The sequence below is a fragment of the Microcoleus pseudofavosus SVA1_A4 genome, assembly GCF_036700565.1.
GTDB lineage: Bacteria > Cyanobacteriota > Cyanobacteriia > Cyanobacteriales > Microcoleaceae > Microcoleus.
In genome coordinates this window covers 1-57671 of the sequence record NZ_JAUBPE010000015.1, presented here as the reverse complement: position 1 = coordinate 57671, position 57671 = coordinate 1, and the positions used below count along the sequence as shown (strand labels likewise).

Annotated in this window: 47 protein-coding genes and 1 pseudogene (1 of these 48 running past the window's edge); 23 read left to right on the top strand and 25 right to left on the bottom strand. The window is 46.3% G+C overall.

The features are described from left to right. From QUA02_RS09115 to QUA02_RS09080, 8 genes are all read right to left on the bottom strand, one after another. Positions 1-5308, bottom strand: partial view of a trifunctional serine/threonine-protein kinase/ATP-binding protein/sensor histidine kinase gene (locus QUA02_RS09115; protein WP_333026833.1) — the 5' portion only. It extends 140 nt beyond the left edge of the window; the window shows 5308 of its 5448 coding nt (coding positions 1-5308); the start codon lies at positions 5306-5308; its stop codon lies off the left edge, out of view. 233 nt (positions 5309-5541) lie between these two features. Then, positions 5542-6555: a cytochrome d ubiquinol oxidase subunit II gene (cydB, locus tag QUA02_RS09110; RefSeq protein WP_333026832.1), complete on the bottom strand. Its 1014-nt coding sequence runs from the start codon at positions 6553-6555 to the stop codon at positions 5542-5544. An 8-nt stretch (positions 6556-6563) separates the two neighbouring features. After that, entirely contained in the window at positions 6564-8006 is a 1443-nt protein-coding gene (locus tag QUA02_RS09105; RefSeq protein WP_333026831.1) for a cytochrome ubiquinol oxidase subunit I, read from the bottom strand. A gap of 408 nt (positions 8007-8414) precedes the next feature. After that, the gene (locus QUA02_RS09100) at positions 8415-8888 is read right to left on the bottom strand and encodes a hypothetical protein (protein WP_333026830.1); all 474 of its coding nucleotides are present in this window, start codon (positions 8886-8888) and stop codon (positions 8415-8417) included. Next, positions 8863-10068, bottom strand: coding sequence for an urease accessory protein UreH domain-containing protein (locus QUA02_RS09095; protein ID WP_333026829.1), 1206 nt, complete (start codon positions 10066-10068; stop codon positions 8863-8865). The genes QUA02_RS09100 and QUA02_RS09095 overlap by 26 nt, the downstream gene beginning before the upstream one ends. Before the next feature lie 338 nt (positions 10069-10406). Further along, positions 10407-11474, bottom strand: a complete 1068-nt coding sequence (locus QUA02_RS09090) for an LOG family protein (protein ID WP_333026828.1) — start codon at positions 11472-11474, stop codon at positions 10407-10409. Between the two features lie 190 nt (positions 11475-11664). Beyond that, positions 11665-11988, bottom strand: coding sequence for a thioredoxin (gene trxA, locus QUA02_RS09085; protein ID WP_333026827.1), 324 nt, complete (start codon positions 11986-11988; stop codon positions 11665-11667). Between the two features lie 496 nt (positions 11989-12484). Then, entirely contained in the window at positions 12485-13648 is a 1164-nt protein-coding gene (locus QUA02_RS09080) for a GuaB3 family IMP dehydrogenase-related protein (RefSeq protein WP_333026826.1), read from the bottom strand. Positions 13649-13770: 122 nt separating this feature from the next. On the opposite strand from QUA02_RS09080, the gene QUA02_RS09075 reads away from it, so the two are divergent. Next, a complete protein-coding gene (locus QUA02_RS09075; RefSeq protein ID WP_333026825.1) occupies positions 13771-14982 on the top strand; it encodes a lipid-A-disaccharide synthase-related protein in 1212 nt (403 codons plus the stop codon). Between the two features lie 137 nt (positions 14983-15119). On the opposite strand, the gene QUA02_RS09070 is transcribed toward QUA02_RS09075, so the two are convergent. Together QUA02_RS09070 and QUA02_RS09065 are read right to left on the bottom strand one after the other, a co-directional pair. After that, positions 15120-15821, bottom strand: coding sequence for a polysaccharide deacetylase family protein (locus tag QUA02_RS09070; RefSeq protein ID WP_333026824.1), 702 nt, complete (start codon positions 15819-15821; stop codon positions 15120-15122). 204 nt (positions 15822-16025) lie between these two features. Further along, positions 16026-16289, bottom strand: a complete 264-nt coding sequence (locus tag QUA02_RS09065; protein WP_333026823.1) for a ribbon-helix-helix domain-containing protein — start codon at positions 16287-16289, stop codon at positions 16026-16028. Between the two features lie 324 nt (positions 16290-16613). Here QUA02_RS09065 and QUA02_RS09060 point away from each other — a divergent pair, with 324 nt between their 5' ends. Then, positions 16614-17642: a serine/threonine protein kinase gene (locus QUA02_RS09060; protein ID WP_445305155.1), complete on the top strand. Its 1029-nt coding sequence runs from the start codon at positions 16614-16616 to the stop codon at positions 17640-17642. Between the two features lie 172 nt (positions 17643-17814). On the opposite strand, the gene QUA02_RS09055 is transcribed toward QUA02_RS09060, so the two are convergent. The 3 genes from QUA02_RS09055 to QUA02_RS09045 all read right to left on the bottom strand — a co-directional run bounded on the left by QUA02_RS09055 (position 17815) and on the right by QUA02_RS09045 (position 18522). Then, complete coding sequence (locus QUA02_RS09055) at positions 17815-18000, bottom strand: NfeD family protein (protein ID WP_332982109.1); 186 nt, start codon at positions 17998-18000, stop codon at positions 17815-17817. A gap of 76 nt (positions 18001-18076) precedes the next feature. Further along, positions 18077-18265, bottom strand: coding sequence for an NfeD family protein (locus tag QUA02_RS09050; RefSeq protein ID WP_333026822.1), 189 nt, complete (start codon positions 18263-18265; stop codon positions 18077-18079). A 131-nt stretch (positions 18266-18396) separates the two neighbouring features. Beyond that, a complete protein-coding gene (locus QUA02_RS09045; protein WP_333026821.1) occupies positions 18397-18522 on the bottom strand; it encodes an NfeD family protein in 126 nt (41 codons plus the stop codon). A gap of 214 nt (positions 18523-18736) precedes the next feature. Between QUA02_RS09045 and QUA02_RS09040 the strand changes: the two genes are divergently transcribed. The 3 genes from QUA02_RS09040 (at position 18737) to rodA (ending at position 23102) form a co-directional block, all read left to right on the top strand. Continuing rightward, a complete protein-coding gene (locus QUA02_RS09040; protein ID WP_333026820.1) occupies positions 18737-21148 on the top strand; it encodes a helix-turn-helix domain-containing protein in 2412 nt (803 codons plus the stop codon). 61 nt (positions 21149-21209) lie between these two features. After that, on the top strand, positions 21210-21557 hold the full coding sequence (locus tag QUA02_RS09035; protein ID WP_333026819.1) for a VOC family protein: 348 nt from the start codon (positions 21210-21212) through the stop codon (positions 21555-21557). Between the two features lie 285 nt (positions 21558-21842). Continuing rightward, entirely contained in the window at positions 21843-23102 is a 1260-nt protein-coding gene (gene rodA, locus QUA02_RS09030) for a rod shape-determining protein RodA (RefSeq protein ID WP_333026817.1), read from the top strand. Positions 23103-23651: 549 nt separating this feature from the next. On the opposite strand, the gene QUA02_RS09025 is transcribed toward rodA, so the two are convergent. Continuing rightward, positions 23652-25013: a proton extrusion protein PcxA gene (locus tag QUA02_RS09025; protein WP_333026815.1), complete on the bottom strand. Its 1362-nt coding sequence runs from the start codon at positions 25011-25013 to the stop codon at positions 23652-23654. A gap of 53 nt (positions 25014-25066) precedes the next feature. On the opposite strand from QUA02_RS09025, the gene QUA02_RS09020 reads away from it, so the two are divergent. The 3 genes from QUA02_RS09020 to QUA02_RS09010 all read left to right on the top strand — a co-directional run bounded on the left by QUA02_RS09020 (position 25067) and on the right by QUA02_RS09010 (position 34044). Further along, on the top strand, positions 25067-27277 hold the full coding sequence (locus QUA02_RS09020) for a recombinase family protein (RefSeq protein WP_333026814.1): 2211 nt from the start codon (positions 25067-25069) through the stop codon (positions 27275-27277). Positions 27278-27650: 373 nt separating this feature from the next. Continuing rightward, positions 27651-30977, top strand: coding sequence for an Ig-like domain-containing protein (locus QUA02_RS09015; protein WP_333026813.1), 3327 nt, complete (start codon positions 27651-27653; stop codon positions 30975-30977). A gap of 34 nt (positions 30978-31011) precedes the next feature. Beyond that, on the top strand, positions 31012-34044 hold the full coding sequence (locus tag QUA02_RS09010) for an Ig-like domain-containing protein (RefSeq protein WP_333026811.1): 3033 nt from the start codon (positions 31012-31014) through the stop codon (positions 34042-34044). A gap of 338 nt (positions 34045-34382) precedes the next feature. On the opposite strand, the gene QUA02_RS09005 is transcribed toward QUA02_RS09010, so the two are convergent. The 6 genes from QUA02_RS09005 to QUA02_RS08980 form a co-directional block, all read right to left on the bottom strand. Then, positions 34383-35087: a rhomboid family intramembrane serine protease gene (locus tag QUA02_RS09005; protein ID WP_333026810.1), complete on the bottom strand. Its 705-nt coding sequence runs from the start codon at positions 35085-35087 to the stop codon at positions 34383-34385. Positions 35088-35426: 339 nt separating this feature from the next. After that, the gene (locus tag QUA02_RS09000) at positions 35427-37445 is read right to left on the bottom strand and encodes a glycoside hydrolase family 10-like protein (RefSeq protein ID WP_333026809.1); all 2019 of its coding nucleotides are present in this window, start codon (positions 37443-37445) and stop codon (positions 35427-35429) included. Positions 37446-37605: 160 nt separating this feature from the next. Then, on the bottom strand, positions 37606-39006 hold the full coding sequence (gene tftA, locus QUA02_RS08995; RefSeq protein WP_333026808.1) for a hormogonium tapered terminus morphoprotein TftA: 1401 nt from the start codon (positions 39004-39006) through the stop codon (positions 37606-37608). Between the two features lie 170 nt (positions 39007-39176). Then, positions 39177-40274, bottom strand: coding sequence for a DJ-1/PfpI/YhbO family deglycase/protease (locus QUA02_RS08990; protein WP_333026807.1), 1098 nt, complete (start codon positions 40272-40274; stop codon positions 39177-39179). 183 nt (positions 40275-40457) lie between these two features. Continuing rightward, positions 40458-41216 (bottom strand): SDR family NAD(P)-dependent oxidoreductase, encoded by a 759-nt coding sequence (locus QUA02_RS08985; protein ID WP_333026806.1) that lies wholly within the window; start codon positions 41214-41216, stop codon positions 40458-40460. 315 nt (positions 41217-41531) lie between these two features. Next, positions 41532-42911 (bottom strand): ATP-binding protein, encoded by a 1380-nt coding sequence (locus QUA02_RS08980; RefSeq protein ID WP_333026804.1) that lies wholly within the window; start codon positions 42909-42911, stop codon positions 41532-41534. On the opposite strand from QUA02_RS08980, the gene QUA02_RS08975 reads away from it, so the two are divergent. The 3 genes from QUA02_RS08975 (at position 42895) to tatC (ending at position 45975) form a co-directional block, all read left to right on the top strand. Continuing rightward, on the top strand, positions 42895-43833 hold the full coding sequence (locus QUA02_RS08975; protein WP_333026803.1) for an EAL domain-containing protein: 939 nt from the start codon (positions 42895-42897) through the stop codon (positions 43831-43833). The genes QUA02_RS08980 and QUA02_RS08975 overlap by 17 nt on opposite strands. A gap of 174 nt (positions 43834-44007) precedes the next feature. Further along, complete coding sequence (locus QUA02_RS08970) at positions 44008-44952, top strand: NAD(P)-dependent alcohol dehydrogenase (protein WP_333026802.1); 945 nt, start codon at positions 44008-44010, stop codon at positions 44950-44952. A 192-nt stretch (positions 44953-45144) separates the two neighbouring features. Continuing rightward, positions 45145-45975, top strand: a complete 831-nt coding sequence (gene tatC / locus QUA02_RS08965; RefSeq protein ID WP_333026801.1) for a twin-arginine translocase subunit TatC — start codon at positions 45145-45147, stop codon at positions 45973-45975. A 215-nt stretch (positions 45976-46190) separates the two neighbouring features. Here the strand turns inward: tatC and QUA02_RS08960 are convergent, their stop codons facing one another. From QUA02_RS08960 to QUA02_RS08945, 4 genes are read right to left on the bottom strand one after another with little or no spacing between them, the layout of a single operon-like run. Continuing rightward, positions 46191-46499, bottom strand: coding sequence for a carbon dioxide-concentrating mechanism protein CcmK (locus QUA02_RS08960; protein WP_106149684.1), 309 nt, complete (start codon positions 46497-46499; stop codon positions 46191-46193). 12 nt (positions 46500-46511) lie between these two features. Then, complete coding sequence (locus QUA02_RS08955) at positions 46512-46694, bottom strand: hypothetical protein (protein ID WP_333026799.1); 183 nt, start codon at positions 46692-46694, stop codon at positions 46512-46514. A 17-nt stretch (positions 46695-46711) separates the two neighbouring features. Then, complete coding sequence (locus tag QUA02_RS08950; protein ID WP_333026798.1) at positions 46712-46888, bottom strand: hypothetical protein; 177 nt, start codon at positions 46886-46888, stop codon at positions 46712-46714. After that, positions 46885-47202 (bottom strand): DUF3067 family protein, encoded by a 318-nt coding sequence (locus tag QUA02_RS08945; RefSeq protein ID WP_333026796.1) that lies wholly within the window; start codon positions 47200-47202, stop codon positions 46885-46887. The genes QUA02_RS08950 and QUA02_RS08945 overlap by 4 nt, the downstream gene beginning before the upstream one ends. Positions 47203-47418: 216 nt before the next feature. On the opposite strand from QUA02_RS08945, the gene petC reads away from it, so the two are divergent. The 12 genes from petC (at position 47419) to QUA02_RS08885 (ending at position 57237) form a co-directional block, all read left to right on the top strand. Further along, entirely contained in the window at positions 47419-47961 is a 543-nt protein-coding gene (gene petC / locus QUA02_RS08940) for a cytochrome b6-f complex iron-sulfur subunit (RefSeq protein WP_333026794.1), read from the top strand. 171 nt (positions 47962-48132) lie between these two features. Beyond that, positions 48133-49122, top strand: coding sequence for a cytochrome f (gene petA, locus QUA02_RS08935; RefSeq protein WP_333026792.1), 990 nt, complete (start codon positions 48133-48135; stop codon positions 49120-49122). Between the two features lie 109 nt (positions 49123-49231). Then, positions 49232-50083, top strand: a complete 852-nt coding sequence (locus QUA02_RS08930; RefSeq protein ID WP_333026791.1) for an alpha/beta fold hydrolase — start codon at positions 49232-49234, stop codon at positions 50081-50083. 111 nt (positions 50084-50194) lie between these two features. Next, on the top strand, positions 50195-50638 hold the full coding sequence (gene psbQ, locus QUA02_RS08925) for a photosystem II protein PsbQ (protein ID WP_333026790.1): 444 nt from the start codon (positions 50195-50197) through the stop codon (positions 50636-50638). Positions 50639-50962: 324 nt separating this feature from the next. Beyond that, positions 50963-52015: an NAD(P)/FAD-dependent oxidoreductase gene (locus tag QUA02_RS08920; RefSeq protein WP_333026788.1), complete on the top strand. Its 1053-nt coding sequence runs from the start codon at positions 50963-50965 to the stop codon at positions 52013-52015. 332 nt (positions 52016-52347) lie between these two features. Further along, on the top strand, positions 52348-52794 hold the full coding sequence (locus QUA02_RS08915; protein WP_333026786.1) for a tellurite resistance TerB family protein: 447 nt from the start codon (positions 52348-52350) through the stop codon (positions 52792-52794). 328 nt (positions 52795-53122) lie between these two features. Further along, positions 53123-53677, top strand: coding sequence for an SLOG cluster 4 domain-containing protein (locus QUA02_RS08910; protein ID WP_333026784.1), 555 nt, complete (start codon positions 53123-53125; stop codon positions 53675-53677). Positions 53678-53821: 144 nt separating this feature from the next. Further along, positions 53822-54361 (top strand): GTP cyclohydrolase II, encoded by a 540-nt coding sequence (locus tag QUA02_RS08905; RefSeq protein ID WP_333026855.1) that lies wholly within the window; start codon positions 53822-53824, stop codon positions 54359-54361. 46 nt (positions 54362-54407) lie between these two features. Beyond that, a complete protein-coding gene (gene pyrF / locus QUA02_RS08900) occupies positions 54408-55352 on the top strand; it encodes an orotidine-5'-phosphate decarboxylase (RefSeq protein ID WP_333026783.1) in 945 nt (314 codons plus the stop codon). Next, the gene (locus QUA02_RS08895) at positions 55352-56068 is read left to right on the top strand and encodes an SDR family NAD(P)-dependent oxidoreductase (protein ID WP_333026782.1); all 717 of its coding nucleotides are present in this window, start codon (positions 55352-55354) and stop codon (positions 56066-56068) included. The genes pyrF and QUA02_RS08895 overlap by 1 nt, the downstream gene beginning before the upstream one ends. A 57-nt stretch (positions 56069-56125) precedes the next feature. Continuing rightward, entirely contained in the window at positions 56126-56653 is a 528-nt protein-coding gene (locus tag QUA02_RS08890) for a bestrophin family protein (RefSeq protein WP_333026780.1), read from the top strand. Positions 56654-56838: 185 nt separating this feature from the next. Continuing rightward, positions 56839-57237, top strand: coding sequence for a bestrophin family protein (locus tag QUA02_RS08885; protein ID WP_333026854.1), 399 nt, complete (start codon positions 56839-56841; stop codon positions 57235-57237). Between the two features lie 74 nt (positions 57238-57311). Here QUA02_RS08885 and QUA02_RS08880 read toward each other — a convergent pair. Beyond that, positions 57312-57671 (bottom strand): annotated as a pseudogene (locus QUA02_RS08880) (transposase); the annotation flags it as partial.

Sequence of the window (57671 nt, the reverse complement as noted above, 5' to 3'; positions counted from 1 at the left end):
TCCCTACAGCTTTCGTCGTAAATAAATTATCAAAAACTCGCTCCCGCAACGCTTCAGTCATGCCAACACCATTGTCTTTAATCCGAATTATTGATTGTTTTTTGTCAGCAGATAACTCGGTTTTAATCGCGATGTGATTGTCTATCTCTTGATACCTATGCCCTTTATTCGATTCATCTAAAGCATCGATCGCGTTCGCCAACAGATTCATAAACACCTGATTCAATTGTCCGGCATAACACTCCACTTCTGGTAAATCACCATAGTCCTTGATGATTGTAATTGCTGGGCGAGATTCATTAGCCTTGAGGCGATGCTTGAGGATCATAATTGTACTATCAATGCCCTCGTGGATATTGCAAGCAACCGGGCGATCGCTATCAGCACGCGAGAATGTCCGCAGACTAATACTAATGTCTTGAATCCGCTTCACGCCTTGTCGCATCGATTTAATTAACTTGGGTAAGTCTTCTCGGATGTAGTCAAGTTCAATGGTTTCGATTTCCTCTTGAATCTCTGGATCGAGTTGAGGATATTTTTGTTGCACTAGATCGATCAATCCAAACAAATCATTAATGTAATCTAAGGCTGGGGTAATATTGCCAGTAAGGAAACCGACAGGGTTATTGATTTCGTGAGCTATACCAGCTACTAAGTTGCCCAGTGCTGACATCTTTTCGCTTTGAACGATTTTGAGTTGTGCTTGTTTGAGATCGGTTAATGCTTGTTGTGCGGCTTGATACAGACGCGCATTTTCTAAGGAAATAGCAGCTTGATAGCTAATCATACTTAACACTTCAATGCGCTCGCTCGTAAACGCCCCCACCGTCAGGTTATTTTCCAGATATAAAACTCCTATCAACTGTCCTTGATTCAAAATAGGGCTACAAAGGACACTTTTAGGCTGGTGTTTTTGAATGTAACTATCAGCAGCAAACTGAGAATTTATCCCGGCATCCGCCAGTACCAGTGGTTTCAAAGTTCGCTTGACAATATTTACCAAACTAATTGCTACATCTTGGCTTGATTCTAGGGGAATTGATGGTAATAGTTGTGGTAAATGTCCCCCTTCTACAAGAGCTACTAATTTTAAGTCAATATCTTGTTTGAGTAGTAAGACACACTTAGTTGCCCCAGCATTAGTAACGACTATTTCTAGGAGAGTAGTTAGGAGTCGATCGAGTTCAATTTCTCCAGAAATAGCTTGAGAGGCTTTGAGCAGAGTTGCCAAATCTAGCACTTCAGAAATGCTGCTAGAGGTTTTGGTAGAAGCGATCGTTCCGCGTGCGATCGTTTCCTTGAAGGAGTCAGCAGTGCGAGGTTGTTGCAGAATAGGCGCGAGGAGTTGAGGATAACGTTGTTCTAGATCGGTAACTTTGGCTTTAGCTCCCCATCGGGCATAGCAGTAGTATGCTTCAGTTATGTAGGCGATCGCGATTTTTTCTTTGCCCCAGTCGAGATAAAATTTGGCTGCAAGTTCGTTGGCGATCGCTTCGTCTTGGAGGTATGCGTTTTCTTTGGCGAGGGCGATCGCCTGGTCATAGAATTCTATAGCTGCTGTTTTTTGACTGAGAACGCGATTTTTTTCCGCTTCAACTAAATAAAATTTGTGCAGTTGATTCGCTGGTGCAGCATCAGCCCAGCGTTCGATCTTTTCCTGATTCGCAGTCACTCGTTGCAGAATTCTTTGTTGTTCTGGCTGAGAAACTTGGGAATAGTTAGCCAGATGTGTCAGAGAATCATAAGTATGGAAGACCGGAATCAGGGACATCCCTGTAGCCCCACCTAAGTAACTTTCAAGGGCGCTAGCAGCAGCGATCGCCTGTTCAATCTGACCAAATAGATAACATAGCACCAACTTGCTGACATAGAAATAGCAGGGAGCCGTTTGATTCCCCGATCGCGCAAACATCGGTAGATCTTCTGCTTCACTAAAACTATCCCCATTAAACTGCCACGCTTCTGTCGAATTCCCTAACAAATTCAAGATGGCTTGTTGAAAAATAGCTCCCTGCTTAGCCATTGTTTCTTGTTTAAGTTGAGCAAATTGAGCACAGAAAGCAGCACCCTCTCGACTCAAATCGCTCAATTCCTTGCCAGCAAACCAAGCGTGCATCAAATACAGGACGGCACAAATTCCACCCCATTCTAAATCCCCAGTTTCTAATCCGCTCTGATAGCCCTCTCGAAACAACGGTAAAGTGTTACCAAGAGGCTCTTTCCAATGGGAAATACAGCAGTTAACTTGTCCGTAGGTTTTGGCTTTTAGTTTTCTGGTATCGAGTTGTTCGAGCAACAAGAGTGCCAGTTGACCGAATTGATAGCCATACTCAATATCTCCCACTACCCCGCATAATATGACCCCAAAACCGCAATAGCCATTAGTAGAAAACGAACTATTGCCATATTGCAGCGATACATTCACTTGTTCGAGCAGAACCAACGGCAACAGTGTGGGAGCCGCTATATAAGCAGATGCCGTCACACCTGCGAGAATTTCCATAATGGCTAACTGAGTGCGATCGGTCATCTGCGGCAGCGCGATCAAATCCAGTGGCTGTCTGCCACCCACAAGGGATAAAGTTTCTTGCAGTGCCTTTCCAATATCCTCTCCGTTAGGTTCCTCTGGAAAACTAACTCCCAACTGCCTGAGAATTTGCAAAGCAATTTGTATAGCCTTTGAAGGTTGAGCTTGTGCTTGAGCAGCTTGAATTTTAACTTGATAAACATTAACCCGATCTAATAGAGTTCTGGTGTGTTCCAGAACGATATTTGTTAATTGGGTCATCTGCGGAAAATTGCCGTTTAAATAAGCAGCTTCAGTGGCAGTTTCGTAAAGTGATAAGGTCAGTTCATACTGAGTTGTCCATCGCTTTTCAGCCAGCAAATCGATGCCTGTAGTCGCATACTCAAATGCGGCTGTGTATGCTGTTGCAGCTCTGGCTTTCTGTGCGGCCTGGAGATTGAGTTGAGCGAGTTGCGTTTGCTCCGATGGATCAATAATGAGGCTGTTCCCCATATTCAGTTGGTTGACAATTTCAAAGAGTTTTTCCTCTTGTTCGGCGACTGAAGTATGACTGAGCAACAGTTGCCCAATTTTGAGGTGAGTCACCTGTTTTTGCTCGTCGGGAATCAGAGAATAGGCAGCTTGTTGGACGCGATCGTGCAAAAATCTATAAGTGGGATTCGCTGAAGCCTTAAAGACTTCCTCACTATCAGCTTCGGTAAAGAATTTATAAATTTTGGTAGTCGGAATCACCAAACCTTCCTGTAACGCTTTCCATAAAGCCTTAGCCATCATTCCCGCAGATTTCTCACTGACAATTACTAACGTATTCAAATCAAACTCGGCACCAATACAAGCCGCTAGTTTGAGGATATCCTGAGTCTCTGTCGGCAATTTCTGCAATTGCAACGCCATAAACTCCAACACATCATCAGTAATTGCTAAGGCTTTGACTTGAGCAATATCGCACTGCCACCCCCCTTGTACCCCCCTCTGTCCCCCCTTGGTAAGGGGGGATGAAAGGGGGGTGGGGGACTGAGGGGGGTTAAAGCTAATCAGCTTATCGTCATGTAATGCCTTGAGAAACTGGGTAGCAAAGAAAGGATTTCCTTGGGTTTTTTGAGCAACTAATTTTGTCAAAGGTTCGGCAACAGATAACTCACAATTCAGGGTATCTGCTACCAACCGATTCAGCTCTGGTTCGCTTAACGGTAGCAAAGTAATTGTATTTACCGTTGCCCCAGTTTTGACAATTTCATCTACTGTGAAGATTAATGGATGCACTGGGGAAACTTCATTATCCCTATAAGCACCTAACACCAATAAATGCCCCGTATCTTCCATCAATAATTGTAGCAACTTCAGCGATGCTGAATCCGCCCATTGCAAGTCATCCAAAAACATCACTAAAGGATGTTCTTTACTTGTAAAAACTTGCACAAATTTCTGCATCAGCAGATTAAAGCGATTTTGGGCGGCACTTCCTGATAGTTCAGGTGTTCTTTGCTCTTTACCGATGATGTTTTCCAATTCGGGAATCACATCAATCAAGACTTGTCCGTTGTCTCCCACTGCTGCTAAAATATGAGTTTTCCATGCTTGCAGTTGAGCATCCGATTCTGAAAGCAATTGCCCCATTAAGTCACGGAAAGCTTGCACGAAGGCACTGAAGGGAATGTTGCGTTGAAATTGGTCATATTTGCCTTTGATGAAATAGCCGCGCTGACGGATAATGGGTTTATGAACTTCATTGACAACTGCGGTTTTGCCAATTCCAGAAAAACCTGCTACTAGCATCATTTCTGTGCTGCCTGTGCTGACTCGTTCAAAGGCCGCTAATAGACGATCGACTTCTTTTTCTCTACCGTACAGTTTTTCTGGTATCAGGAACCTGTCAGTAATATCTCCCTGTCCTAAGTCAAACGCTTCAATGTTACCTGTTTTTTCTAATTGAGTTAAACATTTCTCTAAATCGTGCTTTAATCCTAATGCACTCTGATAGCGGTTTTCGGCATTCTTCGCCATCAGCTTACTGACAATATGCGATAAAACCAGGGGGATTTCTGGATGAAGTTGATGGATGGGTATCGCCTGTTTAGCGAGATGACAATGCACTAATTCCATCGCATCTTCTGACACAAATGGTAACGTTCCTGTCAACAGTTCATAGAATGTGACTCCCAGGGAATAAAAGTCACTCCGATAGTCAATGCCTCGATTCATTCTCCCAGTTTGTTCTGGAGAGAGATAGGCTAATGTTCCTTCTAAGACATTGGGATTTTGAATTTCTTGGGTTTCTCGTGGTAGGAGGGATGCTATACTAAAGTCAATTAGTTTAATTTGTTTTGTTTGTGGATGAATTAAAATATTCGCGGGTTTGATGTCTTTGTGAATGACTCGATTTTGGTAGAGATAGTAGAGAATGTCAGCCAGTTGCAGAGCTAGATTGAAAAATTCTGTTAAAGATAAAGATTTAGAGGGTTGCTTTTCATCTGTTGGTGCTGTTTTGAGATAAGTAGATAGGGAGATTCCTCCAAAGTCTTCCATGACCAGGGCATAGCTATTGTGGTATGCTTCTAGGGTCAGGGGTTGAATGATGCTGGGGAGGTCGAGATTTTTGGCAATGGTGTACTGGTTGCGAAACCCGACGAGTTCGTTGAAGTTGGGGTATTCGTGCCGCAGCAGTTTGATGACGACTGGGTATTTGTCGCTGGTACGGATTGCTCGATAGACTAGGGTGCGCGTACCTGCGTAAAGTTGCTCTGCAATCTGATAACCCAACAAATTTACGATCGCATCCATAACTCGTTCCTTCTCTATTAGACAACAGTTAAATTAGAACATTCCATTCTATTCTATTCTATTCTATTTTATTATTTGATAGGGATAGTGATCTCAAACACGATTGCGTAAGTTGTGATGGTATCAGAAAATCAGAATATGTAACTTTTAACCGCAGATAGACGCAAATAAACGCAGATATAGAGTCTATTTTATCTGCGTTTATTTGCGTGCATCTGCGGTTTTATTCTGCTTTATTCCCCGTAGTGGCCGCCAGCAACCTTACCCCGAAACACAACATAATTGTAGATGTTGTAAAAAATCATAATCGGGATGAGAAAGCCAATGAACACAATCATAAATACCAGGGCGCTGGGCGCAGCAGCCGCTTGATAAATCGTGACTTGCGTGGGAATAATGTAGGGAAAAACAATCAATCCCAAGCCGATAAAACTGAGCAAAAAAATCAGAATTGTCCAGATAAACGGCGTGCGTTCTTCTTTGCGATCGAGACTTTTAAGCAGCAGACCAACCAACAAAACTCCCAGCAGCGGAATCGCGATAAAGACATAAACTAGCGGTTTCTCGAACAATCTTGCTCTTGTACTTTCGTAAAAAATAGGAGTTGCGATCGTAATCAAAATCGCTCCGATTAACGTCGTCACCGCCGCAATTTTAGCAGTGCGATAGTGATTTGTTTGCAGTTCCCCCTCAGTCTTCATAATCAGATAGGTGGAACCGATCAAAACATAGCCTTGAACTAGCGTTAAAGCAACTAAGATCGATCGCCAATCCAGCCAGTCCCAAGTAGTGCCGACAAAATGACCGGCTTCATCCACAGCAATGCCTTCGAGTACGGCACCGAGGGCAAATCCTTGAGCCAAAGCTGCTAAAAAACTGCCGGCACCGAAAGCATAATTCCAAAATAACTTCCGGTTAGAATGCTCGCGAAACTCAAAGGCTACAGCCCGAAATATCAAACCGAAAAGCATCATGCAAATCGGTATGTACAAGGCAGTTAAAATCGTGCCGTAAGCTAGGGGAAATGCGCCAAACAAAGCGCCTCCCATCAACACTAGCCAAGTTTCGTTGGCGTCCCAAACGTTGCCCAAACTTGTCATTAAAATGCCCCTGCGCTCGTCGTCGTCAGCAGTCAGAGACAAGATTCCTACTCCTAAGTCAAAGCCGTCTAGCATGACGTATAGCAAGAGAAAGATACCCAAAATTACGAACCAGACTTGCGGGAGAAAATGCTCCAAAGCTTGCATAAAATCTCCTATTGTTGTGCTTCTACGGGACGTTGATCGGGAATGTGTTCTGCGGGTTCAGTTTCGATTGCAGGTTGATTGTCTAAACCAGGCACCGGCAGATTTAAATTAGGGCCTTTGCGGATAATGCGGCTGCCAAAATACAAGGCGCAAACAAACAAAAAGCTGTAAATAACTGCAAAGAAACTGAGGGAAGTTAAAACATTGGTAGCGGGGATGTTTGATACCGCGTCAGCCGTGCGAATTTGCCCGTATAAAGCCCAGGGCTGTCTGCCGACACAGCGCACAATCCAACCCGATTCTACAGCAATATATCCCAGTGGTGCTGCTAAAATCCAAGCGCGCATCAGCCAAGGTTGACTGCTAATATTTTCAGCAGAAAGTTGGCCTCGCATCCACTGAACTGTACTGAACAGCATCAATCCGACAAAGAAGAATCCAATGCCGGACATGATGCGGAAACAATAGTAGATTAAACCCACCATCCGGGGTCTATCTTCTGGTTTCCATTCTTTTAATCCGAGGACTGGTTCGGAGAGTTTTTCTTTGAATTCTAGAACGTATCCCAAGCCGTTAGGAATTTTAATTTCCCAGTCGTTTTTTTGGGCTTTTTCATTAGGAAGAGCCATTAAAGTCCAATCGGCTGACTCTCCGGCTGGGGAGGTTTCCCATTTAGCTTCGATTGCTGCTAATTTGGTGGGCTGATAGTGATAGACTTGTTCGGCGCTCAAATGTCCGATGAATATCTGCAAAGGTGCAACTGCGATTGCTGTTGCTATGGCAATCTTTAAAGACTTGGAAAAAAAAGCTTCGTGGCGTTTGTTGAGAATGTACCAGGCGCTAATTCCTCCAATTACAAACAGCGAGGTTTCCAATGTTGCAAAAAACATATGGAGAACGCTGTTTAAGGCAAACGGGTTGAGAATTGCTTGGAAATAATCGCTGACAACAAATTTGCCGTTGACCATTTCTCCGCCGGCGGGAGTTTGCAGCCAAGAGTTAGCGACTAAAATCCAGACAGTTGATAGGTTTGCGCCGAAGGCTACCATGATTGTAGCGAAATAATGAACGATCGGGTGAACGCGCTCCCAACCGAAGAGCATAATTCCTAAAAAGCCGGCTTCCAGCATAAATGCCATTGAAGCTTCAAACCCTAAAATGCTGCCAAAAAAGTCACCAACTGCTTCGGAAAATGGTGCCCAGTTTGTGCCAAATTGAAACTCCATTGGAATGCCGGAAGCTACCCCAATCCCGAAGTTTAGGACATAAAGTTGCGACCAAAAACGAGCGTGGCGGTAATAGTCAGGATTGCGAGTTTTCAGCCACATTCCTTCAACAATTACCAGATAAATTCCCATTCCCGTAGTCAAAACTGGCCACAGCATATGGAATATGGCGGTTAGCGCAAATTGCATCCGCGATAGCGCCACGGTGTTAGATAAGATATCCATGTTTGTATCCTTTGGTCAGTTCAACAGAGAGGGAAATGGAGGACACGGCAATGCCGTTTCCCTACCCCAAAATAATCCTTCGCCCTCGATGAGAGATGTAACCATCGCCTGATTAATTGTAGGGAAACGGCCAGGCGCGGTGTCCTGACTGTGGGTAATATCAATTCCGATGCCACCGGATTTGATATGACATTGACTATAATGTAATGTAAAAATTCGTGAAAATTTGTAGGTTCAGCAACTTTTAAGGTTTTATACAGATTTGAATAGTATTTTATTGTATTTTAAAATAGGTAGATTACGATTGGTCGTTGGGTGGGGGCGGGTTTACGAGATTGTGGGTTTTAGGCAATTATTGGCAGGTTTACCCGCCCTACAAGATTTATGTTTTTTGCAGTCGATATGATATTACCGAACCGTGACAGTGTAACTCAGTTTAAAGGGTTTAAAATTAGCTGCGGTTTTCGCCGATCCGCTCAGTTCTAATTGATAAATCCCAGCTTTGGGAAATACAATATCAGCTCCCGGAATGCCTTTGTACCGCTCGGCAGATACTGCTTTTAATGGTGGCTCCATCAAAGGTTTATCCCCTTCTTTATGATTTTTGGGATAAACGGCTAACTTGCAATTACACTCCTCTAACGGGATAATTTGACCGCCCCTGCGAGTCAGCGCAAACCAGATTTTTGCAGTTTCTCCGGCGCGGGGATTGTGATTGGGTTCCAGGTGAAAGGTAGCTGCTACATCTCCCGATACTTCGACTTCGTGGGCTAAAACTGAAATTGAGTTTAACTGCGGTGCGATCGGCATTACTGCTTCTACTAACAATCCCACAAAGACTAACAATCCTAAACTTTTACTTTTGTTTGACAGGCGAAACATAGAACTTCTCCAGTGATAAAATTGACCAAAAAAAACGCGATCGCACAAACATAACTAGCACTGCAACCACCGCTAACACCGCTGTCAGCAGTTGATTTGGCAACTTCCATTCAAAACCGCCGAGATAGTGGGAACCGATGAGTGCAGCGTGAAGGGCGCACAGCAAAAAAGCGGGAACAGTTAGCAGGTGAATTAGGCGCCACAGTTTGCCTAAATGATGTTGAATTCGATCGCAACTTGTAAGCGCAGCCGGCAACATCAACAGCAGCGCCGTCATCCCAGCGATCGTACCCAACTGATGCTGCGGCAACATAAAAGATAGCGCGTCAAAATTCCATTTCAGGGTATGATCTAGCATATGAAATGTGTGAGCAAGGGCGATCGCAAACCCTCCGACACCGAAAGCCCGGCGGTAGCGCAGCAGTTGCGGCCAAAACTTGCTTACCGGACGCGCAATCAGTGCTAGCATCAAGCACAGCAGCGCTGCGTGGCCGGTCACATCAACCATTGCATCGGTTCGCAGCAGAGTAATAATGCCGATCGCCAATGTCACCCAACCGCCCGCACGAAACAGTTGACTGCGTTTGTCAGCGCTGAATCTACCGGCAAAAAACCCCACTCCCAGCATAGTTGGCAGCGTGCCCATTCCAAAAGCAAACATCGTTGCCGCGCCCAAAATCGGGTTTCCAGTTTCCGCTGCTTTAATTTGCGCTGCATACAGGAAACCGCAGGGAATTAAACCCCAAAGCAAACCCAAAGCGAATGGTATCCACCAACTTTTTTGAGTTGCAATCTTTGCCATTGCATTGCTGATGCGATCGTGCGACATTGGGTGCAGCAGCGGCAATCGCGGCAGCAAACCCGGTTTAATTTGCACTACTCCGAACCAAATCAGCATCGTGCCCGTGAGAATTGCGATCGCGCGTCGCAATCCGCTACCAGTACCTGCCATTTGTCCGCTAGCAATCAATACCGAACCCAATCCGCCGATCGCAGCACCAACTAAGGCATAAGCAACAATTCTCCCCACATTTAATAGCAGATGAAAGCGCAGGGAAGCACCTTTTTGTTTGCCCGCCGCAGACAGGGAAAACGCCACTGTCAGCGGGCCGCACATTCCGGCGCAGTGCCCGAAACTACCGAGAAATCCTAAAGTTGCAATTAGCAGCAGGTCTAGCATCTTGAGTCATGGGATTTTAGATTTTAGATTTTAGATTCTGACTTCAGTGATTAGTTTCTTGACTGCCGATCGACGATCGATGATTTCTGACTATAATGACTGCCGGCTATCGATTTTGTCAAAAGACAGCCTGTAAAACTTATTAACAAATCTTGCTACCAATTATATCAATTCCGGTAACACCGGAATGATATAGAGGACACGGCAGTGCCGTGTCCCTACCATGATTAATTGTAGGGACACGGCACTGCCGTGTCGAAAGGCTTTTCGGCAATTATTGTTTGTGAAACCCGCCCCTACAGACTAATGACTAATGACTAATGACTAATGACTAATGACTACTTTTGTTCTGGATGCGCCGCCGCCGGCGTTGCTGCACCCATTTGATTAATCAGAGCAATTAGCTGATAAAGCCGCCCCGAAGCCCGCTGGTTAAAATGCAAAACTAGGCGCGGTAAATCAAAAGTTTCATCTCCGGCTTCGACGGGGAAAGCTTTAGTTTTTTCAATTTTACCCTCTACCAAAATATCGCTGAACTCAGTATTTAACCGATCGACATTTTCATCAGAAAGTTCAGACTTCAAGCGAATTACCAGTTTTCCCTCCACATAGCGGCAGGAGTGATAAACTAGATAAAAACTAGCGATCGCCTCGCAAGCCACCTCCACATTGTCAGTAATCGTATACAGGCTGCGATCGTCCGCTGAAATCAAACCCCGGCCGCGCAATTGTTTTTGCACAAAAGCATCCCAATCGTGCCAATAATCTCCTCCCGGTCGATCGATCAATACCAGAGGAGCCGGCCCGAACTTGCCAGTTTGAGTCAAAGTCAGACACTCAAAAGCCTCGTCCAGAGTGCCGAAACCGCCCGGAAACAGAGCCAAAGCATCGCTTTCCCGCAGAAAAAATAACTTCCGGGTGAAAAAATATTTAAAATTGAGCAACTTGCGATCGCCCGCAATAAAAGGATTAGAACCCTGCTCGAAAGGTAACTGAATATTCAGCCCAAAAGAACGTTCAGCAGTCGCCCCCTCGTTCCCCGCTTGCATGATTCCGCCGCCCCCGCCAGTAATCACCATAAATCCCTGCTGGGCGATCGCCCGCGCAAAGTCTCTGGCTATCAAATATTCCGCAGATTTCGGCGACACCCTCGCCGAACCAAAAATCACAATTTTGCGAACGTGGCGGTAGGGATAAAACATGGAGAAAGCTTTTTCCATATCTCGCAGTGACGCCGCAATAATCTTCCAGTCAAGGCGATCGAGCTCGTCTCCGGTCATTTGGACTATAGTAGAGAGCGATCGTTCGATCCACTCAGAGTGCTTCAACATGGGGAAGCGATCGAACAAATCCATCACTTCAGCTTGGAGGGACTCAAAACCTTGACTAGACCCAGAACGAATCATGAATTTTTCCGAAACGGTAACAAATTGTCGCTACTAAAAATTAAGGGGGCTAGCCAAATTTACAAGGCAATAGCGACCAGCAAATTGCCCTGCTGGCCACTAATGACTTTTCCAGTAGCTTTGCCCCGGTTCTGAAGCGAGTTAGCTTTCGCGGCCCAAAAAGAACAGCGCCAAACCCCTCGCAGTTGCGTTAAAGGTACTTTTCCAGAGTGTTGGCCAAAGTAGTTTTCGGAACTGCCCCAACCACCATATCCACCCGCTGACCGCCCTTAAATATCATCAGCGTCGGAATGCTGCGGATACCGTATTGGCTGGCCACGTTAGGATTTTCGTCGGTATTAACTTTTACTACCTTGACCTGCCCTTCATATTGCTGGGCAATTTCGTCTACGACGGGCGCCACCATCCGACAGGGCCCGCACCAGGGAGCCCAAAAATCCACTAGAACTGGAACTTCACTATCGATCACTTCCTGCTTAAAGGTAGAGTCGGTTACTTGCGCGGCTGCTGACATCCCTAGCCATCCTTGTAAATACTATTTCTCGGATAACAAGTCTAGCAAAAAATGTAACCACTTGCGTCAACGATTTTAAGAGAAGGAAGTTCGGCAACAGAGGTTGTAACGGATGTAACGGATTTAACGGATTTAACGGATCGAGGTTGAGGGCGCAAGACCGAAGGCACGGGGCGATCGGGTAGAACGCAGAATTAGAAATACTTTTAGCTCAAAACTTAAAACTATTCCCCCCCTCACTCCCTCCCCACTCTCCCCGACAATCGGGAGCTAACAGCCTCAGCTCTGTACCTAGTAAATAAAACCGAAGGTTTGGGTAAAAAAGGAACCGCCCGAACAGTAGTCCGGGCGGAGTGTGGTGTGAGGAGTGAACGGAAACATGCGTCTCCGCTTCTTATATTGTGACACCTACTTCTCGATAATTCCACAAGATTCTGTAAATTTCGAGACTATTGAACAAAGTTTGTCAAGGTATGCTGGTATTCGATCGGTAAATCTACTTACCCATGCCCAACTGCTGAGCTTTTTGATAGACTTTACCCTCAGTCAGCAGAGAAGGAGCAATTACCACTTCCACTTGCTGCATCTCCTTAAGATCCTTTGCGCCGAGGGTGCCCATGCTAGTTTTCAGAGCTCCGAGCAAGTTGTGCGTACCGTCATCTAGCAGCGCAGGCCCCCGCAAAATTTGCTCCACAGTGCCGGTAGTCCCGACGCGAATGCGAGTACCTCGCGGCAAAACCGGGCTGGGAGTCGCCATCCCCCAGTGAAAGCCGCGACCGGGAGCTTCGGCGGCCCTGGCAAAGGGCGAACCAATCATCACTCCATCGGCGCCGCACGCAATGCACTTGCAGATATCGCCGCCGGTAATTAAACCGCCGTCAGCAATCACCGACACGTATTTGCCAGTTTCGCGATAGTAGTCGTCCCGCGCTGCGGCACAGTCTGCTACCGCTGTGGCTTGGGGAACGCCGACACCCAATACGCCTCTAGACGTGCAAGCAGCCCCCGGCCCAATGCCCACGAGAATGCCTGCGGCGCCGGTTTTCATTAAATTCATGGCGACTTCGTAGGTCACGCAGTTGCCCAAAATTACTGGTATCGGCATCTCTTGACAGAATTGGGTCAAATCTAAAGAAGAGATCGATTCAGGGGAAAGGAAAGCTGTCGAGACTACAGTTGCTTGCACAAAAAATATATCGGCTCCCGATTGAGCAACCGCCCGGCCGTATTTGCTCGCGCCGGCCGGTGTACCGCTGACGGCGGCAATCCCTCCTCCTGCTTTAATTTCTTTAATTCTGAGCTCGATTAATTCTGGTTTGATGGGTTCGGCATAGAGTTGCTGCATCAGGGAAACAAATTCGTGGTTCCCGACACTGGCGATGCGCTCTAATATTGGCTGGGGGTCGGCATAGCGGGTTTGAATTCCTTCTAGGTTGAGCACGCCCATTGCTCCCAATTCCGACAGCAAAACGGCCATGCGGACATCGACTACTCCATCCATTGCGCTGGCGATAATCGGGATTTCTCGATCGATCCCGCCAATCTGCCAGCTAGTATCCGCCAAACTCGGATCGAGAGTGCGCTGTCCGGGCACGAGCGCGATTTCATCTATGCCGTAAGCTCTGCGAGCGCTTTTGCCCCGCCCAATTTCAATATTCACGCTGTTTCACTTCCACAATGTATTTAAATTAGACTAACAAAAAGTTTAGTCTGTCTGCGGGTAGCTATCGCACGGCCGTGTTTAAAAAAGTTCAGCACAGATTCTGATTGCGTTCTGATTATATGAAATCGAAGGGGGTACTTTTCCTCAGCAACGGCCACGGGGAAGACGCGATTAACTGTCAAATTCTCAAAGCTTTGAGAGCATCTGGCGCGGATGTTGATGTTTCGGCGATGCCGGTTGTAGGTGACGGGGATGCTTACGCGCGATCGACCGTACCAATTATTGGGCCCACCAGTCAAATGCCGTCTGGGGGAATTTTTTACATGAATCCCCTGTTTTTGCTCAAAGATATTGGGGCCGGGCTAGTTCGTTTGACTTGGCAGCAATTGCAGGCTGTGCGGACGCATTCTGGGCGCTGCGATTTGGTGGTGACGACTGGGGATATTGTCGCTGCGGCGATCGCCCGATCGACCTCGCGCCCCTATATAATTTTTCTGTCAGCTCATTCTAGTTATTACGAAGGGCAAGTCTATTTGGGTTTTATCTTGAACTATTTGCTTTCCTCCGACCAATGTCTGGCTGTTTTTACTAGGGATGCTGTGACTGCTGCTGACTTAAACCGACAGGGTTTAAAGAAAGCTCGGTTTGTCGGAAATCCTGTCATGGACAACCTCAATTCTACTGGCAAAGATTTGCAGTTAAAACCCGGAGTTCGGACGATCGCCCTTCTCCCCGGTTCTCGCCTCCCGGAAGCCACCGACAACCTCGTTTTGCTGCTGGAATTGGTGAAAGAAATTGCTGCTACTTCTACTGTACCGGTGCAGTTTCGGGCGGCTTTAGTTCCGATTTTGATGCTCCAATTAGATGATATCGCGGTGCGAGCTGGGTGGCAAAGGCGATCGCAAAAGTTAGTTTGCCCAGGAATCAAGTCACCCAAGTGCGATCGAGAATTAGCAGTTGAGGTACTTTGCTATTGTGATGCTTTCGCCGATATTTTGCAGCAATCTAGTTTAGTAATTGGGATGACAGGAACTGCTGTCGAACAAGCTGTGGGATTGGGCAAACCAGTCATCGCAGTACCGGGAAACGGCCCTGCATTTACCTATAGATTTGCGGAAGCTCAACACCGACTTTTAGGAAATTCTGTACAGGTAATCGGCACAGAACCAGCAAATTATGAGATTATTAAGCAAGCTGCTTTAGCAGTCGATCGCACTTTGCAAGACGATCGTTATTTAGAAAATTGCCTAAAAAATGGCTTAGAAAGAATGGGGCAAGCTGGTGGCAGCATCAAGATTGCTAATTTCGTGGCAAACTATCTTTGTTATTGATTGTGGTAGGGTGCGTCAGGTTTGAAATTTTCAATCTGCACGGAAAGTCTAATTCTGACGCACCATTTATTCCTTGGTGCGTCAGTATGAGATTGTTGATTTGTCCGCAAAATAATTGTGGCTGACGCACCCTACTTCTATTTCAAGAGCTCAGAAACCGTTTTAAATCCGTAACCTTTGGACAGCAAAGTCTTGACAATTGTCTCCGTTGCTGCTACGGTTTTCGAGCGATCGCCCCCGCCGTCGTGCATCACCACAATCGAGCCCGATCGCACATTATCAATCACCCGATTTGCAATATCTTCAGCCGTGTGTGTTTTTTCATAATCTTGAGAATCCACATCCCACATAATCAGTTTTTTGTGCATTTGAGAAACCAAATAAGACAAAACTACAAATCTCCGACCCCAAGGCGGTCGAAAACTGATACTATCTTGTTTAACGCCCAACTCCTGCAAAAGTTTGTCCGTTTTTGCAATTTCCGACAGCAGATACTCGCGGGGTTTAAACATCATATCCTTGTGAGAATAGGAATGATTGGCCAACTCATTTCCCCTCGCAATAATCATCGGCACGATTTCAGGATGTTTCTCAATATTGCGGCCTATTTCAAAAAAAGTAGCTTTAACTCCGTAGCGGTCTAAAATATCTAAAAGCTGATTTGTATAGGGAGGATAGGGGCCGTCGTCGTATGTAAGCGCCACAACTTTCACTTCTGTATCGGCGCGGTTGATGCCGAAATAATTGTGAAATTTAGTAACGTTAATCAGCAGCGATGCTGCGAAAAATAACGCTACTGTGAAAAGCAGAAACTTTTGTAAATTTTTACCGATTCGCATAGTTGCACGCACTCGATCGAGAATGAAAGCGATCGGGACTTACGCACTCGGCCTTCATAACCGGGTTTTTGGCGGTTTCTGCGGACTTTAACGCGTCTTCTCGGAAAAAACTCGGTTTCTGACCACCCGTGCGTAAGTCCTATTGATGTCAGATGATAGCACGATCGGGTACTTTTGAGAATTGGGATTAAATTCTGGCATTGGCTATAAGCGGAATTTTTCCTGCAATCTCGCTACAACAATTTCTCCATCAATTCCTTCACCGCGATCGAGTTGAGCTATTCCTAATGCTACCTTGGGCTGCGTTTCTTCTACCCATTTTTGATAGCTGTCCATCTCTTGTTGTTGGCTGCTGCGCGTTAGGAGTTCCAATGCGGCCGCGATTATATCATCAGCCGAAGGATATCTGCCACTTTTAATCTGCATTTCTATGATTTTTTTGTGTTCAGGCTGAAGAGTAATTTTCATACAGTTTACCTTTAAAAACATTTAGCCATTATTATATCGTTTTCACTTGTCGGCTTGAGATAACTGCCATGAAAGATATCATACCAAGGTTTCTGCCCACCCGTGCGTAAGTCCTATTGATGTCAGATGATAGCACGATCGCGGACAGATAAGTCTTGACCTTCTCCTGAATAAAAATGTTATACTCGCAGCCAGGGTTATCTACTCACAATTCGACCTTTAGGGCTTTCGACAAAAAAAGCTGTAATGCAAAAGTACGCAAGCTAACTATAAATAAAATTAATTGAACACTAATCAACTTTTTTAAGCAACAGTAACTCCAACATGATTTCACTGCCAGACATCACAATTGTCAGCAAAATCTATGAAAGTGCCAATTCCCTCGTATACCGAGGCATCCTCAAATCAAATCAGCAACCTTTGATTTTGCAACTCCTCAAAGAAGATTATCCCACGCCAGCCGAACACTACCGCTATCAGCAGGAATACGAAATCACTCGCCGTCTCAACCTAGACGAAACGATTAAAGCCTACGAACTGCGAAAATACGATAACACACAAGTCATGTTGTTAGAGGATTTTGGCGGAGAGTCATTAAAATTTCTGCAGGAACGTCGTACTTTTTCAGTATCAGAATTTCTCCACCTTGCCATCCAAAGCACAGATGCTTTAGGCAAAATTCATCAAAAAAATGTCATTCACAAAGATATCACTCCATCTAATATTGTCTTGAATTATCAAACGGGACAATTAAAAATCATTGACTTTGGCCTATCTACCATCCTATCCCAAGAAAATCCCAGCCTCAAAAGTCCTAATCTTCTAGAAGGAACATTGGCTTATATATCTCCCGAACAAACAGGGAGAATGAATCGAGTAATCGACTACCGCACCGACTTTTATTCTCTGGGCGTTACTTTCTATGAACTGCTAACCAACCAGTTGCCTTTTGAATCCCTCGATGCACTTGAATTAGTCCATTGCCATATTGCCAAACAACCCACTCCACCTCATGAAATCAATCCAGAAATTCCCTTGAATATCTCAGAAATTGTCATGAAGTTAATGGCAAAAATGGCAGAAGATAGATATCAGATTGCTTGGGGAATCAAGGCAGATTTAGAAACTTGTCTCGCTCAATCTAGAAGTGGTAAAATTAAAGCTTTTCCCAAGGGAAGCCAAGACATTTCTCCTCAATTACAACTGCCTCAAAAACTGTACGGGAGAGAATCACAGATAGATTCCTTATTGGCTGCATTTGAGCGCGTAGCTTCGGCAGAAGAGCAACCAGTAGGGGCGAGCAACCCAACGACAAATCAGTCACAAAATTGTCAGCGACAAGGACAAATGTAGGGACACGGCACTGCCGTGTCCTCTATATCATAAGGAGTGCAGCCGGAATTGATATAACAGAGGTGATGAGTACGATTGCGCCTTTGAAGAGAAATGTATCGAAATAGAAACGCGATCGCAACTTTATTTTTTCTACCCTCCGATAACTCCCCACCTCCAGATTAATTCCCAACTACGCTTTAACTATCAGAGTAATGTTGTCAAGTCCCACGACGCGAACCACATCACCGGGTTTCAAAGTTATTTTTCGATCGCACTTAGCGGGCCACCAACTGCTTTGGAAGCGGACGAGACCGCATTTATTAGGCCGAATTTCTTCTTCTACAATCGCTTTTTCCAAATAGCTGACAGTCATCATTTTTTGCTCCTAATTGCAATTTTTTCGTAACTTTTATATCTGATAAACTGATAGTTCGCGTCCCTAACCCATTGATTTATAACGACGCTGCAACGATCAAAGTAATATTTTCAATTCCGACTACGCGAACTACCTCACCAGGCTCAAAAGTCAGGTCTAGATCGCACTTCGCCGGCCACCAACTGTTTTGGAAACGAACGCGACCGCACTCATTAGGTCGAATTTCTTCATCCACGATCGCTTTTTCGGAATTGTCAAAATTCATGATTGCTTGCTCCCGATTGTAGATTTGCCTTAACTTTCAGAATTGATGACAAACGACGCTGCAACTATCAAAGTAATATTGTCAATTCCCACGACGCGAACCACCTCACCGGGTTCAAAAGTCATGTCTCGTTAGCGGAGCCCTCGAAGAGGATCGCACTTCGCCGGCCACCAACTGTTTTGGAAACGAACGCGACCGGGCTCATTAGGTCGAATTTCTTCATCCACGATCGCTGTTTCAAGATCGTTAATAGACATAGCTGCTTGCTCCCAAATATAAACTCGACTAGATCGGTGTGTAAGTTAGAAGCTTGTCCGTCAACTTCCCCTCCACACTCAACAGTATCCCCCGCCAACCTCGGCCGTGTCAGTCGGGAAAAGTCTATACAAGTCCACTGTTTGAGCGTGTAAGCGAGTCGGAAAAAGTCTGTTAAAGTTGTGTCAGATGGGTAACGCTAAACCTGGTGACTAAATGGAAGCCGATCGTGCACTGGATTTTACTAATTCGTTACTTGTGGCTCGAAACCTGAAAACTCTCGACAACCTTGACAGCGCGATCTTTCGCGAAGCATGGATGGGAGTGCAAGGCAGGACGTACCAACAGGTTGCAGATAGTGAAGGGTATGGAGTAGGGACTGTTAAGGATGCTGCCTCTAATTTGTGGAAGCGGCTTTCAGCGCTGTTTGGAGAAGGCGAAAAAATTAAAAGAGACAACCTTCAAGCGGTTGTAGAGCGATTTTGGCGCAGCTACTCGAAACTAGAACCGCAGTCGGGACAAACTGTTCCAGCCCAAGTATCTCTCGGACTTGATGCGGATTTGGAAATCGAAAACCCGAATTTTTTGGGCAGGGAAGCGGCAATCGCCGATCTCAATACTCTTGTCAATCAAGGTGCAAAAGTCATTGTCATCCAGAGTGCCGGCGGTATGGGCAAAACGACTTTGGCCAGACAGTATCTCAAATCTCAAGGGTTCGATCGGGTAATTGAACTGTTGATGGCAAAAGAGACAGAGAATATCACGGCCTTGGAAAGCGCGATCGAAGAATGGCTGAAGCAAGACTTTCAGGAAGAACCCGGGCCCGACTTTGGCGTCACCCTGGGGCGGCTGAAGCGGCAGCTTCAGACTCTCAAAGTCGGGGTATTGATTGACAATTTGGAAGCCGCACTCGACGGACAAGGTAAGTTTATTGAACCGCACCGGCTTTACGTCGAACTGTTGCGAGTTTTGGCTGACGCGGCGGTGCAGTCGGTAACTCTGATTACCAGTCGCGATCGGCTGTGCGATTCTGATGTCACCGTCGAACACTACCTGCTTCCTGGATTGGAAGTTGAAGTTTGGCGGCAGTTTTTTAGCGCTCGCAACATCAATATAGATGATGTCGCCCTCAAGGAAATGCACAAAGTTTACGGCGGCAATGCTAAAGCAATGGGCATTATTTGCGGCACGATTCGAGAAGATTTTGACGGAGATATGGCGGCCTACTGGCTGGAAAACAGCGAAGATCCGCTCCTTGAAACTGACTTAAAAAATTTAGTTACCAGTCAGTTTAACCGCCTGCAAGAACTCGATGCCGAAGCCTATCAACTCCTCTGCCGCTTGGGCTGTTACCGCTATCAAGACGTGCCGACAGTCCCGACTGACGGACTTTTGTGTTTGCTGTGGGACGTGCCCGAAGCCGGACGCCGACAAATCATTAAATCGCTGTTGCACCGATCGCTAGTCGAGTCTCAGAAGGGCGAATACTGGCTGCATCCAGCCATTCGGGAAGAAGCGGTCGATCGGCTCTCGCCCGGAGACTGGGAGACTGCCAACCGCAAAGCAGCCGAGTTCTGGACAGAGAGTGTTGAAAATATTGAGACTGTAGAAGATGCGCTGAAAGCTTTTGAAGCTTACTATCATTATGTGGCAATTAGCTGTTTCGAGCAGGCCGCTAGCGTTATCCTCAAAAAAATCAATATCCAGTTTGCCAAAGATTACAAGCTAGGTAGAGCGCTCTACAAATTAGGTTTCTTGCAGCCAATAATTTCAGCAACTACTCGCATCGTCAACAATGTGACTTCTGATTATTATTTGAGCGGCTTATACAGTCTTTTAGGCATTTGTTACCGGATCTTAGGCGAGATAAATCAAGCCATAGAATGCCACCAAATATCGGAAATAAAAGCCACTAAATCTTTGCAAATTATAGCGAAAAGCAGCGAGCCGGAAAACGGCAAACAAGCTAATCTGGAATTCTGGAAAGTTAACGCTGCAATTAATATAGGTTTTTGCCAAATAGAAATGCGGGAATTAGAATCAGCTATGGAGATATTTGTCAAGCTGAAAACTTCGCGGGACGCAATCGGGATTAACAGCTATTCGATCGATGTCGGCTTAGCTTTCCTCAACTCCTGTGTCGGAGCCAAAAAAGAGGCGGAGGAGCTCGCCGAAAAACTTTATGCCGATCGGGAAAACAGTCATTTGGTGGGTACGGGATACAAGTTAGTTTTTCTCGCCGCCACCTATCAAAACCTGGGAGAGACAGAGAAAGCTTTGAGCTTGTACCGCCAAGCGATCGCCCAGGCCGACCAAAACCAGTACAGCACCATCAAAGCCAAAGCTCTCAGCGGTACAGCCGCGCTGTACCGAGAACGCGGGGAATTTGACCGAGCCATGCAGCACCATGCAGAAGCAATCGAAATACTCGATCGAGCCAGCGCTAAATTAGACCGAGCCGAAGCTTGCTATCAACTAGCACTGACAGAACAAAAACTTGGTAACATCGAGAAAACGCAAGAAAATTTTGACCGCGCCATTCAACTTTTCAGCGAAATGGACGCCAGCAAACAAGTAGAAAAAGTACAGTTGGCCGGGACTAAAAAAATCGAAAAAATACCTAATTAATTGAGTAAAAAATTAGAAAATAGATACAATAAACGAAAGAACAACCATAAATTTTGTTGACATGAAACTAAAACGATTGGGACACGTAGCCGTCTGCGTGCAAGATATTGAGAAATCTGCCCAGTTCTACCTAAACTTGGGCATGGAGTTAGTCTGGAAAGATGCAGACTGGGCTTATTTGAAAGCAGGAGAGGACGGACTGGCGCTGTTGAGTCCGACTTACGACCAAGCAGGGGCGCATTTTGGGTTTGTATTTGACGATCGCACAGAAATGGAATCCGCCTACCAACAGCTTAAAGCCGATGGTGTTTCCGTCACCCACATTCACGAACACCGCGACGGTACTGCATCTTTTTACGGCAGAGACCCCGACGGTAACGGTTTTGAATACCTTTACGAACCAGCCTGACTATTCTAGAAGTTGCGGATCGCGATCGGGCTAAATCCAGCTAAGGTGAGCCATAAGCACCCGCGCGTCGAAATTGGTGCGCCCGCGCACCCTACAGATTAGTGCGCCCGCGCACCCCAGCCAGTTGCTGAGGGCCCGGAACCTCCGTACAACTCGCCGAATAAAGTGACATACTGACACCGAATCTCCTACAGTACGGTGCAGCCTCTGAATCCGAACTATATCCACAACTTCCGAAAATCGGCTCGATAATCTAAAATCTAAAATCTAAAATCTAAAATCCTCATGTTGCAGAGAATACAAGTCAGAAACCGCTGGAAATTCATCTTCAAACCCTGGGAAGAAGCAGACCCTTGGCTGTTTGTCGCTTGCATCGGCCTCACCATCTTCGGCGGAATCATGATCCACAGCGTGGAAATTAACCAGGGACTTATCGACTGGTGGCGGCACTGGGTAACTGGCGGAGTCGGTTTGTTCCTCGCCATCGTCATTTCCCGCTGCCGCTACCAAATACTGATTGAGTGGAAATGGCCGATTTACATATTAATCAATTTGTCGCTGATCGCAGTGCGGTTTATCGGTACTACAGGGCTCGGTGCCCAGCGGTGGATCAATATCGGCGGCTTCTACCTGCAACCGTCAGAATTTGCCAAAGTAGGGATGATTGTCACTTTAGCAGCTCTCCTGCACGAAAAAACTGTCCCTACGGTGGGGGATATGTTGAGGATGCTGGCGATTATGGCCTTACCCTGGGGATTGATATTTGCCGAACCAAATTTAGGTACTTCCCTGGTGTTTGGCGCGATCGCAATGGGGATGTTTTACTGGGGTAATGTCAATCCCGGCTGGCTGATATTGCTGTTCTCTCCTCTATTCTCAGTTCTCCTCAACAACCTCTCTACACCGATTTGGATAGCCTGGGTAGTTGTTGCGGGTATTATCGCTTGGCGATCGCTACCTTGGCCTTGGTTGGGGACTTTCGGTGCTGTGCTGGTGAACGTGGTTTCTGGACACGTCGGACATCTTTTTTGGAATGTGCTGAAGGATTATCAAAAAATGCGCCTGACAGGGTTTTTAAACCCCGAGAAAGACCCTTTAGGCAGCGGATATCACTTGATTCAATCTCGGATTGCTATTGGGGCCGGAGAACTCCACGGAAGGGGATTAAATCACGGAACGCAAACTCAGCTTAACTTTATTCCCGAACAGCATACGGACTTTATCTTTTCAGCTATTGGCGAAGAATTGGGCTTTATTGGCTGCATTTGCGTGCTGGTGGTGTTCTGGATAATTTGTTTCCGCTTGGTGACGATCGCTCAAACTGCTCACGATGATTTTGGTTCTTTGCTGGCGATCGGCGTACTGTCAATGTTGATTTTTCAGGTGTTCGTAAATATTGGGATGAACATTGGCTTGGCTCCGGTTACGGGGATTCCGCTGCCTTTCCTGAGTTACGGGAATGCGTCGCTGCTGAGTAATTTTCTCGGACTGGGATTGGTGGAGTCGGTGGCGAACCAGCGACAGCGCAAGAAGCGTTGGAATTAGGTAATTGGTCATTGGTAATTCACGACTTACCCATAACCTTTATATGTAAGGTGCGCAATGCGCACCTTACCCTATAAGTAGCGTGTAAAATCACTTTTGCGTCCAGCACTGTAATGGGAAATTCGAGCCATGTCATCTCCTGTAAAATAACCCTAATATGCCTGTAGTGAGGATTGAAATCCTCAAAAATTTATCAAGATTCAAGCCATCTCATGTCCTGTAAAATAACCTTAATAGGGTTATTTTACAGCAATAGATAGGGAGCATCCCAATTTGGTAAAAAGCGTTTTTTAGGAGTGCGAGCGTCTCGCTTGCGGTAGGGATCGCGAGCGAGACGCTCGCACTGAATACGATCCAAATATAGGCGTTGCTGATTTACGGTATGAAAGACTAAATATGCAAATCATAGAAACCAGTATCCACAAAGCTTCTGGATTTTTAACTGATTTTTTTCATACCCTGATTAAGCAACGCCCAAATATATTATTCTGATGCAACCGTCCGCGATCTGAAAGCAAAAATGGGATGCTCCCAATAGATATGAGCCGATTACTCGTTCATATTCTTGTAAGTAGCAACAGCAGAAGGCGAACTCCGGTTTAAATAGCGGAATATCCAATACTTAAATACCGTATCCAAGATAACTGGAAACGTCGCAATGAACAGAAATATAAACTGCCTATTTTCTGGCAGTCCCAAATGCCTCGATAAACCTTCGAGAACTACTTCCCAACCGTGAGGCGAGTGGAATCCGACAAACACATCAGTAAACAAAATAATTACGAAAGCCTTAGCACTGTCGCTGAGCCCGTAAACCACGTCGTCCATAAAAGACTTTAAAATCTCAATCTCTTTCTTGTTAGTGACGATAATCGTGGCAAAGGCAATGCAGGAAATCAAATCGGCAAAAATATTTTTAATAGCTCCACCACTTTCACTGCCGTATTCCTCCGCTATCTCAACTGCTTTCTCAGCAATCTTCTTTTCCGTTTCCTCTGAAGAAAGCGACGGAGCCCTGCCAATTAACGTTTCAAATTTGAGGTGTTGCTCAAATCTCTCCAGTTCTTTGAAGGCTTCTTCTTCCAGGTCAATATTTATGAATACGGGAGCCTTTTCCTTGACTCTAAAATGGTCAACCACTGGCCCGACTAGAAAGTTTTTGGAAATTTGATTTGTCAACAGCGGAACTAAAATCAAAAGCAAAATAAATCTCAGAGAAATGACTGTTTTTACTTTGGAATTGCGAAAATTCCTAACTACTTCTTTTTCCGCTTCCGGGTTTAACTCTTTAGTAATTCGACTCAAAGTTCCCAAAAGCGATCGGGGTAATAAATTGACCTCTTCAGAGTTAAGGTCAACCTCGCCAGCCTGAGTAGGATTAGAATTAGCTGAACCTTTATTTTCGTGAGGTTGAAAGCTGCTATTTGTAGATTTAACCTGCACATTTACCGCACTGACAATCGGAACAATCGCAGTCGATCTACTATTATTAATATACTTGTCGATGACTCCATCAATAAACTCTAGCTTCTCGAATACAAGGGATGCTCGCTCTTTATTGTCGAAACCTAATCCGTGCTGGTGATTACCCGCGCTGTGCCCCGCCTTCGGTTTTGCTCCCACCCGCTCTGGCAGTTCCAAAAAAGAACGGCTAGCATTAAACTCAACCATTCTGGTTTGGATGACCTTGAGGTATTTTTGCAGTTCGGATTTAAAGTAAGACAGGGTGCTATGTCCGTAATCTCCCGAACGATCGGAGATTCCTTGGCCACCAAAATGCTCGTCTTCGATCGCCTTAATTGCTAACGCAGCATCGTAAGCCTGTTCTAGAGCCCTGTCAGGCGTTTCTCGATACCATTGGTTAGCGCTGTAAAGATATTTTACAATCCTGTGCCACAGAGAAGTATTCATAGCTAAAGCTGGTTAGTTGGATGCAGACAATTAGTGATTTAAGTGTTCATGGTATGGTAACAAATTTACATAAATTGGGAACCGAGGCCTCGGATTCAATTTGGATTGTCGGAGCCGCCCGCAGCGGCAAAACGGCTCGTTTAGTCGAGCAGTTCTGCCTGTGGAGCCAAACCGTCAAGCCAATGCCAGTAACAGTTTCAGGTCGCGGTCACTCCGGGCGGCGGCGGGCGGGACAAACCGCTCCAGCAATTTTAGTCTTAGCAGCTAATGGTGACAACCGGCTGGAATTTGCCGATCGCATCGCCGTAGCTACCGAAGGAAAATATGCCTTTCACTCAACAACACCCTTCGGATTTTTTGAGCAGGAAGTCTTGCTATTTTGGCCGCTGCTAGTTCAGTCGCTGAATTTGAGGGCTCAATTTCCCCTGCGGCTGCAACCTGAAACAGAACTGGAACTTGCCGCGAGACTGTGGCGTCGCGAACTAGATGAAGGCATTTTGCAACAAACAGGGGTAAGTCCAAACCGAATGGTGCGTCGAACTCTAGATTTATTACAACTTGCTGCAGTCAGCGGTACGCCCAGAGAAGAAATTCCCAGCATTCTGGAACAGCGATTTGCTCTCTCAGGTGGCTCTAACAACCTGTGGACTAGCATGGGAGACTTGCTCTCAAGGTGGCGGGAATGGTGTTTGACGCGGGGATTCCTGACTTACGGGATTGTTTGCGAACTCTACTGGCGCTATTTGTTGCCGGATGCCACTTATCAACAGCATTTGTCCTCTAGATACCAAGCTGTGCTCGCAGACGATGTTGACGATTATCCGGCGATCGCCGGTCATTTGTTCGATCGAATGCTCGACCGAGGCGCAATGGGGGCGTTCTCCTACAATCGGGATGGAGGAGTGCGTTTGGGCTTGGGGGCTGATACGGAATACCTGGGCCGACTCCAAAGCCGCTGTCGCTTCGTGGAAAACTTGGACGCAAAAGCGGGTTTAGCCCCAGAGATTGGGGAGTTGGCGGTAAGTTTAGCAGTTAATTCAGAGGGTTTTTATCCTTTAGGCTTGAATTTGCCCGGATCGGTTCGATCGCTCCAAACCACTTCCCGCGCTCAACTGCTGCGAGAAACCGCCGAAATCATCGTGGATGCGGTGAAGTCACAAGCCGTAGAGCCGCAGGAAATCGCCGTAATTGCTCCCGGGATGGATGCGATCGCCCGTTACAGTTTAACGGAAATTCTGGCGCGAGATGGCATCGCCGCCGTATCCCTCAACGATCAGCGTCCCCTATCGACTACGCCAGAGATTCGAGCTTTGCTGACTTTGTTAGCGTTAGTTTATCCGGGACTCGGCCGTTTAGTCGATCGAGACGCTGTAGCCGAAATGCTGGTAATTTTAGGTAGCCAGAAACACCGGGAAGTGGAGACAGAAGATTCCAACCCCACTTTCAATCTAAAATCTCAAATCCAAAATCTCAAATCGATCGACCCGGTGAGAGCAGGTTTAATCGCCGATCACTGTTTTTGCCCAGATATCGATCGACCTCAATTGCTGCCAATTACAGCCTTTCCCCGGTGGGACAGACTGGGACACCGAGCCGCCGGGGGCTACGAGCAAATTGTGGAGTGGATCGAACAACAGCGATCGCAACAGCAGGAGCGGCTGTTGCCGAGTCCAATTGCCCTGCTCGATCGAGCGATCCAGAAATTTCTCATGAACGACAGATACCTTCCGTACGATCGGCTAGCAGCCCTGCGCGAGTTAATGGAAACCGCCGCCCACTACTGGGAAATACACGGGCGAATGCAGCGGGTAGAACCCACAAACGGCGGCGACTCAGAAACGATCGCCCGGTTCATCCAGTTGTTGCGCCAAGGAACCGTCACCGCCAACCCGTTTCCAGTCCGTCCAGAAGGCCCAGCAGCCAGAGCCGTCACCCTCGCCAACATATTTCAGTACCGCAGCAGCCGCCGCGCCCACAAATGGCACTTTTGGCTGGATGCCGGCTCATCCCTGTGGCTGAGCGGCGGTGCGGCTACTTTGTTTGGGGCTCCGTTATTTTTGCGATCGCAACTGGAGCGTCCCTGGGAAACCGAAGACGAAACGGCTGCCGACCAACAGCGGCTGCGGCGAATTCTGGTAGATTTGTTAAGTCGCTGTTCCGAGCTTTACCTTTGCCACAGCGAACTAGCCGTCAACGGACAAGAGCAAACCGGGCCCCTTCTGCCCCTAATTAACAGCTCTGTTTCTTGTCAGCAGTCAGCATAAGGCAAATGACCGGAGGAAATAAAAATTATGAATGCAGAGATTTTCATTTTTCCCCCCTCTGGATAGATACGCAGTGCTGAAGGAGAAGCCCGACTTCTAGCATTAGAACGGAGGCAGAGGTTTCGATCCAAATGCGGCGATATTAAAGTGTACCCAAAGCCGGCATCAAAACGTGCAATCATTAATATTTTGAGAATATTTTGAGATCGAAAGATGCCCGGCTTAAAAAATATTCATAGCCGTTGCAATTTTGATTGAGTATGCTAGAAATAAGCGGGATTATTAATCAATTTTAAGCCATATTTGTGGCGACAAACTGATACTAATCAGTTTTTAAAGTTAATCTGGACCGTCGTTTAAAGGAGCCAAAAGAATGCCCAGTGCAGTACCAGCAGGATTTCTCGGAAGTGGGCCGATATTCAACCTCGGAGGTGACGAAACGATCGGGCCAACTCCTGTGACAGAGCCGACTCCGGCGACAACACCAACTCCGGCGACAACGCCAACTCCGGCGACAACACCAACTCCGGCGACAACACCAACTCCGGCTCCCACTCCGACTCCCTCCGGGGACGACACATTTGGCGGCATAGACGACACATTGGGCGGAGGTACCTCGCCCGCAATCATCGGCGGCGTGATCCGCGGCACAGATATCAACGACTCCTTAGTTGGCAGTCCCGGGCCCGACGTGATTTCCGGGCTGCAAGGCAACGACAACCTGCAAGGAGCCGACGGCGACGATTTAGTATTTGGCAACGACGAGGACGACGTACTGTTCGGCGGGCCCGGCAACGACGTTCTCGACGGGGGTTCAGGACTCGATACCCTGTACGGAGGCAAAGGCAGCGACTCCCTCGACGGGGGAAATAACCCCGACCTGCTGTACGGCAATGACGGCAACGACACGGTAATCGGAGGCGAAGGCAGAGACACGGCTTACGGCGGCAAAGGCAGCGACAGCTTGCGCGGGGGTTCTGGCGACGATAGCTTTTTGGGCGATCGAGGCGACGACATCGTGTGGGGCGACCAAGGTAACGACTCGCTCTTCGGCGGCGACGGCGAAGACTTGCTATTTGGCAACGAAGGAGGCGACTGGCTGTACGGCAACGCCGGCGCGGACACAATTTTTGCCGGCGACGGCGACGACATCGTATTCGGCGGTGACGGCGACGACATCGTGGACGCCGGTGCTGGCAACGACATTCTTTGGGGCGAAGCAGGCAAAGACGCAGTGGCAGGAGGCGAAGGCAGAGATGTCTTTGTCATCGGTGCCTTCAGTTCCCCCAGCGGTAGCAGCAACGGCACTAACCCGGCATTTCTCACCACAGGTGGCCCCGATATCGCCGATGCCGACATTTTCACAGACTTTCGCCAAGGCGAAGATTCGATCGGGTTGAGCGGCGACCTCAAGTTTGAAGATTTAGTAATCTTCCAAAGCACCGACACCCAAGCCGGCAGCACGATTATTCGCAACGGCGTCAGCGGCGACTTTTTAGCAGTATTGCCCGGAGTGGACAGCAGAACCCTGGGGCGTAGCTCATTTGTAATTGCCCCCACAGTTCCCGGCAGCGCTACCCCGCTCCCCCTGCCGACGCCAAGTCCGAGTCCGACACCGACACCGACAGCAAGTCCGACACCGACGCCGACAGCAAGTCCGACGCCGACGCCGACAGCAAGTCCGACACCGACGCCGACAGACAGTCCGACACCGACGCCGACACCAAGTCCGACGCCGACGTTCCCGACACCGACAGCAAGTCCGACGCCGACGCCGACAGCAAGTCCGACGCCGACGCCGACGCCAAGTCCGACGCCGTTCCCCAATCAGCCTCCAAGAGCAGTTAACGACAACTTCACCACGGTTTCGGGTCAAACACTTAGTCTCAACGTTCTGTTCAACGACACCGACCCCGACAGGAATCCTCTGACTGTCACGACTTTTACTCCAGCAGCCAAGGGGAGCCTGATTCCCGTGGGCGGCGGCGTATTCAACTACACCCCGAATGCGGGCTTCTCGGGTACTGACAGCTTCAGCTACTCGATCTCAGACGGCAACGGCGGCACAAGTCAGGCGGTAGCAACCATCAACGTCAGCAGCCCGCCGCAGCTAGTAATTAACGACGGTGTGGTGGTTGCCAAAAGTGCTCCTACCCAGACAATCACCGCAGCCGATTTGTTAGTCACAGATCCCGATAACACTCCGTCGGAAATTGTTTACACGATTACCAAAGCCCCCGACGCCAACAGAGGCTTTGTCCAAAGGGGAACCACCTTCCTCAACGTCGGTAGCAAATTCACCCAAGACGACATCAACAACAACATCATCAAATACAATCTGCTAGCAACAGGCAGCAGCGACAGTTTCACGTTTACAGCCTCCGACGGGTCTGCCACTATCGGGCCGGCATCCTTCAGCATCACGGTGGTAGATAATATTGTCGATCGCAGCGCACTCCCGGCCAGCACGTTTACAGGCAGCAACCTCAGCGACTTCATCATCGGCGGGGCCGGCAACGATACCCTCTCTGGGGGCGACGGCAACGACATCATCGACGGTAGAGGCGGCGACGACCTCGAATTCGGTGAAGCAGGCAACGACTCGGTGCTGGGTTCTGAAGGCAACGACACCATCGACGGCGGACTGGGCAACGACACCATCGACGGCGAAGACGGCATAGACTCGCTAATCGGCGGACTGGGCAACGACCTAATGTTCGGCGCCAATGACAATGACATCCTGTTGGGCGGCGACAACGGCGATACCATTGACGGCGGCACAGGCAATGACTCGATATTGGGAGAATCCGGCGACGACTCGATACTGGGAGGAAGCGGCACCGACACCTTACTTGGTGGCATAGGCGACGACTCCCTCGACGGCGGTGCAGGCGACGACATCCTCGACGGCGGACTGGGCAGAAACTTGCTCGACGGCGGTATCAATAACGATTCTCTCTCCGGCGGCGACAGCGAAGACACGATTTTGGGTGGAGAAGGCAACGACACGGCACTCGGAGGTGGGGGCAACGACTATATTTTGGGCGAGGGCGGCAGCGACTCCCTGTTGGGCGAAGCGGGCGACGACACTCTCGACGGCGGTGCCGGCAGCGACTGTCTCAGCGGCGCCTTCGGCAACGACTTGGTTTTGGGCGGCGATGACAACGACTCGCTTTCCGGCGGTGCCGGCAATGACATTTTGGGCGGCGGGAACGGTTCTGACTTGCTCACGGGCGATGCTGGCAATGATTTCTTCTACTACGAAACTCCGAGCGAAGGCGTGGACGTGATTGCTGACTTTAACGCTAGCGGCACCGGTACCGACAGATTCTTGTTCAGATCGTCAAATTTCGCCGGTTTAACCAACTCGGGAACTACTAACGATTTCACCAGTTTTATCGTCAGGAATATCGGCAGCGGCGGCGACAATATCAGCAAGCAAGAAGTCATTTTGTTTGAATCTAAATTTGACAACGCTCAAGCAGTAAATGCAGTGTTGAAAAATCAAAACGGTTCGAGCCAAACGGGAGCTTTCTTCGTGTACCTGAACAATACTTTTAACAAGTATGTTCTCGGGTTTGACCCGAATGTGGCAGATGACAGTCTCCCAGCTTTCGATTTGGCAGTGTTGAATTCTATTCCTACAGTGCCGGGAGCGCTCAGCACCGTCATTACTGCATCTGACTTTAAGTTTATTTAGTAGTTTTTGAGTAGCGTCGCAAGGAGTCGGAACAATGCCCAGTGCAGTACCAGCAGGTTTTCTTGAAGGATCTCCGCCCTTCCTGTTTCGGAATGAGAACGGCAATATTACGGATATTATCGGCACGGTGCCGTCGCCTGCGCCGTCGCCGGGGACTTCGACAACGATGACGGGGACTTCGACAACGATGACGGGGACTTCGACAACGATGACGGGGACTTCGACAACGATGACGGGGACTTCGACGACGATGACGGGGACTTCGACGACGATGACGGGGACTTCGACGACGATGACGGGGACGGGCCCGGGGATTTCGGTCACGCCGGTGCCGCGGCCAACTCTGACAGTTCCCACACCTCCCCCAGAGCCACTTTTTGTCGATGGCTTAGTTGTCGGAAATGATGGGAATAACTATTTAATCGGCAGCTTGTTCAATGACACGATTTCCGGGGGTGGCGGCGACGACACGCTTCTGAGTCGGGACGGGGACGATATACTCAGGGGCGATGACGGTAACGATTCTCTCAACGGTGGCGCTGGTAAAGATATCGTTGAGGGCGGGCGCGGCAATGACACGGCGCGGGGTGGCAAAGGCGATGACTTGGTTTCTGGCGAGGAAGGCGATGACGTAGCTTTTGGTGACCAGGGCAATGATATTGTCTTGGGTTCTGAAGGCAACGACTCGCTGTACGGCGGTAAAGGCAATGACTGTCTGCGCGGTGGTGGCGAGGACGACCTGATTTTTGGCGACAAGGGCAGTGACACTGTTTTTGGCGACACGGGTAATGACTGCCTGATCGGCGGCGCTGGCAATGATATTTTGTTGGGCCAGGAGGGCGGAGATGTCATCACCGGCGGTGTTGGTAACGATACTGGTGACGGCGGCGAGGGTGATGACCTGATCTTCGGGGGTGACGGCAATGATTCTTTGTCTGGGGGGTCTGGGGATGATATTCTTTCGGGCGATCGCGGGTCTGATACTCTGACAGGAGGCGACGGATCGGATATCTTTGTTCTCGGTAGGGTGGGCACGTCGCCTGCGGGCAACGGGTTTCTCACTACGGGCGGCCGCGAAATCGGCGATGCTGATTTAATTAGAGATTTTAATGCGGGAGATTCGATCGGTCTGGCTGGAGGTTTGAACTTTACACAGTTAGAAATCTTCCAGGGTCAAGGCTCGAATTCTAGCAACACGATTATTAGGGACAGGCAAACTGGGGAATTTTTGGCGGTGTTGATTGATGTTCGATCGAACTCGCTAGATGAATCTAGGTTCACTACAGCTCAAATACCGCGCGTAGACGACAATCCCTTCACCATTATTCAGGGGACAAGTGCTTCTCCGACACCAGCAACGGGGACAAGTGCTTCTCCGACACCAGCAACGGGGACAAGTGCTTCTCCGACACCAGCAACGGGGACAAGTGCTTCTCCAACACCGACAACCGGGACAAGTGCTTCTCCGACACCGGCAACGGGGACAAGTGCTTCTCCGACACCGGCAACGGGGACAAGTGCTTCTCCGACACCGGCACCGACTCCAACTCCGACTCCAACTCCAACTCCAACTCCAACTCCAACTCCGACTCCAACTCCAACTCCAACTCCGACTCCAACTCCAACTCCGACTCCAACTCCAACTCCAACTCCATCACCGTCGCCGGGGACAACTGCGAGTCCAACTCCGTCGCCAGGGACATTGCCGACACAGGTTCCGAGTCCGACTCCGACTCCGACTTCGGGCGGGACAACTCCGAGTCCGAGTCCTTCCATTGTCCCGACTCCAACTGCGGCGACCCCAACTCCTACGCCTTTTGGCGGGGGGCCGACTCCGCCCAGTTTTACATCTCCGACTCCTAACCAACCGCCGATCGTGGAAACTGGCAAAACGCTGACTGGTTTGCAGAATTTGCCTCTGTCTCTGAGTATTTCCGCGCCCAGCGACCCGGAGGGCCAGCCGCTGTCGATCGCGGTTGCAGGACTTCCCAATCCTACTTTCGGTCAGGTAATTACCGGTACGAACCCGATCGCCGTGAACCAAAAGTTAACCGTTCAGGATTTACTCGGGCTGACATTTAAACCTGCAACTAATGCGATCGGGCAAGCCGGTTCTTTCAGCTACAGCGTAGCTGACGACCAAGGCGGCACGGCAGCAGCGTCAGTGGCGATTAACATCAATTCTTTCGATACCTCCGTAACTGTTCCGACTACCCTGTCGCCGGTTGCTGTCGATGACGGCATCGTATTTACGAGTACGAATAATTTGCTGCCGACGTTCATTGACGTGCTCGCCAACGACTCCAGCCCGCAAAAAGGGCCGCTCAACATTATCAATGTCGGCACGCCGAAACTGGGCATAGCTGTGAATCTGGGCGATCGGGTGCAGTTCATCGCCGGCAACGTAGCGGGTACAACTGCTTTCACCTACAGCGTCAGCGACGGATTCGGGACAATTCCGGGCGTAGGTACTGTCACCGTTCAAATCTTGCCGGCAGATAGCGGGCCGAACAAGTTGATTGGGGGCTCTTTGCCGGACAATTTGAACGGTTTGCTGGGCAGCGATACAGTTGACGGTGGAGGTGGCAGCGATACGATGAACGGCGGTTTGGATAACGACGTGCTCGTAGGCGGCCTCGGCGCAGATACCATGACGGGGGGCGGCGGCAGCAATCAATTCCGCTATACCAGCCCCGCAGAGGGTGGGCCGGCCTTTGATGCGGCTTCTTCGGCGGCCATCAATGCTGCGATCGCGGCGGGCGGATACGATGTGATTACTGATTTTAGCGGCCTCGGTGTGCCGATCGCCGATCAGTTTAATTTTGCCCCCGGATTCCCCAATCTCAGCAATGGCAGTCAAGTTCTCCTGAATGTGCAGACAACTGTTTCTGCAAATATTCAGGGAGGAAGTGCTTTCTTGTTTGCCTACGATTCTGGCGGCAATACTTACATCATTTATGACGGCAATGGCAATAACGTCACCGGCGCCGATTCTCGCATTTTGGCGAAGTTAAATGGTGTAACTGGGGTTACTTCTCTTTCGGGATTTGACTTTACTTTTATCTAGAGTTGATAGTTGACAGTTGATAGTTGTCCGTTGATAGTTGATAGTTGATATCAAATCCGTTAGCATCGGAATGATATAAACGGAGGACACGGCAGTGCCGTGTCCCTACAATTGATCGCGGTAGGGAAACGGCACTGCCGTGTCCTCTATATCATTCCGGCGCAGCCGGAATTGATATGATATAGCAATCCTAAATGATTTGCTTGCACCATACGCGAGAAAGATGCTCGCACTACAAAGGATTCTAGTCTCGATCAATTTGCGACTGATTTAAGACTGCTATAGTTGACAACCAACAACGGACAACGGACAACTGTCAACTATCAACTGTCAACAAACTAAATCTGATTTTCCTCAGAAAAAAGTCCCAACAAAGGGCCGAGAATAGCACCGAAAACAAAGCCGCCCGCGTGGGCCCAGTAGGCAACTCCCCCGGATTCCATGCCGACACTTGCCGGGGCATTCAACGAAGCTAGGCCGCTCAATGCTTGCTGTGCAAACCAAAATCCTAGAAAGAAGAAAGCGGGGACTCTGACGGTGGTAATAAATATTCCCAAGGGCAGCAGTGTCAGAACTTTGGCTTGGGGATATCTGAGAATGTAAGCTCCCATGACGCCTGCGATCGCGCCGCTAGCACCCAGGGACGGAATAGCTGATGCTGAGGAAAAATACCATTGAGTTAGTGATGCTAAAACGCCACAAGTAAGGTAAAATATTATAAATTTGACGTGTCCTAAACGGTCTTCTACGTTGTTGCCAAAAATCCACAGAAATAACATATTTCCGGCAATGTGGAGAAAGCCTGCGTGCAGGAATTGGGAGCTAATTAGCGTCGTCCATTCGGGAAATGGCGAAACTGGCAGCGCTACCCGACACATACTGCTTAACTGACAAGGAACTACGGCCCAAGAGTAGAAGAATTGGGTTAATTGTCGATCGCCCAAGGAGAGTTCGTACAGAAATACTAATATGTTTGCAGCAATCAGTCCGTAAGTGACGTAGGGAGTGATACTAATGGGATTGTCGTCGCGTAAGGGAACCACAGCTTTTTTCTCCTCAACATCAAAATATTGGCAACACGATAGCGTATTTGCCTGCAATATGTCTTCTGTCTGAAGGAACAAATTATATCATATGCGGTCAATTACCCGCAATCAAACTGTTTGCAGTGAGGACTAAAGCCCTCAGATTTTGGGAAGACTAAAGTCATCACTACAAACGCATTTTATTGCGGGTAATTGACCGCAAATGATACAGCAGATTCCACTTTTATGAAGTACAGCAGCCTATCCTTACCTCCCCGTAAGGACACGGCAGTGCCGTGTACCTACACTTCACAAACCTGGAATACCCTGTATCAGTCATATTTTTAGATTTTATGCTCATATTTCTATAAAAACTCCTACACTTTCTACGGCCATTATACTCACGGCGCACAAAGCGTAAATCCCCGTTCCTACTGCTACTTGCACTGTCTCTGCATTGAGGATTTTGATGAGCTTCCAGCTATCGCCATTTTTTTGATAAACCGTCCAAGAACGGATGTTTTTATCGGCAGGATTTCTCCACTGCAAAACATTGCTATTTCCGGCTTTTTTAACTTCGATTCCTGTTGGAGGGGGCGGCGGAGTTCCCTTTTGCCAGGGCATCGCGGGAACGAGTGCGGGTTTTGTGTAGGTTGTCGATTTGAAATTATCGTAAATTTGCTGTCGATTTTCGCTAAATGCTTTCATGCTGAAGAAAACATTACCCAAAGCTAAGTTTTGTTTAGAGTTTCGCGTAATCTCAATTTGTTTGTTAATTTCGTCTACCGTCCACTTATTGCCGTCGAGCTTTCCTAAGTTATTTCCGACGTAAATATGTCTATTTTTGGGGTTGTTTTCTAGCCACCATTGCAGCAAAACAGGATAGCTTTGAGCTGTTTGGTCGATGCGCCAGTAAAGTTGCGGATTTAGATAATCTACCCAACCTGATTCTAACCACTTTTTGGAGTCGGCATACAGTGCTTCGTAGGCGTCCAAACCGCGACTTTGCGGCGGCTGTCCGGGGCGATAAATGCCGAAGGGACTGATGCCAAATTTAACGTTTGGTTTGGCCGCTCGAATTCCTTCTCCTAGTCTTTTAACTAACTTGTTCACATTTTCTCGGCGCCAGTCTCCTAAACTCATTTTCCCGCCTCTAGAGACATAACTATTGTAAATCTTGCTGTCGGGAAATTCTTTGCCGGCAATCGGATAAGGATAGAAATAATCGTCGAAGTGAACGCCGTCTATATCGTAACGCTTTACTACGTCTAAAATTACGTTGTAAGTCTTATCTTGAACTAAAGAAATTCCCGGGTCCATCCACAAATCATCGCCCCACGGATAAACGCATTCGGGATTGGTAATAGAGAGGTGAGGGCTGACATTGGGAGGGGTTTGAGTCGATGAGACTTTGGCGCGGTAGGGATTGAACCAAGCGTGAACTTCGATGTTGCGTTTGTGGCTTTCTGCAACGGCAAATGTTAAAGGGTCGTAATAAGGCTGCGGCGGCTTTCCTTGTGTTCCTGTCAGCCATGCACTCCAAGGTTCTAATTCCGAGGCATAAAGGGCGTCGCCCGCAGCTCGGACTTGGAGGATAATAGCATTGAAATTCATTTCTTGTAGCCTGTCAAGAATTTTCAGGAGTTCGTTTTTTTGCTGTTCTGTTGAGAGTTTGTCGCTGAAGGGCCAGTCAATATTCCACACGGATGTTATCCAAACTCCGCGAAATTCTCGCTGGTGGCTGACGCTAACTTGCGGTCGCGGAACTTTACTGAGAACTATAATATATTGAGAATAGATTTGCGGCGCTCTTTTGAGATAGACTAAGGCTTGATAAACCCAGGCTGCGACATCGGCGCGGGTGGCATTTCCGGCGGGATTTAATAAGTTTAAATTTGGAGAGTTGACGACTATTTCGGATTGGGTGGCTAGGGCGATCGCCTTTTTGGCATAGTTGGGAATTTCGGTGCTGTCTTGGTAGATGTTTGATAGGATAAGATTAGTTGTCGGTGCAGCATTCGCCCCAAAAATTCCGCTAACTAAGGCAACTAATGCTTCGGCTCTTGTAATCCTATTTTCGGGTTTGAACAGGTTGTCGGGATAGCCGGATATAAACCCTCTTTTAAATGCTGTTTGGATGGCGGCGGCGGCCCAGTGGCTAGCGGGAACGTCGGTAAAGGGAATGTATGGCCGTTTGTCTGGTACGGCAAAGGCTTTGCTGACAATGGCGGCAAATTGGGCGCGGGTGAGGTTGGTGTTGGGGCGAAAAGTGCGATCGGGAAAACCGCTGATAACTGCCCGTTCTACTAAGCCGTCAATGAATATTTTCGCCCAATGATTTTGAATGTCTGAAAAGCGATTTGTACTGGAAACCATAGTTATTTGATAATCGGGAATTGGGAATTGGGAATTGGGAATTGGGAATTGGGCATTGGTTATTAGTTATTAGTAGCAAGTCACAAATAACTAATAACTAATAACTAATAACTAATAACTAATAGCAACTGTCAACTGTCAACTGTCAACTGTCAACTGACTACAATAAACCTGCATTTTCGTACAAAAGCCGGATTATATTGATGATTTTTTGTCCGTATAAGGGGTCGGAATTCCAGCGGCCTGCAAGTTCGTTGACGGTGGGGGCGACGCCGCGCTTGACAAAGCGAAAACGCACGTTTTCTTTAACTAAAGGTTGATTGATCGGTTCTGTGCTGCCGTAAGCTTTTAGGTGCTGAATTTGAGCTCTAATTCCTGTCCGGGCGTCAGGAAATGAGATGCCGGAATTTGTGGGGCTGATGATGCCCATGTCGGCAAAGTTAAATTGTTCTGATTTGACTGCACCGCCAAAGTTGAGATAATTTGTTTCCAAACACATTTGGCAAAAAGCTACGTCGTGGTTTACGCCTTCTGCGGCTGCTTCTTGCACGTAAATTTGAGGTAAATTGGGAAATGCTGTCAGCGCTTTGCTGTTAGTTTTGGTGAGAAATACTGTGATTTGTTGGGCGGTAGTTAAACCGCGACCCATGATTTTGCCCACGCCTGAAAGGATATCGCGGCGCGATCGCAGCGATACTGATGTTGTAGACTGATCCCAAGCTACGGAAATGTCGCGATCGCGCAAATCGATCGCCCGCACAAATACGACTCCATTGTACGCGATCCGCCGATCTGCTGCCTCTGGCTTGATGTCGAAAACGTCTAGAACTTCGGAAGGGACAAAGGCATTTCCGTTCACCAAAATGCCTTTTTCTTCGTGTGGCGCACCGTTGATTTGGATATTAATTAAGGGATAAACTATAGGTTTTGGGGGAGGTGTCGGTGCAGGTGTCGGTGCAGGTGTCGGTGCAGGTGTCGGTGTCGGCAAGGGTTTCAAATCGGTATTTTTTAACCAAGCTTCAAGTCCGTCAGCGAGTCCGAGGGCGACATCGCGGCGGCGAGTTTGAATAATTCGCAAGTCGTCGGGACTGGTCAAAAAACCGATTTCTACTAACAGCGAAGGAATGTTCACGCGCCGGCAAAATCCGAGGCTGCCGACACCGGCTTCAGTATCTGCTTTTGCGCCGCGCCTCGGTATTTCTGGACATCTACGTAAATAGCCATTTAAGATTAAATCCGCATCTGCTTTTCGCTTGGGGTTGCTGCCAATATAAAACGCGCTGGCACCGCGAACTTGGGGATTAGAAAAAGAGTCGGCGTGTATTTCTATTGCTACATCTCCCGCGCGGCAGCGGTTGTTGATCCAAGCGATAGTTTCTACCAAACTCAGAGTATCCGGCACGGAGAAAGTGTCTATCCCTCTCTGCCGCAATTCGGCTACTAATAAATCCCGAATTAGAATAAGTTCCTGGGCTTCGGTTGTGCCAAATGCGATCGCCCCGGAATCCCGCAAACTTCCTTCAAACCCGCCGTGTCCGGCTGAAACAAAAATAGAACCCATTTAATAAAACTCTCCACCTTGCAGTTACTTCAGTGTCAGCTTTTTAGTCTTGGGTTTTATTTTACCGTAAATTGTATATTTTGTTTTTCCACAGCAAGTTTGTAGTTGCGCCCAGGAGTGCGGGTTTTCACCCCTGGGCACAACTACAAACTTATCGATCCGCCTGTCAGTTACATCTTTACAGCGGGGCTAGTCGAAGGTTTGGGAGCTTTTATTTCCTGCGAAACTGCACGGGCGCGGAAGACTTTAGCAACTGCTTGCTCGCACTTAGACAAATCCGATTCTATCTCTGTAAAAATGGCAGTTGATACCGGATCTGTGAACTTCGCCCGCAGGTGGTTGATATCGACAACACCGGTTTGCAAATCGCCGAGAGTGCTCCGCAGCAAGAACGTTTCATCGGTTCCTTGCACCGAGGATTTTAATTTAGCGTATTTGTCGGCAATTTGGGCGGGAATAGAGGGTTTTTCGCCGAAATCGTTGAGGCGCTTTTCGAGAGCGAGGATGTGGTGCTGTTTATTTTGGATCATTTCTGCAATGAGCGATCGCAAATCGCTGTCTTGGGTTTTTTCCGCATAATTTTGAAACGCTTCGCAAGCATAGCGTTCCCCTGCGAGTGCGGTATTCAAACCTTTAACAATGTCGCCTTGTGTCGAACCACCCCAACCATTAGCTAATTTCCACCATTCTGCATTTGTGTCAGTTTCTTCTGGCAAAGCGACTTCTTTTCCGCCGTAACCGAGGCGAGCCAGAATTGCGGTGGTAAATATTGCTAAATCTCCCGGTTGGCGGGAAGTTATCAAGTTGCCGTCAACTACTAAAGCTTCGTTGATGTAGTTAGCTCCGGCATTGATCATGTCTGTTTTAATTGCCAAGAAACCAGTCGCGTTTTTGCCTTTCAGCAAGTCTGCTTCAATCAAAACTTGCGGGCCGTGGCAAACAGCAGCGACGATTTTTCCTTGTTCAAATGCTTCTCGTACAAATCGCACTGTATTGGGATTAGTCCGCATTGTATCGGGAGCCATACCGCCGGGAATTATCACTGCATCAAATTCTGCGGGCACTGCTTCTGTGGTAGTTCCGTCAGCCTGCATGGCAAGTTTTCCTTGTTTCCCTGCATACTTTTCGTTTGTGCGCGAACCGAGGACAACTACTTCAAATCCTGCTTGTTTTAAGGCGTTGTAAGGAACTAGAAATTCGGAATCTTCAACTCCATTTTCGATGAGTATGGCAACTCGTTTGGTTTGGGCTTTGTTATCGGCTGTCATAATCACTTTTCCTTAAGGTAGCATTTTATATAAACTTAATCTATTTGTTGCTGTTTTCGCGTCTGGCTAAAGTTATAAATTAGTTGGTGGCAAAATGTGCGAGCGTGAGTCTTTGGAGGTAGGCTTCTCTGTGAGCAATGCGCACCCTACAATGAGATGTTTTGTGCAGGTTGTGCGATCGCCTCAATGCACGTAAGAGGCTCCATTAATGTCGATCGTTGTCCCGGTAGCGTGTGGCGCCAAACCCGACGCTAAAAACGCGATAACATTGGCGACATCTTGAGGAGGAGCAATTTTGCCGATCGGGATATCGCGAATAATATCAGCTTCGCCGCACTCCTGGATAAACAGATCGGACATTTCTGTACTGACAAATCCCGGCGCAACTGTAAAAGCCAAAATATTCTCAGCCGCAAACCCTCTAGCAATGCTGCGAGTTAAAGCAACAATAGCACCTTTTGACGCGGCGTAGTGCAGATAATTCGGGTCATCGCCGCGAAAAGCAGCGCGACTTGCTATATTAATAATTGTACCGACCTTGCGAGTTTGAAAATGCAAAATTGCTTCCCGGCACAAGTCGGCAACGGCAACTAAATTAACTTGTAGAGTTTGCTGCCAAGCTGACGACCAAATATCGAACTCGTCCTCAATACCTGCTGACTGCATAATCCCAGCATTGTTAACTAAAACATCAATATGACCGCGCCATTTTAAAGCATCTCGCCACAAAGTCGATCCCGCGTTTTCCAGCATCAAATCTGCTGCTAATAAATAACAGCGATCGCCCGCGACACTTGCTGCTACAGATTCCGCTGCTTTCCGACTGCGACAGTAATGCAAAATCACCTCAGCCCCAGCATTAACCAGAGTCCGAACCGTCACTGCACCAATCCCTTTCGAGCCACCAGTTACTAAAATTACCTTTCCCGTTAAATCAATCATTTCTCTCTTTTCTCTTTCTCAGCGCCCTCTGCGGTAAATAAAAAAAATAAATCCCCTTCACAAACGAAATAGAATTGCTATATGATACAGCACATTCCATCTAAATGTGACGCAGGAAATTGAGTCAGCCTTGTAGCAGCGGGCGATCGACTCTTGGAGGCCAACCGACTGGGCGCAGGCCCTCGGCAATGGGCCCGCTGGCTGAGTGAGATCGACCCGCTTTACGTCATTAAAGCCTTATTTTTTGATGTTTCTTTATTCGAGATATAGCCACTCATTACAGCACTATAGATTCTTTGTCCTTAAACTCGATAACTAAACGGGATTCGGGAGCAGAGGTCGAATTAACTCCATAATTGGGTCAGAGTTAAAGTTATTGACAGCATCAACTAGCGCACTGGAAAGGGTTGGTTTAGATGCGGGAATTTCTTTAATCAACTCGTTCATGGCTTCGGTATCAAGATAGTAAGCAGCTTGATACATTTCTTCTAACCACTCAGAGGACATCACGGCTATATCTTCTGGAGATAAAGTGTAAACACCTAGTTTTTGGGGTTCTTTTCCTACCACTGTGTAGATGTACTGTACTCCCAAGTATTGAGCGAGTTTGTCAAAGACGAGCCTTTCCTGAAAGGGCTTGCTCATAAACTCGTCACAACCAGCCATAAGAACTTTCTCTCGATCTTCTTCAAAAACACTGGCAGTTAAAGCAATAATGACAGTCTCTTGTCCGTGAGGGTGTTCTCTAATGCGTTTGGTAGCTGTGTAGCCATCCACGATCGGCATTCGCAGATCCATCCAAATCAGATGTGGGAACCAACTTTCCCAGATTTCGAGTGCTTCAACTCCCTGTGTTGCTTCGCGCACCTCAAAACCGACTGAGGTAAGGAGTTTGACCAATAAGCGGCGATTTTCCTCTAAATCTTCAACAACAAGGATGCGGTAAGTTGGTTGTCCTGCAGCTATACCAATCACTCTTTGTTGAGGCAATTCTGAGGCAAGGCAGACTGCTTGAGGTAACTTTACCCCAAGTTCAAAGTAAAAAATGCTGCCCCGATTCAATGTGCTTTGAACCCGAATCTGACTACCCATGAGTTGGACAAATCTTTGGCTGATAGCTAGACCTAGACCAGTACCTTGATTCAATTTATTCCCAGCTTCAGCTTGCACGAACGCCTTAAATAAGCTGTCAACTTCTGTTGGAGCAATTCCCACTCCAGTATCCTCAACTTCAAAAGATAGGCGACAGGACGTTTGGTCGCTCTGTTCCGATCTTACTCGTAAGGTGACGCTTCCTTGATTAGTAAACTTAATCGCATTACCCAGCAGATTGACTAAGACTTGATACAGTTTTTTCTCATCGGTATGCACAAATTGGGGAAGATTGGGGTCTCGCTCGACAATTAGTTTCAATCCTTTCGATTTGCCTTGAAATTGCAACATTTGTTCAATAGAACGCAGCAAATTTTTTAGATCGCAGTCAGAAAGATAGAGTGTCATCTGTCCGCTCTCTATTTTGGATAAATCTAAAATGTCGTTAATCAATTCCAATAAATGTTCGCCGTTACGATTGACGATCGCCAGATCCTGTTGGAGTTCGGGAGTCAGAACAGGATCGTAACTCATCAATTGCGTAAATCCCAAAATAGCATTGAGAGGGGTACGGAGTTCGTGGCTCATGTTGGACAGGAACATACTTTTGGCTCGGTTTGCTGTTTCTGCTGCTTCTTTCGACCAAACCAGCAAAGATTTGATGTATATTCTGGGAGCCGCTGATGCAGCTTGTTATGCGGCAAAAGCCAAAGGGCGCAACTGCGTTCATGTTTACAGCCTAGATGATAGCGAACTAACTAGACAGCGCGGTGAGAGACTGGTAATTTCCAAAATCAGTCGAGCCTTAGAAACCAATCATTTTTGTCTCTACTTCCAAAAGATTGTCTCTATTAGCTCTAACCCATCAGTAGAGCATTATGAAATTTTGCTAAGAATGCTAGACGAAAATGGAGAAATAGTGGCTCCCAATGAGTTTATTCCCGCCGCCGAGCGTTATGGCTTGATAACTAAGATCGATTGTTGGGTAATCGAAACTTTTTTCTCTAATTATCATAATTTATCTGGGCAACAGGTTCTTACTGATGGCTTATATACGATCAATATTTCTGGCGCTAGCATTAGTAACAATCAATTTATGATATTTTTAATCGAACAATTTCCTCGCTACCAAGTTCCTCCTGAGAGCATTTGTTTTGAAATCACGGAAACTGCCGCGATCGCGAACTTTGAGCAAGCCAGATATTTCATAAGCGAACTCAAAAAGATTGGCTGTCGCTTTGCTTTAGATGATTTTGGCAGTGGGTTGAGTTCCTTTGCTTATCTGATGAATTTACCAGTTGATTTTCTAAAAATTGATGGTGCTTTTGTCAAGAATATTAGTCAGAATTTGATTGCTCAAGCGCTCGTTGAAGGCTTTAATAATATTGCCCATGCGATGAATCTTGAAACTATAGCTGAGTTTGTCGAAGACGAGACTATCTTAGCAAAATTGCGGGAGATTGGAGTAGATTATGCTCAGGGTTACGGGATCGGCCGTCCCGTTCCTATTAACTTTAATACCTAGCCGTCCAATTATCTCTATCAGGACTTACGCACGGGGGACAAAAACCCGGTTTCTACGTCAATATCTGTCGCAGAGATGCACGATTTTTCTCAGAAACCGGGTTTTTTGCGTCCAGGACTATCTATAATTGTACAGGATTGAGCGTTCTATTGGAAATCAACCTAAAAATTTGCCATGAAAGCAGTTGTGTTCGATCGCTACGGCGACGTTGAGGTATTACAATACCGAGAAGTGTCCAAGCCGATCGCCAAATCCAATGAATTATTAGTGCGAGTTTGCGCTAGCAGCGTCAATCCCGTAGACTGGAAAATCCGGCAAGGACACCTGCAACTATTGACAGGATTTAACTTTCCTCGAATTGTCGGTTCTGACATATCGGGAGTTGTCGTGGAAGTCGGCCCAGAAGTAACCCAATTTCAACCCGGAGATGAAGTTTATACTTTCTTAAATCCCATCTATGGGGGTGCTTGTGCCGAATACGCTGCCGTGGCAGAATCGGATGCGGCAATAAAACCTAAAAACATCACTCATACAGAAGCAGCAGCAGTACCGATCGCAGGTTTAACAGCTTTGCAAGCACTCCGGGATTTGGGTCAAATTCAAGCAGGAAACAAAGTATTGATTAACGGCGCTTCCGGCGGAGTCGGAACTTTTGCCGTGCAAGTCGCAAAAGCAATGAACGCGGAAGTAATAGGAGTTTGCAGCGCTAAAAACAGAGAATTTGTCAAGAGTTTGGGAGCAGATTTTGTCCTGGATTACGCGGAAGTTGACTTTACTCAACAGCCGGATAAATATGATATAATCTTGGATGCTGTCGGGACAAGAACATTTGCTGAGTGCGAAAAAGTGCTGCAACCCGAGGGAGTTTATATCTCGACTTTGCCAAGTTTTGACAACCTCGCACCAATTTTAACGAGCTGGTTTGTATCGGGTAAAAAAGCTAAATTAATTGTAGCCAATGCCAACACCAGCGATTTAGGGGTTTTGCGGGAATTAATAGAATCCGGTAAAGTAGAGCCGATTGTCGATCGCACTTACAGCTTAGCAGAAGTAGCAGCAGCCCACGCTTACAGCGAAACTTGCCGCGCTGTCGGCAAAATTGCGATTAGTATTGAATAAGGAAGAAGCACTCAGACATGATAGAGGAGACGGCAGTGCCGTGTCCCTACAATCTTATTTTGGGTAGGGACTTAGGCACTCGCCGTCTCCTAATTTCGGCTAGTTGTTATTTGTTGGTTATAATAACTCAAGCCAATGCTTTTGGGCCCGATGCCCAATGCCCGATGCCCGATTCCCCATTCCCGATTTCCTATGACATCCCCATCAGACTTGGAGACATCCGAACAAAATTTCGACAACAACCTCGAACCCAGCATTGCACCAATTGCAGACAGTTTCATGGGTTCCCGCAACTTAGAAAACGAATTTCTCGACGAACTCCCCGACGAAGTTGAGATGTCTTTGTTCGACCATTTAGAAGAATTGCGACTGCGAATTTTCTATGCGCTAATTGCAGTAGTAATCGCTATAGTCGGCTGTTTTTTATATGTGAGGCCGATCGTACAATTGCTAGAAGTACCGGCCGGGCCAGTCAAGTTTTTGCAACTAGCTCCCGGAGAGTATTTCTTTGTCTCGATTAAAGTTGCCGGATACAGCGGTTTGCTAATCGCCAGCCCGTTTATTTTTTACCAAATAGCATTATTTGTTCTCCCAGGCTTGACTCGCAAAGAACGCGGGTTGCTCGGTCCGGTTTTCTTCGGTTCTAGTTTCTTATTTTTAGGCGGGTTAGTATTTGCTTACATAGCTTTGATTCCTGCGGCGCTCAACTTCTTTGTCACCTACGGGGCGGATGTTGTAGAGCAGTTGTGGTCGATCGACAAATACTTTGAATTTGTTTTATTATTAATGTTCAGCACTGGCTTAGCTTTTCAAATCCCGATCGTGCAAGTCTTGCTCGGCATTTTGGGCATAGTTTCTTCCAACAAAATGCTCTCCGGTTGGCGGTATGTAGTCTTGGGAGCGGCAGTTTTGGGAGCGGTTTTAACGCCTTCTACCGACCCTTTAACGCAAAGTCTTTTAGGAGGTGCGGTGCTGGCTCTTTACTTTGGTGGCGTTGGTTTGGTGAAGCTTTTAGGGCGATGATTAAACTAACTTAAATCTTACATCTTGCACCATTCTCAATAACCCTTTTATGGGCGGGCAGGATGCCCACCCCACAATAAAATTAACTTTTTGTGGAACAGGCATCTTGCCTGTTGCTGGCGGACATGATGTAAAAAATATAGAGACGCGATCGCCCGCGCCTCTATAATTACTAAAAGTTAAAATTCAACACCAAAGTTTTGTCAAAACTTTGACTACATTCGGAACTGTTCGACTTCGGGAGTGTAGCCGATCGGCAAAATGTAATCGAGATTCTCGTGGGGACGAGCAATTATGTGATACGATAGCAACTTTCCGCCATCGACCTTTTTAACTGATTCAATTCCAGCAGCAACGGCTGCTTGGACTTCAGAGATATCTCCTCGAACTATAATTGTCCAGTAAGCGCGGGTTATCTTTTCATAGCGAACTAAAGTAACTCGGGCTGCTTTCACCATTGAGTCTGCAACTTCTACGGCAGCGGGAAATCCTAAGACTTCAACCATTCCAACTGCAACACCCATTACAACATTCTCCTAAATTTCACAAGATATCTGCAATTCATTGTAGGTGAAATTGTTGACAGAAATTGGTGGCGATGATTTTGGGAAGCTAGAAGCCCGATCGCCCAAAATTAACACAGTGCCGCGTGCTGCCGATCGCTTGAATCCCACAGTTGGGGGGCGCAACAAAGCCCGCCTGACAAGACTTTCAATCAAAAAAATAACTTTAAAAATTAGATGCGCCGCAGTTGAATTTCTCGCCGCCGGCAAGTCTGGCCACCCGATCGCCGCTCGATATTCGGGACTTTGAGGTCAAAAAATGCAGCCCTGGGCGACACAAAACTTGATAAACCGCAAGATGGGCGATCGGCCCCGTCGGACTCCTGACTCCTGACTGATAGCTGGTTCAAAACTCGTCAAGCAACCACTCCGAGGCTCTTTCACCCAAATCTAGGGGAACGCTGACGGCTTTGCCCAAGCGGGGGCGATCGCGAGTAGTTACGATGTATTCTCTCACCTGTTGGGTGCTGCCCCAGCCGTTGAGGTAATTGGCCACCGCATCCAAATGCTCGAAATAATCAGCCTCCGTCATCGGAAAAGACGCCTGTTCTAGGTATTTCCACATAACTTGCACAAAAATCTTGCCCCGCGTCCGCCGCAATCTGATATCGTAAGACTTTCCCCATTTTTCTAGGAGTAGCTGGTGTAAATCCTTGCCCGTCATGGTTGCTCCTGAGTTAATCCATTAAACAATAAAAGACAAAGTTCAAAAAATGTAATAATACTCTAATAAAGGCTGGAAGGCGCATTCTTAAAAGGAATTTTCGCGGCTTCAAATTTGTGCTAGCAGATTAACGGCAATTATCCTCCTTCCTCTGCACGTACAGATTCACAGCTACAGCTAGCAAACAAACGTAACTTAAAACCGTAAAGGCAGGTCATGGCTCAAACTTCTGCTGGAAATCCCGATGTCCCCGATATGGGGCGTCGCCAATTTATGAATTTGCTGACGTTCGGTACAGTCACAGGTGTTGCACTGGGCGCACTCTATCCCGTTGTGCAGTATTTTGTTCCTCCGTCGAGTGGGGCAGTTGGCGGCGGAGTGACAGCTAAAGATGCTTTGGGTAACGACATCATCGTTAGCGAATATTTGACTTCGCACCCTGCGGGCGATCGTACTCTAGCCCAAGGTCTCAAAGGCGACCCCACTTATCTTGTGGTGAAAGAAGACTTATCTCTGGCCGACTACGGCATCAATGCAGTCTGCACTCACTTGGGCTGCGTCGTCCCTTGGAATGTTAGCGAAAACAAGTTTATCTGTCCTTGCCACGGTTCTCAATACAACAATGAGGGCAAAGTGGTGCGCGGCCCCGCGCCTTTGTCTTTGGCCCTAGCCCACGCCACTGTTGCAGATGACAAGATCGCTTTTACCCCTTGGAAAGAAACAGATTTCCGCACCGGCGAAGCACCTTGGTGGTCATAGTTATTAGTCATTAGTCAGCAGTCAGTAGTTAGTAGATAACAACGTCGGAGTTGGGAATCTTTCACCGCGCACAACTAGCAACTAATGACCAATGACCAATGACCAATGACCAATGACCAATGACCAATGACCAATGACTAAATTGTCTGACCTTTGAGATTGAATACTCTGATGCCACAAACTAACTTATCTGCGATATTTCGCCGCAGTGCCAGGACGATCGCGAAAACTGCCTTAATTGCGATCGCAGCCGCAGGATTTTTCCTCACCAGCGACATCGCACTTCCCCAAGCAGCATTTGCTTACCCTTTCTGGGCCCAGCAAACAGCACCCGCTACTCCCCGCGAAGCAACAGGCCGCATTGTTTGCGCTAACTGTCACCTCGGTGCAAAACCGACTGAAGTTGAAGTACCGCAATCTGTTTTGCCTGACACAGTTTTTGAAGCTGTTGTCAAAATTCCCTACGATACTAGCGTGCAACAAGTTGTCGGCGACGGCAGCAAAGGCGGCTTGAATGTGGGCGCAGTTGTGATGTTGCCCGAAGGTTTCAAGATTGCTCCCGCTGACAGAATTCCTGAAGAAATGAAGGAAAAAGTCGGCGATCTTTACTTCCAACCTTACAGCGAAACCCAAGAAAATATTGTTTTAGTGGGCCCACTGCCGGGAGAACAGTACAAAGAATTGGTATTCCCAGTTTTGTCTCCGAATCCAGAAACTGACAAGTCCGTTCACTACGGCAAATACCTAATTTATGTCGGCGGCAACCGCGGTCGCGGTCAGGTTTATCCTACCGGCGCCAAGAGCAACAATACTGTTTATAATGCTTCGGTAGCTGGCAGCATTTCTAAGATTGCCACACCTGAAGATGGCGGTTATGAAGTGACAATTCAACCGGCAGAAGGTGCAGCGGTTGTTGATACGATTCCAGCCGGCCCAGAATTGATTGTTTCGGAAGGACAAACAGTTGCAGCCGGCGAACTTTTGACAAGCAATCCTAATGTGGGCGGCTTCGGTCAAAAAGACGTAGAAATTGTGCTGCAAAGTGCTACTCGCATTCAAGGATTGATCGCTTTCGTGGCTTTGACCATGTTGGCTCAAATTATGCTGGTTCTCAAGAAGAAACAGGTCGAAAAAGTTCAAGCTGCTGAAATGAATTTCTAAGCGCGGCTGTAACTCGATTTTAAGTAAGGTGCTCGTGCACCCTACTGATGAGATTGTAAGTAGGGTGCGCACCGCGCACCTTATTGTTTGATAAATAACAGATAAAATAATGTCAATTGATGAGAAAGTAATTGAGGTAGGGCCGCTGCAATGGTTTTATCGCGAAACTAATCCGGTTAACGAATCTGACAAACCGCCGGTGCTGCTGCTGCACGGTTTGCCGTCCCAAAGTTTTACCTGGACTGCTATTATGCCGGATTTGGCGGCAAAGGGATTTAGATCGATAGCCCCAGATTGGGTGGGTTACGGGCGATCGGCAAAACCGGACAAGCGCGACTTTGCCTACACTCCCGATGCTTTTGTTGAGGCCATCGCCGGCTTTATTCAAGCTCTAGAAATAGACAAATTTCACCTCGTTGTCCAAGGATTTTTAGCTTCGGCCGGCATTCAATACGCTTTGCGAAATCCCGATAAAATTGAGCGTTTAGCCGTCATAAATACACCCGTTTCAGTAGATATAAAATTGCCCTGGAAAATGCAGCAATTTGGACTGCCTTTCATTGGCGACATGATAACGCAAGACCCGCTTTTGGTTGACAGAACCCTCGAAGGCGGCAGCCGCAAGACGATATCAGACAAGGATTTAGATGTTTACCGCCGCCCGTTTTTGAAGAGTTCGGATGCAGGTCGATCGCTAATGAATACTGTTCGCAATATTCAATTGCCGCAGTCAATGGCAGAAATTGAATCCGGCTTGAAAGCATGGACTCGACCAACTTTATTTGTGTGGGGTTTGACAGACCCTTGGCTGAGTGTTGAACCAGCTCAAAAGCTAGTTGGTTCCCTGCAAAATGCAGAGTTAGTCACACTGGAACAAGCAGGGCATTATCCTCAAGAACATTGGTCGGAAAAAGTTGGCGATGCTCTGATAACTTTTCTGCGCCGCCAGGAGGTAAAATAATATTTTGTACATAACTCTCGGTGCTGGGTCAGCGAAGCACATCCTCGCGGATCTGCATTCCCAGGCAAAGCCTGAGAACCAGAAATCTAAAATCTAAAATCTAAAATCCATATGACTCGTCCCCGTTCAATTTTTGCCTTGATGATGGCGTTTTTGATGGCATTTCTGGTTAGTTGCAGCAGTGTGGAAGCAAAAGTTCCAACAACTTACACAGCAGCCCAGATCCAGCAAATTCAGCGCTATGTTCCTACCCTGACAGAGTTCCGATCGCGCATGGACAAATTGGGAACCCTAATTCAAAAGCGAAATTGGGTTGATACCAGAACTTACATTCACGGGCCTCTCGGCGAATTGCGCAGCGCCATGAGAACCGTGTCTGGCAGTTTGTTGCCGAAATCTCAAGAACAAGCTGTTGATTTGACTAAAAGTTTGTTTGCTGATTTGGTAGAGATTGACAACGCTGCTAAAGCGGTTGACTATGCGAAAGTCACGGCCAGCTATCAAAAAGCTGTCAATGATTTCGATACTTTCTTGCAGCTAATTCCTAAAGCTTAATAGCTTTAGGGCGTGGCGTAAACGGGCAATGGAGTGGTGTCAAAAACCGAGCTAAAACCCATAATAAATGTCGCTTGTAGTCGAGTCTCGATCCCCCTAGCCCCCCTTAATAAGGGGGGACAAGAACAATAGTATTCTCAGAGTCCTCCTTCTTAAGGCGCGGGAAAAGAGCATTCTCAAAGTCCCCCTTCTTAAGGGGGATTTAGGGGGATCGAGACTTCGAGACAAACGAGAGAAACATAGGGTTTGAGTGCTCCTACTCGTTACCAGGCAGAACCTAGGAAGCAGTTAATCTCAAATCTCAAATCTCAAATCTCAAATTTAATGATTCGTGTTGCAATTATTGGTTGCGGTATTATTGGGGCGTCGATCGCCTTTGAACTAAGTCAATTTCCCGAACTGAAAGTTACTGTGTTCGACAAACAGCCGCCGGCACAAGGTTCTACAGGTGCTGCCCTCGGTGTTTTGATGGGAGTTATCAGCCACAAAACTAAGGGCAGAAATTGGCAGTTGAGAGAAACTAGCCTTCAGCGCTACGAAACTTTGATTCCTGAATTGGAAGCAGTTACGGGGCGGAAAATTCCTTTTAACAAACAGGGAATTTTAATGCTTTGTTCGGAGGGAGAGGATTTAAGTAAGTGGGAAAAATTGATAGCAACTCGCCGATCTCAAGGTTGGCAATTGGAACTTTGGGATGTGGAACGTGTGCGCGATCGCTGCCCTCATCTCTATTTAAATGATAAGATTATTGCTGCGATTTATTCGCCTCAAGACCGCCAAGTCGATCCGACGGCGCTAACTTTGGCTTTGGTTGATGCTGCTGAACGCAATGGGGCAATTTTTAAGTTTGGGGTGGCAGTTGAAGCAGCGGCGATTGCTGCTAGCTTGGAGTTCGATCGACTAATTGTGGCGGCTGGTTTGGGTTCTGCTGCTTTGAGTGCATCGTTGAATCAATTTGTTGACATTCGCCCGGTGTTGGGACAAGCGCTGCATTTGCGATCGGCCAATCCTTTAGGAAACCCAGATTTTAGGCCGGTAATTACTTGCGATGACGTTCACATTGTGCCTTTGGAAAATCAGGAATATTGGGTGGGGGCGACGGTGGAGTTTTCAGAAAATGGCGGGGAAATTCAGGCAAATGCTGATATGTTGGGGCAAGTGATGGCAAGGGCGATCGCACTTTGTCCGGCTTTAGCAGAAGCTACCATTATTAGGAAATGGTCGGGATTGCGCCCGCGGCCGGAAAAACGACCGGCACCAATTATCGATCGGCTTTCCGGTGCTGGTAATATTCTCATAGCCAGCGGCCACTATCGCAACGGCGTGTTGCTCGCCCCCGCCACAGCACGCACAATTCGAGAAATGATTTTGCAATAATTAAGCTCCGCTTAAAACTAACGCAACAGCAGTGGAAACAATGGCAACAGCAAGGCTGGCTCATATTTTTTTTGCCATATTATAGTCCGCAAATGAACCGTATTGAGGATGAATGGTTACATCTCAAGAGATTTAATTAGGTGGAGCTACTTAACAAATTTTAATATAATTAAATTGTAAAAAGCTATTTTATGGTAATATACTCCGGGTGATCGCGATACGAGTCATTAGCTTAGTTTATAATATCGTTATTAAGAATATTATATTCGGAGCAAATTTTAGGTAAAAAGGCAGATGACTGTGAGAGATTCACGAAATTAGCAGGTGCGTGGGTGTACAAGCATCTACAAGGTTCTAACCAACAGCTACCTGATGAAGCGATTGGAACTTTCGCCAGAGCGTTGCTTATTGCAGCAAAAGGCGACAACGTTTTATCCCAACAGGAGAGAGATTGGGTGATTGGTTTGACAGCGGCGAAAGGTGCATCAGAAGCATTACTCGCTGAACTGGAGACATACAGTGGAGATGAGGATGTGGAATCCGTACTTCAAAGCAATCCCATCAGCAATAAATCGAGGAGAAACTTGATTTATTGTGCTATTCAAGCTAGTGATGCCGATGGTGCTTACAATGAAGGAGAAAAATCTGCCATTCGTAACATCGCACCTAAGCTAGGAGTTGGTGAAGACATTGTTGCACAACTGGAAAAGTTTTACCAAGAAGAGAAAGCACTTTTTGACAATAAAATCAGTCTTCTTTTCCCTGATGGGGTTGTTTAACTAAGTGTCATTGATGAAATTAGGCGAATGGACTAGCAATATAGCAGTCCTAAATCAGTCGCAAAATCGATCGAGATCAGAATCCTTGTAGTGCGAGCATCTTGCTCGCGTACTATTTTTCAAATCATTTAGGATTGCTATAGTATATGAATTTATCTGGATTGGAATCATTATCATAGTGTTTAATTTACAGAGATTCATAAAATTGCTTTTTCATTTTCACTAATTTTTATTGGATCTTCACATACAATATTAGTGTAAATCTTTTTCCAGTTCATAGTTTCCTATCAACTGCACTAGCCCGGTTATTTAGATAAGTGGCGATAAAATGAAAAAGATTGGTGTTTTCGGTTCGGCTGTAGATAGCCAAGATTCTCTTAATCAAAAGTCCATAAAACTTGGAGAACAAATTGCCAGAACTGGTAACAGCATTGTGACAGGAGCTTGTACTGGTCTTCCCCTTTACGCTGTTTTAGGAGCTAAAAGTTTAGGTGGATACTCAATTGGATTTTCAGCTACCTATAATCAAGAAAAACACAGGTCGGTGATGGGAACCTCTCCCGAATTATATGATAGCATTATTTTGATACCGGAACATTACAAATACAAAGATAATGTGGAAGTTTGTCGCAAATATAGGAATGTTGAATCTGTAGCAGCCTGTGATGCAGCTATTTTTATTAGTGGGAGGTGGGGAACATTAAATGAGTTATCAAATGCTTATGACATGAATAAAATTATTGGTATTCTCAGCGATACTGGAGGAGTTACAGATCATGTTCAATTACTGCTCGACTCTTTCAAAAAAGAAACAAAGAGCCAAGTTTTCTTTGAAAAAGATCCATTGAAATTAATTGATATAATTTCTCAAAAACTGCAATAGCTGTTTTGCTTTCAAATAAAAGTAAGTTAATCTTGTGAGATTGAAAATGACTTCAGAATACAAAATAGTTAATAAAGTTTTGGAAGTTTCACTAACTATTGAAAGTGGTATTAAGAACCTAAAAATGGGAGGTTATACAATACAATACCACACAATCAAATCAACAAAGAATACGCAATTATTTATCGAGGAAATATTCAAAATCCCGGTAAACCTGTTTTATTACGACTAAATTCTGCTTGCTATACAAGCGATATTTTTGGTTGTCAAAGATGTGACTGCAACTGGCAACTACTTAGAGCGATGGAGATGATTTCTCAAGAACAAGATGGCTTGATAATTTACCATTTCGATCATGAAGGTAGAGGTGCTGGGTGGACAAATAAGTTGAAAACCTATTCCTTAATGGAAAAAACCAAATGTACATCTTTTGAGGCATTTGTCAGTTTAGGTATTCAGCCTGATTTAAGAGATTATTCTTCTGCTATAGCTATCCTCAGAGATTTAAACATAAAATCCGTGAATCTGATCACCAATAATCTTGAAAAAGAAAATTTTTTAATCAGTCATGGGATTGCCGTAAATCTAAAAGTTCCTCTAGTTAATTCCAGGAAAGAATGGCAGTCTTATCTAATTTCTAAAAAACAACAATTTGGGCATAAAATAAATGACGAATTTTTTTAATTTATCTAATTTTAAAAAAAAAAGCACCTTGCTCATGGTATAAATAATGAAGAACATTTTAAATTCGGGGATTTCTGAAGATATGCACTTTAGCGATCGACTTATTGAACAGCAAATCCAAAAGAGTGACTTGGTAGTTGGCATCGATCCGAATTTTGATTTGATGCCAGAGTTTCTACTTCCAACAAGCAATAACTATCAGGAAATTACAAGATCCTTAACTAGCTTTTCACAAGTCATCATTGACAGTTTATCGGATTTAATTCCAGCAGTCAAGTTTCAATCTGCGTATTTTGAGCAGTTTGGAAGTAGTGGCATAAATGCTCTAGTTGAATCTATCAAGTACGCTAAAACCCACAATCTTCTAGTAATTTTAGATGCAAAAAGAGGAGATATTGATTCAACTTCACTTGCTTATGCTAAGGCTTATTTAGATGGACAAATAAGACTTAAAAACGGAATAGTGATCGATTCAGATTTAGTGGTTGATTGTATCACAATTAACCCCTTTCTAGGAGAAGATAGTCTGATGCCTTTTGTAGAAGTTGCTACTAAATGTGGTAAAGGTTTATTCATTCTAGTTAAAACTTCTAATCCTGGCTCAAGTATGATTCAAGATATCTCAGTAAATGGAAAAAAAATATTTCATCAATTGGCAGAACTGGTTAATCAATTAGGTAAAGATAGCATTGGAAAATACGGTTACAGTTGTATAGGTGCTGTTGTGGGTGCTACATATCCTCATGAAGCAAAACGACTAAGAGAAATAATGCCTAATGCGATTTTTCTAGCTCCTGGAGTAGGGAGTCAAGGAGGAAATATTGAAAGTATTTTTGATAGTTTAGGACATGATGGTAGAGGTGTAATTATTCCTATTTCTAGAGGTATTACATACTTTCCAAATCGGGATATGTCTTTACCAGATTATCAATCAGCAGTTCGAGAAAGAGCTATTAATTTCATTCAAACCTTGAAAAAGAGAGACAGCTAATGAGCGGTGATTTACTGATTATATTAGGTGTAGAGGGAGTGCTAGGCTCTGGGATATCTTGTCAAAATAGAATGTCGAATGTTGACATTCTGGGGACAGATATGCCAGAAGTAACTCGTCTCAAGCAGCAGATCAAATATTATATTTCCTGTGATGTTCGCAACAAGCATCAAATTCAATCAACTGTAGATCGAATTCCTATTCACGAATATGATAAAATTATTCTCATAAGTTGTATTGGTAAATTTGGTGTGGAAACATTTAAGTCTCCATTTTTGGAAGAGGATAGTTTGTATGAAAGTGTCCAGGTTAATTTGCTAGGTATTTCTCATTTTATTATCTCTTTAGTGAAGAAATGTTTGAACCAAAATCTATCAACACGGATCGTAGTAGTTGGTTCTGCGGCAGCTAATGTTGGTAGTCGAGATGTGGGATATGGAATTTCTAAGGCTGGACTTAATGGTTTAGTTTTAAGTTTATCTAAGTCATTAGCTTCTCAAAATTCAGTTATTATAGGTGTTAACCCAGGAATCTTTGAATCTGAAATAGCTGAAAAAGTTTCTTTAGATAGACAGTTACAAGCTGTAGAAAGTACACATATTAAGCGAAAAGGAAGCGTGAATGAAATTATAAATTTTGTCACCTATCTTGCCCTTGATGCCCCTGATTACTTGACAGGTTCTATTTTAAATATAAATGGAGGTCAATATACTTAAAGAGGAAGATTTAGTAAGAATTTATTTGACAACATTCTGAAATTGGATTAAAATAACATGATGAATCAACTATTTAAAGGATCGTGGCTGCATCTTGCGTTTACCCTACGCGGATCTGTTATTCCGGTTGTCTTACCTCGGGTCATTCTTGTGGGTATTTTTGGACTGATAATTACAGTTTTATATACACAAGGAGTGCCGCTATTTTTTCCAAAGTTAGAAATCCTTATTCCCAGTATTCTTTTGGGTCTGCTATTGGTTTTTCGCACCAATACTGGTTATGAACGCTTTTGGCTGGGTCGGCAAGCATGGGGTGCCATAATTGGGATATGTAGCCATTTAGCAAGGCAGATTTGGGTCAACGTTGAAGAAAAAGAACCTCAAGATCGAGTGAATAAAGTTGCTGCAATGTACTCTATAGCAGCTTTTGCAGTAGCGACTAAGCAGTATCTACGTCGAGAACCTATTAATGAGGAGTTAGAAAACCTTCTGATTAAATCTCGACTGGAAAAGATTACATTAGTGAGCAACCCAGCCCTTGAAATTGCACTTTGGATTCAAGATTACCTAAAGGAGCAATGGTAAGGATTCAGGTCATGTGAAAAACAGTAAAACCTATACGGTGTAACCATTTGATTGAATAATCATCAAATATCCATTCTTATTAAGAAACCATGAAAGCTTTTATTTCCGTACCTATTGAGAATGAAACTGTTGATTTAGCGAAGGCTTTAATTCTACAAGTCCTTCTGTGACTACGTTTCAGATACCTGAATCCTTACGAGCAATGTAACCAGAATCGCCTGAATATTCACGATTTTCAAAGTTTACAGCAATTATTGAATTCAGTGCTTGATAAATTTGGTCTTTGTATCTGTATTCTGATGACACCACAGCCCAGGGCTTACACTATCCATTTAAGGCAACTAACTCTGATTTATTGCTTCACCTTACCAATGCGTCTAGTTGGAGATTTTGGCTGGTTGACAAGTCCGATTATTGCGATAATTGCCTTTACTTTATTTGGGATTGAAGAGATTGCTTTGGAAATAGAAAACCCTTTTGGCAGAGATTATAATGATATTCCTCTGGATAATCTTTGTGATGTCATTCTTAATGAAGTTGAAGGTGTGATGAAATTATCTCCTAAAAGCCCCAAAGCTTCTTAATTAGGGCTTGCTGAATAAGTTAGAAAAAATCGCGATCGCGTAGCTAACCGCAGACATCGCACTTGATGGGCAATTCAAGCTCGGCGAAACATAACTTTTTGTTGACTATAACTTACCGAGTTATAGCTTTTAATAATCATTGAACCGTAAATAGGTGTGATTTTCGGTTTGTGACATAAAAACACACAAAAAACCTGTCTTAACCAGGTAGAAAGGTTCATGACTAAAAAAGTAATAGCAATGGCTGTTTCCGAAGTATTATCAAGTTTTGTCATCACCCGATTCAGGCTAAATCTTCTTTTTCGCAAGTCCCAAATTTGCCCTCAATTGCATTTCTAACTCTTTCATCTTCTAATGCTTGTTTCTTTGTTTCCTTACTAACATTTGCTGGTGGCCTTCCTAACGGGGGGCCACTGATTCTAATTCCTCTTTCT

Excerpts from the sequence above, each read along its gene's own strand:
- cydB (WP_333026832.1), bottom strand. The coding sequence starts at position 6,555 with ATGCAAGCTTTGGAGCATTTTCTCCCGCAAGTCTGGTTCGTAATTTTG.
- QUA02_RS09105 (WP_333026831.1), bottom strand. The coding sequence starts at position 8,006 with ATGGATATCTTATCTAACACCGTGGCGCTATCGCGGATGCAATTTGCG.
- QUA02_RS09100 (WP_333026830.1), bottom strand. The coding sequence starts at position 8,888 with ATGTTTCGCCTGTCAAACAAAAGTAAAAGTTTAGGATTGTTAGTCTTT.
- QUA02_RS09095 (WP_333026829.1), bottom strand. The coding sequence starts at position 10,068 with ATGCTAGACCTGCTGCTAATTGCAACTTTAGGATTTCTCGGTAGTTTC.
- QUA02_RS09090 (WP_333026828.1), bottom strand. The coding sequence starts at position 11,474 with ATGATTCGTTCTGGGTCTAGTCAAGGTTTTGAGTCCCTCCAAGCTGAA.
- trxA (WP_333026827.1), bottom strand. The coding sequence starts at position 11,988 with ATGTCAGCAGCCGCGCAAGTAACCGACTCTACCTTTAAGCAGGAAGTG.
- QUA02_RS09075 (WP_333026825.1), top strand. The coding sequence starts at position 13,771 with ATGAAATCGAAGGGGGTACTTTTCCTCAGCAACGGCCACGGGGAAGAC.
- QUA02_RS09070 (WP_333026824.1), bottom strand. The coding sequence starts at position 15,821 with ATGCGAATCGGTAAAAATTTACAAAAGTTTCTGCTTTTCACAGTAGCG.
- QUA02_RS09065 (WP_333026823.1), bottom strand. The coding sequence starts at position 16,289 with ATGAAAATTACTCTTCAGCCTGAACACAAAAAAATCATAGAAATGCAG.
- QUA02_RS09060 (WP_445305155.1), top strand. The coding sequence starts at position 16,614 with ATGATTTCACTGCCAGACATCACAATTGTCAGCAAAATCTATGAAAGT.
- QUA02_RS09055 (WP_332982109.1), bottom strand. The coding sequence starts at position 18,000 with ATGATGACTGTCAGCTATTTGGAAAAAGCGATTGTAGAAGAAGAAATT.
- QUA02_RS09050 (WP_333026822.1), bottom strand. The coding sequence starts at position 18,265 with ATGAATTTTGACAATTCCGAAAAAGCGATCGTGGATGAAGAAATTCGA.
- QUA02_RS09045 (WP_333026821.1), bottom strand. The coding sequence starts at position 18,522 with ATGTCTATTAACGATCTTGAAACAGCGATCGTGGATGAAGAAATTCGA.
- QUA02_RS09040 (WP_333026820.1), top strand. The coding sequence starts at position 18,737 with ATGGAAGCCGATCGTGCACTGGATTTTACTAATTCGTTACTTGTGGCT.
- QUA02_RS09035 (WP_333026819.1), top strand. The coding sequence starts at position 21,210 with ATGAAACTAAAACGATTGGGACACGTAGCCGTCTGCGTGCAAGATATT.
- rodA (WP_333026817.1), top strand. The coding sequence starts at position 21,843 with ATGTTGCAGAGAATACAAGTCAGAAACCGCTGGAAATTCATCTTCAAA.
- QUA02_RS09025 (WP_333026815.1), bottom strand. The coding sequence starts at position 25,013 with ATGAATACTTCTCTGTGGCACAGGATTGTAAAATATCTTTACAGCGCT.
- QUA02_RS09020 (WP_333026814.1), top strand. The coding sequence starts at position 25,067 with ATGGTAACAAATTTACATAAATTGGGAACCGAGGCCTCGGATTCAATT.
- QUA02_RS09015 (WP_333026813.1), top strand. The coding sequence starts at position 27,651 with ATGCCCAGTGCAGTACCAGCAGGATTTCTCGGAAGTGGGCCGATATTC.
- QUA02_RS09010 (WP_333026811.1), top strand. The coding sequence starts at position 31,012 with ATGCCCAGTGCAGTACCAGCAGGTTTTCTTGAAGGATCTCCGCCCTTC.
- QUA02_RS09000 (WP_333026809.1), bottom strand. The coding sequence starts at position 37,445 with ATGGTTTCCAGTACAAATCGCTTTTCAGACATTCAAAATCATTGGGCG.
- tftA (WP_333026808.1), bottom strand. The coding sequence starts at position 39,006 with ATGGGTTCTATTTTTGTTTCAGCCGGACACGGCGGGTTTGAAGGAAGT.
- QUA02_RS08990 (WP_333026807.1), bottom strand. The coding sequence starts at position 40,274 with ATGACAGCCGATAACAAAGCCCAAACCAAACGAGTTGCCATACTCATC.
- QUA02_RS08985 (WP_333026806.1), bottom strand. The coding sequence starts at position 41,216 with ATGATTGATTTAACGGGAAAGGTAATTTTAGTAACTGGTGGCTCGAAA.
- QUA02_RS08975 (WP_333026803.1), top strand. The coding sequence starts at position 42,895 with ATGTTGGACAGGAACATACTTTTGGCTCGGTTTGCTGTTTCTGCTGCT.
- QUA02_RS08980 (WP_333026804.1), bottom strand. The coding sequence starts at position 42,911 with ATGTTCCTGTCCAACATGAGCCACGAACTCCGTACCCCTCTCAATGCT.
- QUA02_RS08970 (WP_333026802.1), top strand. The coding sequence starts at position 44,008 with ATGAAAGCAGTTGTGTTCGATCGCTACGGCGACGTTGAGGTATTACAA.
- tatC (WP_333026801.1), top strand. The coding sequence starts at position 45,145 with ATGACATCCCCATCAGACTTGGAGACATCCGAACAAAATTTCGACAAC.
- QUA02_RS08960 (WP_106149684.1), bottom strand. The coding sequence starts at position 46,499 with ATGGGTGTTGCAGTTGGAATGGTTGAAGTCTTAGGATTTCCCGCTGCC.
- QUA02_RS08945 (WP_333026796.1), bottom strand. The coding sequence starts at position 47,202 with ATGACGGGCAAGGATTTACACCAGCTACTCCTAGAAAAATGGGGAAAG.
- petC (WP_333026794.1), top strand. The coding sequence starts at position 47,419 with ATGGCTCAAACTTCTGCTGGAAATCCCGATGTCCCCGATATGGGGCGT.
- petA (WP_333026792.1), top strand. The coding sequence starts at position 48,133 with ATGCCACAAACTAACTTATCTGCGATATTTCGCCGCAGTGCCAGGACG.
- QUA02_RS08930 (WP_333026791.1), top strand. The coding sequence starts at position 49,232 with ATGTCAATTGATGAGAAAGTAATTGAGGTAGGGCCGCTGCAATGGTTT.
- psbQ (WP_333026790.1), top strand. The coding sequence starts at position 50,195 with ATGACTCGTCCCCGTTCAATTTTTGCCTTGATGATGGCGTTTTTGATG.
- QUA02_RS08920 (WP_333026788.1), top strand. The coding sequence starts at position 50,963 with ATGATTCGTGTTGCAATTATTGGTTGCGGTATTATTGGGGCGTCGATC.
- QUA02_RS08910 (WP_333026784.1), top strand. The coding sequence starts at position 53,123 with ATGAAAAAGATTGGTGTTTTCGGTTCGGCTGTAGATAGCCAAGATTCT.
- pyrF (WP_333026783.1), top strand. The coding sequence starts at position 54,408 with ATGAAGAACATTTTAAATTCGGGGATTTCTGAAGATATGCACTTTAGC.
- QUA02_RS08895 (WP_333026782.1), top strand. The coding sequence starts at position 55,352 with ATGAGCGGTGATTTACTGATTATATTAGGTGTAGAGGGAGTGCTAGGC.
- QUA02_RS08890 (WP_333026780.1), top strand. The coding sequence starts at position 56,126 with ATGATGAATCAACTATTTAAAGGATCGTGGCTGCATCTTGCGTTTACC.